The following is a 57671-nucleotide window of genomic DNA, read 5'->3' as shown; positions in this document are numbered from 1 at the left end:
ACTTCGTTGCGTCGGATGGACTCGAAGCGGATCGGGTTGAGCACGTGGATGCGGTCGATGCTCCAGCGGATGGCAGGCTTCCAGTGGATTGCTTCGAGGATGCCACGAGCGGCGGAAGGGGTCAGCGTGTCGTACGAGACCCTTTCCACTTTCATTTCCGGGCGCGTGAAACAGGCGCGCTCACCCCAGATGCGTAATCTCACTCCATAGGCCATGGCCCCTCCCTGTATCGGCTTGTGTTCATCTTCTGCCCCACGGCAGACTCACCAGTGGAGGCGTTCGCTGCGGATGAAGGTGGGATCGTCCCAGCGCAATCCGGAGCGCTGGCTGTAGATGTCCGGATGCACCAGTTGCATGAACTGCTCTCCCCATCTATCCGGCCGTACCGGCGCGATCGCTCCCGCCTGGTACAGCGCATCGAACCCCTGCCGCGGCAACTGCACCACATAGGGCTGCAGCTTGCGCGCCAGCCCCACGCTGCCTTCGGCAAACCGCAGCTGCTCCAGCGCTTCCCGGGCCGCGTCGTCGTACGGCACGATCACCGGCATCTGCACGCTGTCGATCATGCGGAATTTCGTCGCCAGGGTTTCCATCGGCAGGCTGTCAGGCCGGCGGGTCTTGAGCAGGCCCATGAGGTCGGGCACGTCGAGCTGGTCGCTGCCCTTTTGCCAGTAAAGCAGCGCGAAATAGCGGGCGATGGCTTCGGGCGACAGCGGGTCGTCCGCGCACTGGCGCAGTACCTCGCGGGCGGCCTGGGCGTACTGCTTCAATTCGGGGGGCGGTGCCCACTCCTCGTTGGCGTTGGCGAACACCAGCACCTCGCTGGCATCGATGTTCCTGAGGCCCTCGCGGTTGCAACGGCCCGCTGCCTGTGCAATGGAATCCAGGCCGGCCTCGGCGCGCAGCACCGTGGGGAAATCGACATCCACGCCGGCCTCGATCAGGCTGGTGCTGACGACGCGGCAGGGCTGCCCGGCCTTCAGCATCTGCCGCACTTCGTCCAGCACCTCGCTGCGGTGCTTCGCGCACATCAGCGTGGTCAGGTGCCGTGCGCCGGGCAGGTCGGCCATGGCCTCGTACACGGCCCGTGCATGGCGGCGGTTGTTGACGATGCACAGCACCTGTTCGCGCGCCCGCATGTGGCCGGCCAGGGCCGCGTCGTCCAGCGTGCCCACGTGGCGCACCCGCACCCGCTCCAGTTGCTGGAACAGCCGCGTGGGCTCGGGCGCCAGTTCGCGCACGCCCGTCAGTCCGCCGTCGAACGCGGGCGCCTCCAGCACGGGCTGCGTCGCGGTGCAGAGCACGACGCTGGTGCGGTAGTTGCGCGCCAGTTCGTCGATGGTGGCGACGCAGGGCTTGAGCAGCTTGAGCGGCATGGTCTGCGCCTCGTCCAGCACCACCACGCTGCCGGCGATGTGGTGCAGCTTGCGGCACTGCGAGGGCCGCGCGGCGAAGAGGCTTTCGAAGAACTGCACGGCCGTGGTGACGACGATGGGCGCGTCCCAGTTCTCCATGGCCAGGCGCAGTTTCTCGGCGGATTGGTATTTCTCCGGGTCGTCGCGCGGTGGCTGGCGCTCGGTGAAGGCGCTGTGGTGCTCCAGCACGGCGGCATCGCCCAGCGGGCCCAGGGCCTTGCGGAACACGGCGGCGTTCTGCTCGACGATGCTGGTGAAGGGAATGACGAAGATCACGCGCTGCAGCCCGTGGCGGATGGCGTGGTCCAGTGCGAAAGCCAGCGAGGCCAGCGTCTTGCCGCCGCCCGTGGGCACGGTCAGCGAGAACAGCCCCGGGGCGCACTCGGCGCGCTCGCGGACCTGGCGCAGGATGTCCGCCCGCAGGCGGTTGACCTCGCGGGCCGGATCGCATTCCGCCGTGAGCGTGCGCAGGTAGGTGTCGAGCTGGGCGCGCAATGCGGGCAGGGCCGGCCAGGCCGGGCCGGCGGAGCGGTGGTCCGGTCCGCCCCGGGCCTGGAGATAGAAGCGCTCGGTGTCGATGAAGTCCGCATCCACCAGGCAGGAAAACAGCATGCGCGCCAGGAACGCCATCTGGAAGGGTTGCCGCGCCAGGGCCTGCTGCCGGTCCTGTCCATAGAGCTTGAGGCCGGCGGGGAGCGCCAGCCGGGCGGGCAGGGGGATGTCTTTTTCCCAGGCGGGGTGCAGCGCGGGCAGGTCGGTGGACGCGATCCGGTCCGACAGCGCCGTGCGCTCCCCCTCGCCCTGTCCGTTGGCCAGGCCCGCGTGGTGGCCCGCGATGCCATAGGCCATCAGCTGCCCCATCACGCCCAGGCGCTGCTGGGCGATGCGTGCGCCCCAGGTGGAATGGTCCACGCGCAGGGGGCTGCCGCGCAGCCGCGCCTGGAAGGGCAGGGTGTACTTGCCCAGGTCGTGCAGCCAGCCCATGACCTGGGCAAGCTCCTGCGCATTGAACACGGCGGCGAAGTCACCGGCCATGCGGCCCACGGCGTGCAGGTGCTCGGGCAGCGTCTGCCAGCGGCTTTCCGGCTGGCCTTCGACGGAATGGGCGTGGAACGCGGGGGTGGTGGATGGCGCGCCCGGCGGAGCGTGGGGCGCAGCGGCGTCGTCGGCAGGAGCGGAGGCATGGCCGCTCCCCTGCGTGTCGTCTTTCAACAGGAGTTCCCTCTCAATGGCTTGTCGGGGCTCCGTTCTGCCCGGCCATGCCGGGTGCGGAGCTTCTGCGGCCATTGTGCGCAACGGATGAGTGCCTGTCATCCGCAGCCTGTGCTCCTGCGGGATTTCCCTGACGCAGGTCATGCTGGCCTGCCTGGCAGGCCGGTGGGCGAGGTTGTTGCAACCGTTTATGAAGACCATAACGTTGCGTTCATTCCGCTTCTCCGCAACAGGGGAAAAGGCAGAAAACGCGGCCTATGCCAACAAATCGGCGAATGAAGGGAGCGCCGGATGCCGATGTTTTGCCGCCTATGATTCCGGCCGTTTCAACGTAACTGCCAAGCAAGTTACTGGGTTGCGCGGCAGGGAGAAAGACAGGCGAGGGAAGCAGGACATGAGCGGCAAACCCGCGGCCCGGCAGGGCGATCTGACAAAAAAAGGCGGCCCGATCGTCCAGGGCTCGGCGACGGTGCTGATCGGCTCGGCGGGGGGCGTTGCGTGCTCGGTGTGCCCCGGGTGCATGGCGGTAGGCAATCCGGTGAACCCGGCGCTGGGCGCGAAGGTGCTGACGGGAGCCGATGAACTGGACTTCGCGTTGCCCGGGCCACTGCCGCTGGCATGGCAGCGGGTGTACAGCAGTTACGTGAACGTGGAGCATGGTGCGGCATGCGGGCTGCTGGGGTATGGGTGGAAGCTGCCGCTGGAACTGCGGTTGCGGCTTCAGGATGAGCGCGCGGTGCTCTTCGACGCATCCGGGCGGGCGATCACGTTCGATGAGGCGCTGCAGCCGGGGCAGGCGCTGTACAGCAGCAGCGAGGACCTGTGGCTGTTGCGGGGTGGGGGCATGGCTGGCTCCACGGCCCCATCCTCCACCCCGGCCGAACTGCTGCCATGGGCACAGCAACCCCGCTGGTCGCACGTGCCGACGGTGCTGCGTGCGGACCCGGGCTGCGTGATCGCCGCATCCGGCGCAGGCGGTGCGGGCGCGCCAGCCTGGGTGTTCCTGCCGGCGGGCGTAGCGGGCGACCATGTCCTGCATGCGGTGATCGACCGCTTCGGCCGCAGCCAGCGTTACCAGTGGGGCGAAGAGGGGCTGCAGCGGGGTCGCATCGTAGGCATCATCGATGGCATCGGTCGCCGCTACGTGCTGCGCTATGAGCGCATCGCACGGGATGCCACTGCAGCCCGCAAGCCCGGCAAGCCGGATGAGGCGAGACATGCACGCCATCTGCTGCTGGGCCCCGACGACGGTGTGCGCCTCGTGGGCGTGGACTGCACTCTCAACCCGCTCGACCCGAGCATCGTTCCGGGCACGGCCTCGCGCCCTCAACCCCTGGTGGGCTACCGCTACGACAGCGCAGGCAATCTGGCCGAGGTACTGGGCGCGGACGGCACCGTGCTGCGCCGCTTCGGCTATGACGCACTGCACCGCATGACGGAGCACCAGGTGCGCCAGGGTCCGAAGCACCGGTACGTCTATGAAGACCAGACCGCGCAGGGCCGTCGCCAGGGGGTGGTCCCGCGCCCGGGTGCCCGCGTGGCCGAGCAGCACAACCAAGAGGGACTGTCGTACTTCTTCGAGTACAGCGAAGTGCCTCCCAGTGTCGGCGAAGGTCCAGCGGGCCCGGCGTGCAGCAGCGCGGTGGTGCGCGACAGCCTGGGCCGCACGACGGCCTACCATTTCGAGGGCGAAGGCGGCCTCAAGCGCCTGGTGCGTCTCGTGGCCCCGGACGGGGCCGAACACAGCTACAGCTACGACAGCGCCGGCCGGCGGCTCTCTGCCACCGATGCGCTGGGCCGCACGACATGGTGGCACTACGACGGCGCAGGCCGGCTGCTGGGCGTGCAAGGCCCGGACGGGCGCAGCACGCAACAGCACTGGGGCGCGGCGGGCAGCGCGCAGGACGGGTTGCTGCTGGCCAGCCAGGATGCGGCAGGGCTGCGCACGGACTTCCGCTACGACACCTGGGGCCGGCTGGTGGAGGTGGCGATGGCAACATCCGGGGGCGGGAACGGAGCGACCGATACCCAGGCCCTCACTACCCGCTTCGAATACGAGCAACCACAAGATGACGGCACCGGCACCATAGCCTTCCCACCGCACGCACTCGCCTGGTGCGACCAGCCCGTGGCGATGATCGACGCCCAGGGCGGGCGCAGCCTCTACGCCTACAACGCCTGCGGCCAGCTCGCGCGGCACACGGACTGCTCCGGCCGCAGCCAGTCCTGGCGCCACGGCCCCTGGGGCGAGGTGCTGGAGACCACGGATGCGCTGGGCCAGCGCACCCAGTTGCACCACGTGCTGGAACATGGCGCCCTGCGGCTGGTGGGCGTGCAGCAGCCGGGCAACACGGCGGTGCGCCACCGCTGGTCGGCCGCCGGCACGCTGGAAGCGACCACCTACGGCACGCACGACGTGCTGGAGGGCACGGGCGAGCCCGCAGGCACCAGCACGACGGTCGCCTACCGGCACGACCTCTGGGGCCGGGTGGTGGAGCAGGTGCAGGCGGGCCGGGGCGTGCAGCTGCGCTACGACGTGGCCGGGCGGCTGCAGGAGCTCGTCAACGAGAACGGCGACGTGACCCGCTTCGTGCACGACGCGGCCGACCGGCTGGTGCAGGAAGTGGGCTTCGACGGGCGCAGCCAAGTGTATGGCTACGACGCAGCAGGCCAGCTCACGCACACGGGCGACGGCCATGGCGAAGGCCACCACCCGGGAGCGGCGGCGCGGCCGGAACTGGGCGCAGTGGTGCGCACGCGGTTGCACTACGACCTGGGAGGCCGTCTGGTGGCGCGCGTGGCCGTGCGGCTGCCGGCAGCGGGCGCATTGGCCCGTGCTGTTGTCGGCGTTGGGCTCGATGCCGCAGGCGATGCACCCGTGAATCCAGTGGCTGAACCGCATGCCGTGCTGCAGATCCAGCGCTTCGAGCACACCGCGGCCGGAGCCCTGCTGCAGGCGCGGACCTGGGAAGCAGAACTGCCCCACGGGATCGAGCGCATGGCTGTGCCGACGGCCCTGTCTTCTGACTCCTCGCGTCCAGGCGCTGCCACAGGCCGACCCATCCCCCTCGCCGAGCGCTGGCTGGCACTGGACACGCAGGTGTTGCTCGGGCTATTGGATCGCCCGGGCGACCCGGTGCATGCACCGCTGGCCGCAGCGCTCCAGGCGCAGCGGCTGCAGCCAGAAACGCGCGTGGCGATGGCGCTCGATGCTTTCGGGCGTGTGTGCGGAGAGACGCAGACGCTGTACCGTAAGCCGCAGGCGCCATACCTCCAGGCCAACCTGGGTGCCGGCGAGCCGCCCGTGGAGTTCGAGCACGCGATCACCCACACCCTGGGACCTCTTGGCCAGCGCACGGCCACGCAAATGCAAGGGCTGGGCACGCTGCAGTGGCTGGCCTACGGATCCGGCCATGTGCATGGCCTTCTGCTGGATGGCCAGCCGCTGGTGGACTGGGAGCGCGACGCGCTGCACCGCGAGGTGGGGCGCACGCTGCACCTGCTCGAAGGCCAGGACAACGCAGACCTGCCTGCCATCGTGCATGCGCGGCAACTCGACCCGATGGGCCGGATGCTGCACCAGGACTGGCGCGGCCTGCGCCATGCGGCACCCATGCCAACGACCGGTGACGGCAACGACTCCGGTACCGGCCCCTCGTCCGCCGCGGGCCGAATCGCTCCAGCCCTGGGGCCGCTCGCCACACTTGCCCAGCGTCGCTACTGGTACGACCCGCTGGGCCAACTGGTGGGCGTGCAGACCCCGGGCGAGGCCACGCGCTACGGGTACGACGCATGGCAGCGCCTGAGCGGGCTGCACCGCGTCGGCCAGGGAGCGCCGGCAGTCCGGCAGCACTGGGCGCTCGACCCCGCAGGCAATCGCCTGCCCGCGCCTGCGGAGGCCAGCGTGGAGGTACCGCACGCCGATCGGCAGGCGTGGGCGCGCGAGGTGCGCGACCACCTGCAAGACCCGGATTTCGACCTGCTTCGCCCGGGTGGCAGGCCGGGTGAGGCCCAGGGCCCGGTCACGCACTGGAAGGGCAACCGCATCGGATGGAGCACGGTGGATGCCGATACCGACGGACCCGGCCGCGACGGCCAGGGCGCCTTGATTCGCTATCGCTACGACGCCTTCGGCAACCGCATCCAGACGCTCTTGGCCGATGGGCGCATCCAGCGCCTGCGCTACGACGCGCTGCACCAGTTGCGCGAAGTCTGGCAGCGCGACAGCCCCGGTGGGGCGTGGCGACGGATGGCCCGCTATCGGTACGACGCGTTCGGACGCCGCCTGGGCAAGACCGTGCTCGGCCCGGCGGGCCAGGAAGGCCTGACCACCTATGCGGGTTGGGACGGTGACCGCCTCGTGCATACCGAAGGCCCGCAGGGGTTGCTGCACACGCTGTACGAGCCGGACGCCTTCGTGCCGCTGCTGCGGCTGGAGCGGGACCAGGCCATCCCCACACCCGTGCAGGCCATGTTCGCGCTGGAAGACCATGGCGGTGAATCCCACGCGGCGGCCCTGTTCGCGGGATTGCCGCGTGCACAGCGCGAATGGCTGGAGCAGACTCTGAACGACGCCCTGGGGCCGCACGGCGATGCACTGCGGGCCCGCCTGCAGGCAGGCTTGCCCGAAGAAACCGGCGTACTGCTCTCCGCGGGCCTCCGATCCGTGCACCAGCAACGGCAGGCAGCCGCCCAGGCCCACGCGACGCGCATCCGCCATGTCCTGTGTGATCACCTGGGCACGCCCATCGCGCTGGTGGACGCCAACGGCCCGCGGGCGGGTCTGGTCACCTGGGCTGCCACGTACCACGCCTGGGGTGCCCTGCGTGAGGCATACGATCCGTACGGTATCGGCCAGGACATCCGTTTTCAGGGCCAGCAATTCGATGCCGAGACGGGGCTGCACTACAACCGGTTCCGGTACTACGACCCCATGCGGGAGCCTCTCACAACCGCCACCAGCCAGTTTTTCCGGCGTGTCGTCAGATTCCAGCGCCCCGAATGCGCTCGGACACCTGCTCGGTGGGTGGGACGCAGCCCATGTACAGGGGCCTTTGCCCCCCGCAAGGCTCACGCTTTTGACGGTTGCAGGCGCACCCGTGCCTTGGCAGCCGATGGCTTGAAGAACGCATCCACTTGCCGATGCAGGAACGACGCCAGGCGCTTGAGGTTGTAGCAGGCAGCCATCATCGTCATCGCCACCGTGGCGCGGGTCTGCCCGATCGTGCGAACGAACTTGCCGCCCAGGTGACGGAGACCGGCAAACACATGCTCCACCTTGGCACGCTTCTTTGCGATGCGCTGGTTGCGCCTTTGCTGGCACTCGCTCAGTGGCTTGCCCGGCCGAGCCCTGCGTTGCATCGCGTCCACCAAGCCCAGCACCTTGAGTAGCTGCTGGCGCTGCCGGCTCGCGTAGGCCTTGTCCGTATGCACTGCACGCCCGGTGTTGTGCAGGTCCAGCACCTCGTCGAAGTGGTGTCCGTCATGCTCGCTGGCCGTGCCCGTGGCGATCCTGCGGATGAAGCCGTGCTTGAGGTCCACGCTCACGCTGAGCTTGTAGCCGAAGTAGCCCTTGCCGTGCTTCTTCGTGTGCGTGGCGTCCACATCCTTTTGCCGGCGCTCGGCCTCGCTCCAATCGGGCGTTCTGCCTTCGGCCAGGGCCTCGCGCTCCTGCCTGTCCAGGCGCTGGCGGGGCGCGGGCACCAGCGTGGCATCGATGGCCTGTCCGCCACGGGCGATGTAGCCATGGCGGTGCAGTTGCGCATCCACACCCTGGAACAACGCCGTCGCCCCGTCAACGCCCAGCCGCTCGCCGAAGCGCCAGATCGTGTTGCGGTCCGGCACGTTCATCGCGTCTTGCAGCAGACAAAAGCGCTGATAGCTCGCCCGGTCCAGCAACTGGTATTCCATCTGCTCGTCCGACAGGTTGTACAGGCGCTTCAAGACCAGGATGCGCACCATCACCTCGATGGGATAGGCCGGCCGACCACCCTTGCGGCCATCGCCGCGCTCGATGAGTGCATCCACCAGCCGCGCCAGCTCGGCGAAGTCGATGTGCCGCGCGATCACCTGCAACGGATCGCCCACTTCATCTCTCTTATGCTGGCGCGACGCCTCGGCAAACAGATCGAACTTCAAGGCGCTGCGAGGAGAGATCATGGCAAGGAGGACGGCTCAGGTCTTGTCGGTGAACAAGGGAGTGGCCGGGTTTTGAGAGGTTCCCATGCTGGGACAGTATGTGACGCAGGATCCGATTGGGTTGGAAGGGGGATTGAATTATTTTTCTTATGTGAATTCTCCAACTACACACATCGACCCCTACGGGCTCACTGAAATTTCTACTCCTGAAGTGGCAAATCAAGATGGACGAGGAGGGGCGGTAAATAAAATTCTGGGGGTTAAAAAAGGTGGCGATAAAATTGCGAGCGGCTCGAAAAAAATGGAGAATGCCAATAAAAAACAACAGGATGTCTTAGATTGTCTGGTGATCGGACCGACTTGCAATAAAAGCGGTGAGGAGTTGGAGGACATGCTGGATTCAGCAAGGAAAGAGAGAATCCGTGGGTTAAAGGAGATAGGACAGGGTTCGGTCGAAGTTTACAAGGGGACTCCCGGTACCTTGGGGAACGGGATTCCAGGAGGAAAAATACCTAGAGCGTGTTATGAACTTCCCGCCGCAGCCAGCACCCGCGCGGCGGCGGGCAACATGAGCACCGCAAACACCAGGAAATGCATCCCGCCGAGCACTTCGGGTAGCCGCTCGTAGTCCCGGGAGAGCCTGCGAAACCTTGCCAGCCAGCCGAAGCTTCTCTCCACCACCCAGCGGCGCGGCAGCAGCACAAAGCCCTTCTTCGCCTCGGGCAGCTTCACGATCTGCAGGTCAATTCCGCTGTCCTGCGCCGCCTTGGATGCCGCTTCACCCGTGTAGCCCTGGTCGGCCCAAGCCAGTTGTACCGTGTGGCCCGTAGCCTGCTGTACGTCTTCGCACAGGCGCTGCACCTGCGCACGCTCCTGTTCGTCTGCCGGCGTGACATGCACCGCCAGCAGATGACCCAGCGTGTCCACGGCCATATGCACTTTGCTGCCGCGCTTGCGTTTGTAGCCGTCGTAGCCCGCGCGCGGCCCGCTCTCGCAGCTCGATTGCAGTGTGCGCCCGTCCATCACCATGGCGCTGGGCTGGCCCTGGCGCCCCTGTGCCACGCGGATGATGGAGCGCAAATCCGAGACCATCGCCTCGAAGCAACCCGCATCCAGCCACCGGCGGCTCTGCTGGTAGACCGCCTCCCAGGGTGGCAGATCGTTGGGCAGCATCCGCCAAGGTGCTCCCGCGCGCACCAGCCAGCGCAGGGCGTTGAAGACTTCGCGCAGGTCGTGTCCACGCTGAGGCGCATGCGGGTCCATCAGGGTCAGGTACGGCGCAGCGAAGCTCCATTCTTCATCGCTCACGTCCGTCGGGTAGGGCTTGCGGGGCATCTGCAAACTCTACCCTCGGCTCCGCGCTCAGGGAGCAAAGTTCATAACACGCTCTAAACCATGAGAATTTTATTGCTTGTTGGTCTTGTCGTGTTCTCCTGTTGGTCGTGGGCTGAGGACTTGGCCATTCATCAGGAAGAAATATCGATCCTTGGGCGGGAAGTCAAGTTGCCTGCTGGCTGTGAAATAACCGATGTCAAGAATAGATTCGTCTGCACGGATGATTTTGAAAATGAGTATGTAATTGGCTTTAATGAGGGTGATGAATTTGAAAAAACAATCGAAAAAAATTATCAAGAAGCTATTTTTAATCGCTCGGTGCTGAAGACTGATTATGGTTATTTCATTCAGTACATAGCGAAAAAAAGCGGTGCGCAGTACAGTTTTATATATTTGGAGAAGGAAAAAATTGTATTCTTTGGCGGGGACCTAAAGTCGGTTTATACGCTTGCGATGCAAACGCAGAGCCTGTTGAGGGCCGCAAACCCTTCCCAGGCACCAAGCAGTCATCGATGATCGGCACGCGTCGAGGGGGCTGCGGGCTTGCCCCTGGACTCCACACACCACCCTAAGCCTCCCCTAACCTTCCTCTAAGCCCGCTCTAAGCCTCGCTCCGCACACTCCCGTTCATGCCACAACCCACCTGAAAGGTTTGCCATGAACACGATCCTCTCCACCCCCCGCCGCCTGACCCTCGCCTTGGTGGTCGCCGGGGCCATGGGGGCGACGGGCGCGGGGCTCGTCACCAACCTGCATTCCAGCCATGCGGCGGTGCCTCCCGCGGCCACGGGGCCGGTGGCCGCGGCGCCGGCGGCGTATTCCGGCGTGTCCGCCCCGGATTTCGCGCAGATCACCGCGCTCAACGGTCCGGCGGTGGTGAACATCAGCGTGACGGGCACGACCAAGACGTCTTACAACGGCGGGGACGATGACGGCGACGACGAGACGCCGTCCGCCCAGCACCAGCAGCCCCGCGGCGGGCAGGGCATGGATCCGGACGATCCGTTCTTCGAATTCTTCCGCCGCTTCGGCATGCCGGGCATGCCCGGTGCGGGCGGCGGGCGGATGCCGCAGCGCGAGGTGCCGATGCGCGGCGAGGGCTCGGGCTTCATCGTGAGCCCGGATGGCGTCATCCTGACGAATGCCCACGTGGTGAAGGACGCCAATACGGTGACGGTGAAGCTGACCGACCGGCGCGAGTTCCGCGCCAAGGTGCTGGGCTCCGATCCCAAGACGGACATCGCCGTGCTGAAGATCGACGCCAAGGACCTGCCCGTGGTGCACCTGGGCGACACGAAAAAGCTCTCCGTGGGCGAGTGGGTGCTGGCCATCGGCTCGCCGTTCGGCTTCGAGAACAGCGTGACGGCGGGCGTGGTGAGCGCCAAGGGCCGTGCGCTGCCGGACGACAGCTTCGTGCCCTTCATCCAGACCGACGTGGCGGTGAACCCCGGCAATTCCGGCGGGCCGCTGTTCAATTCGCGCGGAGAGGTGGTGGGGATCAATTCGCAGATCTACAGCCGCTCGGGCGGCTACCAGGGCGTGTCGTTCGCGATCCCGATCGAGGTGGCGGAGCGGGTGAAGGAGCAGATCCTGGCCACGGGCAAGGCCAGCCACGCGCGGCTGGGCGTGTCGGTGCAGGAAGTGAACCAGGCGTTCGCCGATTCGTTCCAGCTCGACAAGCCCGAAGGCGCGCTGGTGGCGGGCGTGGAGCCCGGCGGCCCCGCGGACAAGGCCGGCCTGAAGTCGGGCGACGTGATCCTGCGCATCAACGGCCAGCCTATCGTGGCCTCGGGCGATCTGCCGGCCTTCGTGGGCCAATCCTCGCCCGGCACCACGGCGCGCATGGACGTGTGGCGCCACGGCAAGCAGGAAGAACTGACGGCGACGCTGGGCGACGCGAACGACAAGCCGGCCAAGGTGGCGAGCGCCGACAAGGCGGTGGGCAAGGGCCAGCTGGGCCTGTCGCTGCGGCCGCTGCAGCCGCAGGAGCGCCGCGAGGCCGGTGTGAGCGGCGGCCTGCTGGTGGAGGAGGCGCGCGGTCCGGCCGCCGTGGCGGGGGTGGCCCCGGGCGACGTGCTGCTGTCGATCAACGGCACGCCGGCGCAGAGCATCGAGCAGGTGCGCGCCGCGATGGCGAAGGCGGGCAAGTCGGTGGCGCTGCTGATCGAGCGGGACGGCAACAAGATCTTCGTGCCGGTGCCCCTGGGCTGACCCTTCCCGGGCGGGCGCCGGTCATTGCCGGCGGAGCCCGGGGCCTCGGCCCGCATTGGGCGGGCCCATGTCCCTGCGGCCCGGCCGGTTCCTACGCGGCGCGGCAGGGCCTGCCGCTATCCTTGGCGGATGGCGCCGGGCCGTGGCCTGCTCCCGGCCGGCGCGAGAACGAACCTACCTTCCGAGGACACCTGCCATGCGCCTTCTGCTGGTGGAAGACGACACGATGATCGGCGAAGCCGTGTACGACCTGCTGCGTGCGGAGCAGCACGCGGTGGACTGGGTGCGCGATGGCGAGATGGCCGATACGGCGCTGCGCACGCAGACCTACGACGTGGTGCTGCTGGACCTGGGCCTGCCGCGCCGCGACGGCCTGGAGGTGCTGCGCGATCTGCGCGCGCGCAAGGACCGCACGCCGGTGCTGGTGGCCACGGCGCGCGACGCGGTGGCCCAGCGCGTGCAGGGCCTGGACGCCGGTGCCGACGACTACGTGCTCAAGCCCTATGAACTGGACGAACTGCTGGCGCGCATCCGGGCACTGGCACGGCGTGCGGCAGGGCGGGCCGAGCCGGTCTACGAGCACAAGGGCGTGGCCATCGATCCGGCCACGCGCGAGGTGACGGTGAACGGAGAGCCCGTGGTGCTGTCCGGGCGCGAATGGGCGGTGCTGGAGCCGCTCATCGCCCGCCCGGGGCGCGTGCTCTCGCGCGCGCAGCTCGAGGAAAAACTCTACAGCTGGAAGGACGAGATCAGCAGCAATGCGGTCGAGGTCTATATCCACGGGCTGCGCAAGAAGCTCGGTGCGGACCTGGTGCTGAACGTGCGGGGCGTGGGCTACATGGTGCCGAAGGTATGAGCGGGGTGGCGGACGGTGGCCCGGGCGATAGGCATGGCGAGGCGCCGGCCGGTGCCTCCGCGCCGGCCGGCCGCATGCGCCGCCGGGACCGCTGGATGGATGCCCTCTCTGCGCGCGCCCCGCATTCGCTGCGGGCGCGGCTGCTGTGCTTCCTGTTCGTGGCGATCGTCTGCGCGGCGCTGCTGCAGTTCGCGCTCGCCTACCGTTCGGCGCTGGCCGAGGCGGACCAGATTTTCGACTACCACATGCAGCAGACGGCGATGGCGCTGCGCCCCGGCGTGCCGGCCATGGCGGAGGGCACGCCGGAACCCCTGGAGCAGGAGGAGGAGAGCACCGAGTTCGTGGTGCAGATCTGGTCGTCCGACGGGCTGCGTGTGTTCGAGTCGTCCGTGGGCGCGGCGCTGCCGCAGCGCGCGGTGCTGGGTTTCTCGAACGTGCGCGCGCACGGCACCATCTACCGCGTGTTCTCCGTGCAGACGCGCTCGCAGGTGATCCAGGTGGCGCAGGACATGGCCGCGCGCCGCGCGATGGCACGCGACCTGGCCTGGCGCACGGCGGGGCCGATCGCGCTGCTGGCGCCGCTGCTGGCGCTGGCCGTGTGGTGGGCGGTGAGCGGCTCGCTCGCGCCGGTGGAACGGGTGCGGCGGCAACTGGCGAAGCGGCAGGCCGACGACCTGTCGCCCGTGCATGCGGGCGCGCTGCCGGACGAGGTGCGGCCGATGGTGGACGAGCTGAACCTGCTGTTCGAGCGCGTGCGCCGCGCCTTCGAGGCGCAGCAGCATTTCGTGGCGGACGCGGCGCACGAGCTGCGCTCGCCGCTGGCGGCGCTCAAGCTGCAGCTGCAGGGCCTGCAGCGTGCGGGCAGCGAGGAGGCGCGCGCGGTGGCGGCGGGGCGGCTCGCGGCCGGCATCGACCGTGCCACGCGCCTCGTGGAGCAACTGCTGGCGCTGGCGCGGCAGGAGGCCAGCGCCGCTGCCGGCGCACCGCCCGAGCCCGTGCCCCTGGCCGGACTCGCCCGGCAGGCCGTGGCCGATGCCACGCCCGCCGCGCAGAACAAGGACATCGACCTGGGCCTGGCGACCGGCGACGCGGTGGCGGTGCTGGGGTATGCGGATGCGCTGCGCATCCTGCTGCGCAACCTCGTTGACAACGCCGTGAAGTACACGCCCGCCGGCGGCGTGGTGGACGTGCACGTGCGCGAAGTAGCCGCAGGCCCGGGGCCTGCCGGCGTGGAGCTGGTGGTGGAAGACAGCGGCCCCGGCATCGCCGAGGATGACCGCGAGCGCGTGCTGGGGCGCTTCTACCGCGCGCCGGCGGCGGCCGGCAGCGCGCCCGTGGGCGGCAGCGGGCTGGGCCTGGCGATCGTGGAGTCGATCGCACGGCTGCACGGCACCGCGGTGGCGCTGGATGCATCGCCGCGCCTGGGCGGGCTGCGCGTGGCGGTGCGCTTCGCGGCGGCGGCCGGCGTTCCGGCGCTGCCAGGGGGTGGCACGGGGAGCCCGGGGGGCGGCGCTTGACGCGCTTCGCGCTGCTCTCGGGCCTGGGGCATGCGGTTTTCGTGGCCGTGGGCCTGCTGATCTACGTGATGGCCACGCGCATCGGCCGCCAGCGCCGCCATCCTTCAGCGGCCATGGGCTGGGTGCTGGCGATCGTGGCCTTCCCGTATGCGGCGGTACCGCTGTTCCTGATGTTCGGATCGCGCAAGTTCGTGCGTCCGCAGCGGCGCGCCGCCCCCATGCTGGCGGCCGGACCGGCATCGCTGGTCGCCGGCCCGCCACCGGAAGCTGCGCCGGCACCGTTGCCTCCACCCGGGCCCGCCTGGGCCACGCAGCTGCTGGCGGGGCTGGAGCTGGCGCCGCCGGTGCGCAATGCGCGCATCGTCTTCCATGGGCAGGGCCCGCAGGCGCTGGAGGCGCTGCTGGCCACGGTGGCCTCGGCGCAACACAGCCTGGATGTCTGCACCTTCGTCTTCGGCGACGACGAGGTGGGCCGGCGCGTGGCCGCGGCGCTGCAGGAGGCCGCGGGCCGGGGTGTGGCGGTGCGGCTGCTGCTGGACGCGGTGGGCAGCCTGGGCATGCCGGCGGAGCTGTCGCGCACGCTGAAGCAGGGCGGGGTGCAGGTGCGCCGCTTCATGCCGCTGCTGCACAACCCGATGCGCGGCCACACCAACTTGCGCAACCACCGCAAGATGGTGGTGGCCGATGGCGAGCGGCTCTGGAGCGGTGGCCGCAACCTGGCCTGCGAGTACTTCCTGGACCGGCCGCAACTGCCGGCCTGGATCGACCTGAGCTACGAGATCGACGGACCGATCGCGCTGCAGGCCGCCGCCCAGTTCGCGGCGGACTGGCAGGCGGCGAGCGGGCGCATGGCCCGCGCGGTACTGCCGCGGCCGCTGCCCCCCGGTCCGCCGCAGGGCGTGCCCGCGCAGTGGGTGCCCAGCGGCCCCGACCATGCGGACGACACGGTGCATGCGCTGCTGGTGGCCGGCGCCTACCACGCGCAGGAGCGCATCGTGGCGGTGACGCCGTATTTCGTGCCGGACGATGCGCTGCTCGATGCCTGGTGCCTGGCCTGCCGGCGCGGCGTGCAGGTGCGCCTGCTGGTGCCCGGGCGCTCCAACCACCGGCTGGCCGACTGGGCCCGCGCCCGCGCCCTGCGCGAGCTGGCCCAGGCCGGCGCGGAGGTCTGGCTCGCGCCGGGCATGGTGCATGCCAAGGCGGTGGTGATCGACGGCGATCTCGCGCTGTCGGGCTCGCTCAACCTCGATGCGCGCAGCCTGTTCCTCAACTACGAGGCGATGACGGCCTTCTACGGGCCGGATGAGGTGCGGTGGCTGGCCGGCTGGTGCGAGGACCAGTTCGCCCTGGCCCGGCGCCTGCACGCCCGCGCGCCGTCGTGGCCGCGGGACATTGCGGAAGGCGTGGTAAGGGCGGTCGGGTTCCAGCTCTGACGCCGCCGCCGGCGATCCTGACTTGACTTGTGTACGCATTGCGCTTCAAATGCTCAGCCATTGAAACGCATTGCGTATATATGCCCCAGCAACAACAGGAATTCCTGCGCGACGCGATGCGCCGCCTCAACCTGACGCGCAATGCGTTTGCCGAGCGCCTGGGCGTGCGGCGCCGCGCGCTCGATACCTGGCTGCTGCCGGAGGATTCGTCGGAATCCCGCGCCATGCCGGACATGGTCGGGAAATTCGTCACCGAGATCCTCCGGCACGAGGCGCTGGCGGCCGAGCTGCCGGGCCAGCCGGACCACCGGCCGCTCGCCGACCGCATCGCCGTGGAGGGGCAGCGCCACCTGCTGTCGGTGTCGCAGTTCGACCGGGGCAGCCTGGAAGACCTGTTCCACGTCGCCGACGTGATGCAGCCCATCGCGCGCCGGCAGAAGGTGTCGCGGGTGCTCGAGGGCGCGGTGCTCGGCAGCCTGTTCTTCGAGGCCAGCACGCGCACCCGGGTGAGCTTCGGCGCGGCGTTCTGCCGGCTGGGCGGCAGCGTGTGCGACACCACCGGCTTCACCTTCTCGTCCATGGCCAAGGGCGAATCCATCTACGACACGAGCCGCGTGATGAGCGGCTACGTGGACGCGCTGGTGGTGCGCCATCCCGAACAGGGGTCGGTGGCCGAGTTCGCGCGCGCCACCAACATTCCCGTCATCAACGCGGGCGACGGCCCCGGGGAGCACCCGAGCCAGGCCGTCCTGGACGTGTACACCATCCAGCGCGAGTTCTCGCGCCAGGGGCGGTTGCTGGACGGCGCCCACATCGCGATCGTGGGCGACCTGAAGTACGGGCGCACCGTGCATTCGCTCATCCGCCTGCTCTCGCTGTACCGCGGGCTGCGCTTCACGCTGGTGGCGCCGCCGTCGCTGGAAATGCCGCACCACCTCGTCGAGCTGGCGGCGCAGCGCGGCCATGCGGTGGAAACCGTGGATTCGCTGGAGGCCGGGCTGCGCGGTGCCGACGTGGTCTATGCCACCCGGGTGCAGAAGGAGCGTTTCGAGGGCGAGGCCATGGAGGGCTACACGCCCGAATTCCAGGTGCGCAAGGGCCTCGTGGATGCGGTGTGCAGGCCGGACACCATCCTGATGCATCCGCTGCCGCGCGACGGCCGGCCGGGCGCGAACGACCTGAGCACCGACCTGAACCACGATCCGCGCCTGGCCATCTTCCGCCAGACCGACAACGGCATCGCGGTGCGCATGGCCCTGTTCGCCGTGCTGATGGGCGTGGAGACGCAGGTCGCCGGTTCCCTGCGCGACGCCACCTGGACATCGCCACGCTACGTGGGGCCGGACGACGCGACCTTCGACGGCCTGGAGTGACGTCCGCCGGGCGCTGCCCGTCCCGCTACAGCGCCAGGAAGGCCGCCGCGGCCACCGCCGTGGGCACCAGCGCGCCCAGCAGCAGTCCCCCGGCGCCGACGGTGCCGTCCGCGAACCCCGGCTTGAGCAGGGCCACCCCGGCGGGATTGGGCGCATTCGCGATCACCGTGAGGCCTCCGCCGGCCACCGCGCCAGCCACCAGCATGTACTGGCTCTGCGCAGAGATGCCCGTGATGAGCGAGCCCAGGTAAGTGAGCGCCGCGTTGTCGGTCACTGCCGTGAGGCCCAGGGCACCGAAGAAGAGCGCCAGCGGCTCCAGGTTGGAGACGATGGGCTGCAGCCACCAGCGCTGCAGGCCGCCCAGCACCACCAGGCCCGCGAGGAAGAAGCCGACGAGCAGCGCCTCCTTGAGGATCAGCGGGTTCTGGTAGCGCGCATAGGCCTGCGTGAAGCCCAGGAACAGCAGGAACATGCCCAGGAAGGCGACGGGATGGTGCGCGAACAGCACGACGCCTGCGAGCAGCGCGATGTGCACCGCGGATACCAGCGCGGGGACGGCGGGTGGCGCGTGCGGCGCGTCCTCGGGGCCGGCCGCCCTGCCATCGTGGCGCAGCAGGTGCGGGCGCAGCGTCCATGCCGCGAGCGTGGCGTTGGCCGCCACGGCCAGCGCGGCCTTCCAGCCGAAGTGCGTGAACATGAAGGCGCTGTCCCAATGCCAGGTCGAGGCCACCATCAGCACCGGCGGCGCCGCGTAGGCGGTGAGCGTGCCGCCGATGGAGACGTTGACCAGCAGCACGCCCAGCGCGAGGTATTTGGCGCGTTCGGGAATGCCGGCGTGGAAGGCCACGGGCGCGAGCAGCAGGGCCGCCAGCGTCATCGCCGCCGGCTCGGTGATGAGGGAGCCCAGCAGCGGCACCACCGACAGGCCCAGCCAGGCCATGGCCACCGGCCGGGCCACGGGCAGGCCGCGCGCGAGGGCTGCCACCGTGCGGGTCACCGCGTCCAGGATGGGGCGGGAGGCCGCCACCACCATCACCACGAAGACGAACAGCGGCTCGGTGTAGTTGCGGGATTCCGCATAGGCCAGGGCCTCGATGCCGCCCTGCAGCAGGGCCAGCAGCGCGATGAGCACGATGGCCCAGAAGCCGAAGACCACCTCCACCTCGCCGAGCAGGTGGAAGAGCCCGGCATGGCGCGGGAAGCGCCGCGAGAGCCGTTCGAACTGGCTGGCGGCGAAGGTGTGGAGCAGCGCGACGGCGAAGACCGCGGCGGAAACGGCCTGGGCGAGGGGATGGGTGTCCATGGAAGGGTGCGGGAGGTCGTGGTTGTTTCCGCGCGGCGGCCCGACCTGCGCGACGACCTGCCATCTTCACCGGCGCTGCGGGGCGCGGCACCGGGAAGGGCACCCATTGGAGCGCCAGTGTAGCGCGTCAGGCGCGCAGGGCCGCGCGCAGCCGCTCGCCCGCGTAGGCCTGGGCCTGGCGGGCTTTTTCGAGCACGGCGGCGGCGCCGAAGAACTCGTGGGCCACGCCCTCGTAGTCGCGCCGCTCCACCGGCACGCCGGCGTCCTGCAGCGCTTTCTCGAGCCTGGCGCCGTCGCTGCGCAGCGGGTCGATGCGGGCGTTGATGATGGTGACCGGCGGCAGGCCCTCCAGGCGGGCATCGACGAGGGACAGGCGCGGGTCGGCCAGGTCTTCCTCGGAGCGCACCAGATGGTCCACGAACCATTTCACCATCGCGCGGTTCAGCGGCTTGGCGATGGCGTTTTCCAGGTAGGACTCGGTGTTCAGGCTGGTCTGCGCCACGGGATAGACGCTCAGCACATGGCGCGGCGCGCGCAGGCCCGCGTCGCGCACCGCGATGGCGGTGGCCACGGCCAGGTTGCCGCCGGCGCTCTCGCCGGCCAGCGCGATGCGGTCGGGATCGCCGCCGAGGACGCCGGCGTTCTCGGTGACCCAGCGGTAGGCGGCGAAGGCGTCGTCCCAGGCCGCGGGGAAGCGGTTTTCCGGGGCCTGGCGGTAATCCACCGACACCACGATGGCATGCGATTCGCGGGCCAGGCCGCGCGCGCCGCCGTCATAGACCTCCTTGCTGGCGATCACCCAGCCACCGCCGTGGAAGTACAGCACCACCGGCAGCGGGCCCGGCGCGGTCTCGGGCGTATAGACCGTCGCGCGCAGCGGTCCCGTGGCGCCGTCCACGGTGGTTTCCGTGGCCCGCACGCCGGGCACCAGCCGCTCGGGATCGGTCGAGCGTCCCTGCTCGCGCAGCAAGTGGTTCACGGCGTCCGCCACCGTGGGCTGGCGGCGGGCTTCCGCCACGTCGAGCTTTTCGATGGCCTTGGGGCCCAGCGCTTCGTGCGCGCGGGCCAGTGCCAACTGGTCTTCGTCCGCGCGCACGGCGGCGACGGCGTTGGAAAGGGCATTGAGGATGGGGTTGGGCTGGCCGTGTTCGTCGTCGCTCATGGAGGCTCCTGCGCGTGAGGGGGAAGAGAAAGGGGGGAGGTGGGGGCAGCGCTGGTGGCAGCCCGACAGTGACTACTGTAGGCAGCGGCGCCATGCCCGGCTGTGGGACGGGCGCCCGCTCCGGCGTGGGTGCTGCGGACCCGTTCCGTGGCGCAGCGCAGGCGCGGCAGGCGCCGCCAGCGGGTCGGGCTGCCCGCTGACACGGCCGGGCTGAGGCGTCCGCGATGCTGCGGACTACGTGCCACAACACCACCAGGAGAACGCACCATGACCCTGAACAAGACCCTCGCCGCCCTCGCCGCTGCCGCCGCCCTGCTGGCAGGCCATGCCGCCCATGCCCAGGTGGGCAAGGCCGCTTCCGAAGCGGCCGACGCCACGGAACACAAGATCGACCAGAAGCGTGCCGAGAACGACGCCAAGCACAGCGGCCCCGTGGGCAAGGCCGTCAACAACGTGAAGGCCGATTACCACAAGAATCGCGCGCACCACTCCAAGGAAAAGGCGAAGGAATCGCTGAAGAAGTCCACCGACTGACGCTGCTTCCTCCCGACCACCTGCAAGGCCCGCCCCGAGCGGGCCTTGTCTTTGGGGCCGCAGGCACAAGAATGCCCGCCATGCGGTTTTCGCGCTTTTCCCTGCTGTCCGGTGGAGCGGCCGTGCTCTTCGCACTCTGCTGCGCGTTTCTCGCCTATGAGGAGGGCAACGGCTGGCTGCTGTGGCTGGCGGTGGTTCCGCTGCTGGCCTGGCGGTCGGGGGCCGGCGATGTGCCGGACGGCGGCAGTGCGGACGGTGGCGGCGCAGACGGCTGTGGTAGCGGCGAAAGCGGCGACGCAGGAGGGTGCGGGGATGGGGGCGGCGGAGACTGAGCCGGCGCCGGAGGCTGGTCCCCTCAGCAGGAATCGAACCTGCATCTAGCGCTTAGGAGGCACTCGTTCTATCCATTGAACTATGAGGAGAGGACGGCGGATTGTAAGGCCGGCCGGAGGGGCCCCCGGGCGGCCACACGAACGCGGTACGGTGCGCGCGAAACCCGCCTTGGAGGCTGTTTGAATATACAGTATGCTCCGGACATGCCTTTCGAACAGATTGCCATGGCGTTTTTCGGTGCTTTCGCCGCGTGGCTGTCGCAGGCGCGCTCGGCGCGCTGGCGGCGCTGGGCGTGCGTGGTCGGGCTGCTGGGGCAGCCTTTCTGGTTCTGGGCCGGGTGGCGGTCGGGGCACTGGGGCGTGTTCGCGGCCTCGGCGCTCTATGCGCTGGCCTGGCTGCAGGGCGCGTGGGTGTACTGGCTCGCGCCGCGCAGGCCGGGCGATGCACCGGCGGGGCTGGGCACCATTCAACTGGCGCCCGGCGGCCGGGGCTGATCGCCCACGAACGCCCGGGGGGATCGTCGTCATTCCACCGGGCCCGGCTCTACAATGGTTTCCAGATGCCTCCACTCCTCGACCTGACGTCCCCGCAACTGCTGGCGATCCTGCGCGGGCGGGGGCTGGACGCCGGCATGGAGGCGCTCAATGCCAATGTCGCGCACCGCTACACCGGCATCTTCCGGGTCGATGGCCCCCGCCTTTTCAATGTCCACGTGTACGACAAGCTCGGCCAGGCGCGCCCGGAGGCCCTGGCGGTCGTGGAGCTGGCCGACAGCTTCTGCCAGTTCGTGCTGCGGGATGGCGAGTTGCTGACCGCGAACTCGCTGCACGAGGACAAGCTGGTCCACAGCCCTTTCCGCGGCGTGGTCGTCGCCTACCACGGCGTGCCGATCGGCGACAACGCGGGCGGGCTCTGGGGCACTCTGTGCCATTTCGACTACGAGGAGCGTGAACTCACGCCCGCGCAGTACGAGCTGCTCAAGGCGGCGGGCCACATGCTCTATCCCTTCGTGCGCCGCCTGCACGGCGGGCCGGTGCCGGATGCGGAGCCGGGCGCGCGGGCCCCGTCCACGTCGCCTCTCCCTTTCCCTTCCGTCTCCTGAAGACCAGCGGTTCCGCACGGGCCGGGCGGCAGCGCGCGGCCCGCGCGCCGCGTCAGTCGTACCGCAGCGTGTAGATCAGGTCCACCGCGCTCTGTACGCCCGTCTGGCCGCGCAGCGTGAGCCGCTGCGTGAGGTCGTAGAAGATGTAGAGCGTGCCCAGGGCACCCGAGAGGCTGCGCTCGTAGGTGACGTACAGGTCCTTGGACAGCCGCTTGCCGAAGGTGAGCGCGGCGCCGGAGGCGTCTTCGCTGCTGGCGCCGGAGTTGGGGCCTCGGAATCCGATCTCGTCCAGCCCCAGGCGGCTCGCGAAATTGCCCGCACCGGCGTTGCCGCCCCCGCCGCCCAGCAGGGCCAGCGCGGCCTGCTGCAGCAGCGCGGCCTCGGCCCCGCCGGCGGCGGTGCTGCGGCCCAGGACCACCCAGGAGAGTTTTTCGGCGTCGGGCAGGTCGGGGTCGGAGTAGAGCGCCACGCGCGGCGCCTTGGCGGTGCCCGAAACCTGCACGCCCGCGCGCACGCTGATGTTGGGCCGGATGGCCAGCACGTCCAGCGCGGGGTTGTCGTAGGGGCCGTTGAAGCGCGCGAGGCCGGTCTCGATGTTGAGCGCCTGGCCCCAGGCACGGTAGCGGCCCTCGACGGTGCGGACCTCGCCGGTGATGCGCGGCGGGCCGCCGGCCGTGGTGGCACCGCGGATCTCCAGTTCGCCGGCCAGGCGCGTGGTGACGCCGTGGCCCTGCAGCGCGAAGTCGTCGCCGAGGTCGAAGGTGAGGGCGATGTCGGGCGGGCGCGCAGCCTCCACGCGGCCGGCCTGGGCGCCTTCGCGCTGGGCGGCCTCGGCGCGGGCGCGGTCGGTGGCGGCGGAGCGCACGACCACGTCGCTGCCCAGGCTGGGTGCGCCGGCCTCCGGCAGGATGATGGTGGCCCGGTCGGCAGTGAGCTTGCCGCGCAGCGACAGCTGGCCCTGGCGCAGCTGCGCACGCACCTGGCCCGAGACGCTCACCTGGCGGTCTGCGCGCACCAGCACCTGCAGGGCGCGCGCATCCGCGGTGAAGTCCATGGCGATGCCCGAGCCGCCCGCCGCGGCCTCCTGGCCCATGCCGGCCCAGGACACGGTGCCGGTGCCCGAGAGGGTTCCGCCGTCCTTCGGTGCGGCGGTGCGGTTGCCGCTGAAGCCCGCGATGCGTGCGCTGCTGCCGGGGCCGCCGTTCACGCGGAATTCGGTGATCTCGAGCCGGTCGCCGCGCAGCGCGGCGCGCAGGCGGCCGTTCTGCAGGTCCACGCCGTCGAGCAGCGAGCGCACGGCCAGCTGGTCGGCGGCGAGCGTGCCGCTCCAGCGCGGCGCGGTGCGGGTGCCGGACAGCGCCACGTCGGCGTCGAGCGTGCCCTGCACGCGCCAGCCCGGCGGGGCGAGGGTGGACCACACGCCCACGTCGGGCAGCCGCGCGCGCGCGGTGGCGGAGAGGGGGGCATCGGCGGGCCATTCCCATCCTTCGCCCACGCGCGCCAGGCGCGTGGAGGCCTCGGCCTGGACCTGGCCGGCGCGCTCGCTGTCCCATTGCAGGCGCGCGCGCACCGTGTCGCCTTCCGCCTGCAGGCGCAGTTCGGCGGCGCGCACGCCCGCGGGCGTGCCGGCGCCGCGGGGCGTGTCGGTCGCGGAGGCGTTCGCGGCAGCGGCCGTTCCGCGGACCATGCCGGCGGCCGATCCCGTGCCGGTGCCTGCGCTCGGGCCGCTGCTGCGCACGACGGTGGCCGCGGGCGCGTTGCCGGTCAGCAGGCGCAGGTCGCCGGAGGTGCGGCGCAGGCTGGCGGACGCGCGCAGGGTGTCGCCCGCGTCCACGTCCCAGTCGCCATCGAAGACCAGGTTGCCCTGCACGCCCAGGCGGTCCAGGGCGTCGCTGCCCTGCGCCAGCGCTTCGGCCCAGGCCATGGGCAGGCCCTGGAGCTGGCCGCGCGTGCGCAGTTGCAGGCTGCCCGATGCGGTGCGCGCGAAGCGCACGGGCTCCCAGCGCAGGGTGACATCGCCCGGGGCGGGCGCGGACACGCGCGCCTGCCCGCCGGAGGTCTCCACCTGCAGCGTGGGCGCGGTGCGTGCCGATACGGTGAGCGGCTGCGCGAACTGCACCGTCCAGGGGCCCGGGCGCTGTCCGTCGCGGGCCTGCAGGCGCAGTTCATCGATCTGCGCGCGCCACTGGTCCGGGCCGGCAGCGCCGCCGGAGCCGCGCAGGCGCAGGTCCAGCCGGCGCTCGTCGAGCCGCGCCTCTCCGTCCAGCGAGAGGGTGGCTTTCGGCACGGAGCCGGCCACGTCGGCCCGCACGGCCGTGAGTCGGATGGTGGCGGGGCCCGAGCCGGTGCCGGGCTGCGGCGGCAGGGCGACTTCCCAGCGCGGGGCGGCGAGGCGGGCCTGCAGTTCGAAGGGGCCGGTGGCGGTGGCGGCGCCGGCCCGGGGCCGGGTCACGAGTCCTGCAGCCTGCAACTGGCCCAGCAGGGACTCCCATCCGCCATTCCAGCGGGCATCGAGGCGCGCCTCGCCCTGCAGCGCCGCGCCGCCGAGGGCGCTGCCCAGGCCGGGAACGGATTCGATCCAGCGCTGCACGCGCTGCGCGTCTGCCACGCGCAGGTCGAGCGTGCCCGCGCCGGCGCGCGGGGCGATGCGGCCGTCCACCTGCGCGGTGGCGCCGGGCAGCGTGGCCTGCATCTGGCCCTGGGCGGAGCGGGCCGCGGTGTCGATGCGCAGCTGGCGCGCGCTGGCCTGTACCTGCAGCGCGTCCAGTTGCAGCTGCGCGAGGGTGAGCAGGGTGCCCTGCCAGGTGCCTTCGGTGGCGAGCCTGTCGATGCGCAGCGGCGGGGCGGCCTGCGCGGTGGCCGTGCCGCCCTTGCGCGGTGCGCGGCTGGTTCCCGCGGAGCGGATGTCGGCCGAGAAGCGCACCAGCGGGGCGGGCGCGGCATCGGTGTCGGTGGCGGGGGCGCCATCGCTGCGCGCGCGCGCCCGGCCGGAGAGCGGCGCGGCGTCCAGGGTGCTGAGCACGGCGTCGGGGCGCACGCCGCGCAGTTCCAGGTCGCCCTGCAGGGCGTGCGTGGCGGGCGTGAAGGCGCCCTCCAGTGCGATCGTGCCGCTGCCCACGCGGGCGGTGGCCTGGGGCACGGTCCAGCGCGTGCCATCGAAGTCGGCGCGCGCGTCGATGGATTCGACCGGCAGCCGGCCTTTGTCCCAGGGGCCGGGCAGGGCGTTTTCCAGCTGGGCGGACAGGCCCCACCCGGTGGCGGGCGGCGTGCCGGCGGACGGGGCGGGTGCGGATGGGGATGCGGCCGATGCCGGTGCCTGGGCAGGTGCTGCCTGCGGCGCGGCCGGCGGAGCCCCGGTGCCTGCCGCAGTGGCCGGCGCGGGGGCGGCTTCGATGCGGCCGCTCAGCCGCGTGGCGGGGGCCTGGGGCCAGAGCGCTGCCGTGTCCAGGGCCTGGAGCTGGGCCTGCGCCTGCAGCAGGGGCTGCGGGGCCCAGGGGGCGATGCGGGCCTGGACCTGGGCCTGCATGGGCTCCGCGCTGGAAAGCGCTGTGCCGGCAGGGAGGGATGCGGACGCCGGGGTCGATGCCGCGGCGGCAGGCGGTCGTGGCGCGGAGCCGGCGCGGCGCGGCGCGGACGCGGCGGGGCGCTGGGGCGCTGCGGCCTGCGCGGCGACGGCCTGCAGGCGCCCGGAGACGTCCAGGCGCGCAGCGGCGGTGGCGAGGGTGCCGCGCACTTCGGCGCGGGCGGTGGCTTCGATGTCTGCGCCGCCGCCGGGGGCCGGCGTGCGGACCACGCCGTCGGCCGTGAGTTGCAGGGCCATCGGGGCCTGCGCCTGCAGCGTGGCACTGCCGCTGTAGCGGCCCTGGGCCAGCTCCAGGTTGTCGAGCGTGGCGCTGTGCTGGTCGCCGTCGAAGCGGTAGCGGCCCGCGAGGTTGCGCACGGTGACGGGGGTGGCGGCGGCCCAGGTGATTTCGTCCACGCGCAGGGGAATGTCGATGCGCAGCGGCAGCACCAGCTGCTCCAGGGGCTGCACCGGCTTGTCGGGCTCGGGCTCCGCGGGCGTGCGCGGCGTGGCGACGATGCGCGCCGCATGTACTTCGCCCAGGGCGAGTTCGCGCTGCAGCAGCGGCGGCAGGCTCCAGCCGATGCGCGCGTCCTGCACTTCCACCACGAGGGTGGGGCTGCTCCAGCGCAGCCAGCCGATCTGCCCGCCCGCGCGCACGGAGCCGGAGACGTCGCGCGTTTCCAGGGTCTGGCCGGCGGGCAGGTAGCGGGCGGCCTGGGCGAGCGCGGTGGCCAGGGAGTTGCCGGTGCCCGTCCACCACCAGGCCGCGGCGAGCAGCACGAGCAGCAGCGCGACGAGGCTGGCGAAGGACCAGAGCGTGATGCGCAGGGCGCGCCGCCGGCGCGGGCGGGGTGGCGGGGCCGCGGCGGCGGCGTAGGGGTTCGGGGTCTGGTGGGTGGCCATCGGATCGCGGATAGAAGCGGCCGGAGCCGGTCAGAAGCTGAAGCCCAGGCGCAGGTGCAGCCGCAGGGCCTTGGCCTGCACGCCGTAGGCGATGTCGGCCTGCAGCGGGCCCACGGGGCTGCGCCAGCGCAGCCCGGCGCCCACGCCGACGCGCGGATCGAAGTCGCCCCAGCGGTCGGCCACGGCGCCGGCATCCACGAACACGGCGCTCTCGAAGTCGGTGCGGTTGCCGCGCAGGGTGATGGGGCGCTGCCATTCCACGCTGCCCACGGCGAGGTAGCGGCCGCCGTAGAGGGTGTCGTTCTCGGTGCGCGCGCCGATCTTGCGGTAGCCGTAGCCGCGCACGGTGGTGTCGCCACCCGTGAGGAACAGCTGGGTGACCGGGATGTCCGCGCCCTGGCGGGCGATCACCGCGCCGCCCTCGGCGCGCAGCGAGAGGCGGCTGGAGCGCACGATGCCCTCGCCCATGTCCACGCGGCCCAGGGGCACGAAGGACTGCCAGCGCACGCGCGTGCGCACGAACGGATCGCGCTCGGGCCGCAGCGTGGTGCCCACGCCCAGTTCGGCCGCGAGGCCGTAGCCGCGGGTGGGCGAGGTGTCGTTGTTGAAATAGCGGCCCGTCCAGCCGTAGTTGGCGCTGATGGCGTTGCTCGAGGGCGGCGCCGACGGGCCGCGGCTCTTGGAGTCGTCGTACTGCAGGAAATAGCTGCGGTCGATGTGCCCGGTGCTTTTCGTGCGGCCGCCGCGCAGGCGCACGCTGTCGGTGTCGTAGCTGCCGGTTTCCTCGCGCTGCACCTGCGCACCGCCGAACCAGCGCCAGCCGCTCTCTTCGGGCAGGGCCGTCCATTCGGTGGACAGCAGGCGCGTCTTCTGGTCGATGGTGACCTTGCTCACGGCGCGCCAGCCGATGCCGGGCAGGCGGTTGTGGATGTGGTCCACGCTCAGGCGCGCACCGGTGTCGGTGGAGATGCCGACGCCGAACACCACCTTCTGCAGCGGCGCCTCGCGCACCTGGGCGGTGACGGGCGCGGCCTGCGGATCGGTGCCGTCGGTGTCGAGGGCGAGGAACACCGCGTCGTAGTAGCCGCTGCTGGCCAGGCGCGCCTGCGCGTCCAGCAGTTCCTTCTCGGAGTAGTCCGAGCCCGTGGGCAGGCGCGCGATGCGGCGCGCGCCGTCGGGGTCGTAGCGGTGCGCGCCCTGCACGCGCAGCGCGCCGAAGCGGTAGGGCGGGCCCGGGGCGTAGGTCACGCTCAGCCTGGCCTCGCTGCGGTCGGCGTCGATCTCCGCACGGCTGGCGTCGATGCGCGCCGTGGGATAGCGGCGGACCTGCAGCTGGCGCAGGCCGTCGGCCTTGGCGCCGTCCCAGGCGCCCTGCGTGAAGGGCTGGCCGGGCTGCAGCGACCAGGAGCGCTGGATGCGCTCCTTGCGGCGCGCGAAGCCCGGCGATTCGGCCTCGGGGCCTGTGAAGGCGATGTCGGCCGCGGCGACCTGGGTGCGCGGGCCGGGCTCCACGTCCACGGTGATGGACCGGGGTGCGGGGCCGCCGGGAGTTTCTTTCAGCGCGATGGTGAGCGTGGGGCTGAAGTAGCCCATGGTGCCCAGCAGTTCGCGGGCATTGGCGTCGGCCGCGCCGAGCAGGCGCGAGAGTTCGCTGGACTGCAGGTCGGGCAGCTTGCGGAAGCGTTGCAGCTCCATGTGCCGCTCGAGCAGTTCGCGCACGGCGTCGGGGCCTCGCACATCGAGCGTGAAGGCATCTGCGCCGCTGGCGGCTTCCCCGGTATCGGAGGCGATGGTGGCGGTGTTGTCGTCGCTGTCCGCCTTGTCGCGGGCGCCGGGCAGCAGGCTGCAGCCCTGGAGCGCCACGAGACTCAGAAGCAGCAACGCCGGCCAACGGGCCGGCGCTGTAGTCAGGCTGGGCATGAAGTTTATTTTGACAGCAGCCGCATGGTCTCCTCGAGCCCTTTGAGGGACAAAGGGTACATCCGCCCCCCCAGCAACTGTAGGATGAGGCCGATACTTTGCCGGTACTGCCATACACCCTGCGGTTCGGGGTTGATCCAGGCGTGTTTCGGGAAGGCGTGGGTGAGCCGTTGCAGCCACTCCGCGCCGGGCTCCTCGTTGTGGTATTCGACGCTGCCGCCGGGCTGCACGATCTCGTAGGGGCTCATGGTCGCATCGCCCACGAAGATCAGCTTGTAGTCGCGGTTGTACTTGCGGATGATGTCCCAGGTCGGGAACTTCTCCGCGAAGCGGCGCCGGTTGTTCTTCCACATGTAGTCGTACACGCAGTTGTGGAAGTAGTAGAACTCCAGGTGCTTGAACTCGCTCTTGACTGCCGAGAACAGTTCTTCCACGCGCTGCACGTGCTCGTCCATGGTGCCGCCCACGTCCATGAGCAGCAGCACCTTCACGTTGTTGTGGCGCTCGGGCACCATCTTGATGTCGAGGTATCCGGCATTGGCGGCCGTGCTGCGGATGGTGTCCGGCAGGTCCAGTTCCAGGTCGTTGCCCTCGCGCGCGAAGCGCCGCAGCCGCCGCAGGGCGACCTTGATGTTGCGGGTGCCCAGTTCCTGGGTGTCGTCGTAGTCGCGGTAGGCGCGCTGCTCCCACACCTTCACGGCGCTCTTGTTCTTTCCGGCGCCGCCGATGCGCACGCCCTGGGGGTTGTAGCCGCCGTGGCCGTAGGGGCTGGTGCCGCCGGTGCCGATCCACTTGCTGCCGCCCTCGTGGCGCTCCTTCTGCTCTTCCAGGCGTTTCTTGAGCGTTTCCATGAGTTCGTCCCAGCCCATCTTCCCGATGGCGGCCTTCTGCTCGGGCGTGAGTTCGCGCTCCAGGATCTGGCGCAGCCAGTCGGCGGGCACCTCCTTGCGGAAGTCGGCCACCATCTCGACGCCCTTGAAGTAGGCGCCGAACGCGCGGTCGAACTTGTCGAAGTGCTTCTCGTCCTTGACCAGGATGGTGCGCGCGAGGTGGTAGAAGTCGTCGATGCTCCAGCCGTCTTCGGACTTCGGGCCGACGACGCCCGCCTGCAGCGCCTCCAGCAGGGCGAGGTATTCCTTGACAGATACCGGCAGCTGGCCGGCGCGCAGCGCGTAGAAGAAGTCGATCAGCATGGGGCGCTTCCTTCGCGGGTCAGGCCGCGGCCGCGCCGTGCCGCTCCAGCAGATGGAGCAGGTGGGCCTTCGTCTCCGGCCACTCGCCGGCGCGCAGGCTGTACATCACCGTGTCGCGGATGGTGCCGTCGCGCCGCAGCGCGTGGCCGCGGAGCACGCCGTCCTTTTTCGCGCCCAGCCGCTCGATGGCACGCTGCGACGCGAAGTTGAAGTTGTCGGTGCGCCAGCCCACGACGTGGCAGCCGAGCGTGTCGAACGCATGGCCCATCATGAGCAGCTTGGCGGTGGTGTTGACGTGGGTGCGCTGCACGCGCCGGGCGTACCACGTCCAGCCGATCTCCACGCGCTTCACGGCGGGCAGGATGTCGTGGTAGCTGGTGGTGCCCAGCACCTCGCCGCTGGCTGCTTCGATGACCGCGAAGGCGAAGCGGTGGCCCTGGGCACGGCCTTCCAGCGCGGTCTCGATGTAGGCGCGGGTGTTGGCAGGCTCGGGCACGGAGGTGACGCGCAGCGTCCACAGCTGGCCGTCGGCCGCCGCGGCGGCGAGGCCCGCTTCGTGGGTGAGCGCGAGCGGCTCCAGGCGGACGCCGCGGTCCTGCAGGATGACGGGTTCGACGAAGGCCATGGCGTCCGCCCGGGTCAGCGGTTGCGCTGGTTCATGAACACCAGCTTCTCGAACAGGCTCACGTCCTGTTCGTTCTTGAGCAGGGCGCCCACGAGCGGCGGGATGGAGACCTTGTCGTCCGCGCTCTGCAGGGCCGAGAGGGGAATGTCTTCCGCCACCAGCAGCTTGAGCCAGTCGATCAGCTCGCTGGTGGAGGGCTTCTTCTTGAGGCCCGGCAGGTTGCGCACGTCGTAGAAGGTCTTCATCGCCGCGGTGAGCAGTTCGCTCTTGAGCGTGGGGAAGTGCACGGCGACGATCTGGCGCATGGTGTCCGCGTCGGGGAAGCGGATGTAGTGGAAGAAGCAGCGGCGCAGGAAGGCGTCGGGCAGCTCCTTCTCGTTGTTGGAGGTGATGAAGACCAGCGGGCGGTGCTTCGCCCGGATGAGCTCGCGCGTCTCGTAGCAGTGGAACTCCATGCGGTCGAGTTCGCGCAGCAGGTCGTTGGGGAATTCGATGTCGGCCTTGTCGATCTCGTCGATCAGCAGCGCCACGGGCTGGTCGGCGGTGAAGGCCTGCCAGAGCACGCCCTGCACGATGTAGTTGCGGATGTCCTTCACGCGCTCGCCGCTCTCGGCGTCGCCCAGCTGGCTGTCTCGCAGCCGGCTCACGGCGTCGTATTCGTAGAGGCCCTGCTGGGCCTTGGTGGTGGACTTGATGTGCCACTGCAGCAGCGGCAGCCCCAGGGTGCGCGCCACCTCCTCGGCCAGCAGGGTCTTGCCGGTGCCCGGCTCGCCCTTGACCAGCAGCGGGCGCTGCAGGGTGATGGCCGCGTTCACCGCGAGCTTGAGATCCGGCGTGGCGACATAACTTTCGGAGCCTTGGAATTTCATGGGCGTGCGTGCGGGCGGTGAGGGTAATCGTTGATAAATGGCCGGAAGGGGCGCTGGCTATAATCATTTTGGCCCCCGAGCACCGACAAACTCCATTGGATTGTGCGCGCAAAATGAACAAGAAGTTGACCACGATATTCGCCGTCGCTGTCGCTTGCGTGACCGCGGTGGCGCATGCCCAGGACGTCAAGGGAGACGCCAAGGCCGGGGAGGGCAAGATCGCCATGTGCATCGGCTGCCACGGCATTCCGGGCTACCAGGCGAGCTTCCCCGAGGTGTACAAGGTACCGATGATCTCGGGCCAGAACGCCGGCTACATCGCTTCGGCGCTGCAGGCCTACAAGAAGGGCGACCGCAGGCATCCCACCATGCGCGGCATCGCCGATTCGCTCTCCGACCAGGACATCGCCGACGTGGCCGCCTACTACGCCGGCCAGGCCCGTCAGGGCGGCGCGCCCGCCAAGCCCTCGCGCGAGCCGGGCGCCCAGGTGGCGCAGCTGCTTCAGAGGGGCGCCTGCGTGTCCTGCCACGGGGAGAACTTCTCCAAGCCCATCGATCCGTCGTACCCGAAGATCGCGGGCCAGCACCCCGACTACCTGTTCGCCGCGCTCAAGGCCTACAAGACGGGCGGGCCCGCCGCGGCCACCGTGGGCCGCTCCAACGCGATCATGGCGGGCATCGCCAAGCAGTTCTCCAATGCCGAGCTCAAGGCCCTGTCCGGGTATCTGGGTTCGCTCGACGGTGAATTGCAGGTGGTGCCGCAATCGCGCTTCCGCTGAATTTCGCGCCCTGGGCGCATATTCCAGGGTATTTACCCATTTCCTTTTTCGGGAAAATGCCGCTGATTAATTGCGGCGGATGAGGCCGCGGTGCCGGTCAGATGGGGGTGGCGAGGCGCAGGTGCTCCAGCGGTGCCGGTCGCCCGAAGTGGTAGCCCTGGGCACTCGCGCAGCCCATGGACCGCAGGCGGTCGGCCTCTTCCGCGGTTTCCACGCCTTCGGCCACCACCGTGACGGCGAAGCCCCGGGCCATGCTGAGCACGGCGGTCACGATGGCTTCGTCCTGCGGCGAGTGCAGCAGGTTGCGCACGAAGCGCTGGTCCACCTTCAGGCAATCGAACGGCAGCCGGCCCAGGTAGGCCAGCGAGGAGTAGCCGGTGCCGAAGTCGTCGATGGCGATCTTCACGCCCAGCGCGCGGATCGCCGCCAGCCGCGCGCGGGTCACGCCGTCGTCCTCCAGCAGGACCGATTCGGTGAGCTCCAGCGTCAGGTGCCCCGGCGGCAGTCCGCTGTCCTGCAGGATCTGCTTGAGGGTGTCCTGGAAATCGGACTGGATGAGCTGCCGCGCCGAGACGTTGACGTGGATGTCGAAGCCGTCCGGCAACTGCGGCAGCTGCCCGGCGATGGCGTGCGTGGCCTCGCGCAGCACCCATTCGCCGAGGCCCAGGATCAAATCGGAGGCTTCCGCCACGGGGATGAACACGCCGGGCGGCACCATGCCGCGCGTGGGGCTCTCCCAGCGGACCAGGGCCTCGGCGCCGATGGTGCGGCCGGAGGAGAGTTCCACGACCGGCTGGTAGTGCAGCACGAACTGGCCGCGCTCCAGGGCCTGCCGCAGCTCGGAAGCCAGGCGCACGCGCTCCAGGGAGCGCTCCATCATGTCCGGGGTGAAGGGCACGCACTGGCCACGGCCCATCCGCTTGGCCTCGCCGAGCGCACTGCTCGCGTTGCGCAGCCAGTCCGCCAGCCGGCCGGCCGGCAGCGTGCCGGACACGGTCCCCACGGAGACGGTCAGCTGCACTTCGTCCTCGCCGACCGAAAAAGGCTGGGCGAAGATGTCCTGGATGGCGCGCCCGGCATCGGCCGGCGGGGCTGCCTCGCTGGCCAGGTACAGGAGCGCGAATTCATCGCCGCCCAGCCGCGCGGCGAACGCCGGCGCGGGCAGCGAGCCGCGCATCCGGTCCGCCGCCGCCTGCAGCAGCCGGTCGCCCGTGTCCAGCCCCATGCTGTCGTTCACCGCGCGGAAGGCGTCGATGCCCGCCAGCACCAGCACGGCCCGCTGGGGGTGGGGCCAGTCGGCTTTCTCCAGGAGGCCGCGGCGCGTGAGCAGGCCGGTCAGCGGATCGCCCAGCAGTTGCCGGTGCAATTGCTCGAACGAATGGCGCAGCCGGCCGGCCATGTCGTTGAAGGCCTGCACCAGTGCCCCGGTCTCGCGCAGCGGGCTGGTGATGCGCAGCTCGGTGTCCCAGTCGCCGCGGGCCATGCGCTGCGCGGCCCGGGCCGTGAGCAGGATCGGGGCGGCGATGCGCTGGATGGCCCACAGCCCCAGCAGCAGGCCGAACGCCGCGATGGCGGCGGTGGCGAGCAGCAGCCGGCGGGAGGCCGCGCGCGTGTCGCCGAGCAGGTCGGCCTCGGGCAGCGCGACCACGATGCGCCAGTTCAGGCCGGGCACCTGGGTGAACGGTGTCACGCGGGCGAAGTAGCGCTGGCCGTCCAGGGGGTAGCTGAATGCCGCGGCGCCCTCGTCCTGGGTGCCCGCGGGCAGGAAACGGGCCGCGGCGCGCACCGCCTCGCTGGTGCTCTGGCTGGCGAGCCGCCGGCCGTACTGGCGGCTGCCGGGTGCCATGGGCAGCGTCACGCTGCCTTCCCCGGACTGCGCGACGAGCCGGTCTTCGGCATCGATCACGAAGATGTGTCCATGGCCCAGCAGGGGTTCGTTGCCCAGGAAGCGCTGCAGCGTGTCGAGCCGTACCTCGGCCTGCACCACGCCCACGGGTTCACCGTCGGACACGACCGGGGACGAGGCGGCGATCATCACGTCGCCGCGCTCGCCCGCGCTGGTGTAGATCTCCGACCAGCGCGCCTGGCCCGAGGCGGCCACGGGGGCGTACCACGGGCGGCCGCGCGGGTCGTAGTCCTCCTGCGAGGCGATGACCGAGTTGTTGCTGCCCAGCCCGTACACCTGCAGCCGGCCGTGGGTGCTGCGGTCCTGCAGGATCAGCCGCAGGCGGCCGTCGTCCTCGCGCCGGATGCCGGCGTATTCGCCCTCGCGCCCGCCGAAGCCCAGCAGGCCGATCTGCCGCTCGTCGGCATAGATGGCGTCCAGGATGGCGCGCAGGTATTCGTGGATCGGGCGCAGGTCGCCCGCATGGTAGAGGCCATGGCGGCCGATCGCGTCCGCGACGCTGCGCTGGACCCGGAACGGCGTGGCCAGGAAATGCAGGAGCCGGTCGCTGGCCGTGTGCGTCACGGCGTCGAGCAGGCGTACGCTTTCCTGGTCGATCAGCGCATCGATCTGGCGGTGCTGGGTGACCGCCTGCAATGCCACGGTGCCGATGAAGAGTGCCGCGAACGGAACGGCGATGGCCGTGCGCAGCGACAGGCGCCAGCGCTGCACTTCAGCACCGCCCTTCGAAACCATGTTCCCGGCGTGCCGGAGGTCGTCGGTTCATGGTGGGCCTGCCGTGGTCGTCTTCGGGTGTTTGCTATTTTTATTATAGCTACCGCCGGGATGCGGATTCAGTCGCGGGTGGCCCGGCGCTGCACGCAGGCCACGTAGGCGTCGCCATCGGGAGGGCGACCCGAGCGCTGGCTCTCCCAGAGCATGCTGCCCAGGCATTCCATGGCGGCATGGTGCGCCTCCTGCAGTGACCCGAGGCGCGCGGCGAGCAGTTCCACCGCCTGGCGGATGCCGCGCGGCTGGTCGATGCTGCACTGCTCGCTGATCGAGAGGTGCATGGACAGGTGCAGGAAGGGGTTGGTGCGGCCGGGCGTGCGGTCGTAGTCGCGCGCCAGGGCCGCGTCCACGTCGGAGAGTTCCTCGTGGTATTCGGGGTGTTCCGCGATCCAGAGGCTGGCCAGGGTCTCGATGGCTTCCATCGGCTGGCCTGCCTGGGCCTTGGCATGCACCGCGCAGAAAAAGCGGCGCACGTCCGCTTGCGTGGGATTGAACATGATGCCGTGCAGCGTAGCACGGCGGCATCGTCCCTGCGCGGTGCCGATCAGGCCGTGGGCCGGGCCTGACCGCCGTGCGGGGGCAGGGCGGCACTGTCGTCCGCGGGCTCTTCGATCTCCGGTACTGCGGCATGGCGCTGCCGCGCCTGCGTGGCGTGGCCTGCGCCGGACGCCACCGCCTGAGAGCCGCCGTCCGGCGCAGGCGCCGTCGCCGGGGCGGCGGGCGCCTGCGCGTTCGCCACGGCGGAGCGCACCCTGGCGTGGGCCTGGTAGGTCTGGTTCGTGTTGCGGTAGGCCAGGCCGAAGGCGGCGGCTGTCGTGCCGACGCCGAGGAACGAGGTCAGCGCGGGGGCTGCCCTGTTGAGGCCGGTGGCCCTGGCGACCTGCTGCACCGCGAGGTTGGCCATGCCCGCGAACTGGTTCCAGGAGAACCGCGCGACGGAGTGGTCCAGGATGCGGTCGTGGTCCTTCATGGGCAGCTTGCTGCCCGAGTTCCACACCTGCTGCGCGCCCACCTGCTTCGTCTCGTAGTGCTTGCCCACGCCCGCGTCGATCACTTCCACCGAGGTATTGAAGAGCCCGCGGACCAGGGACACGAGGGCCGCGTTCTCCAGTTGCGGATCGTTGACCGGGTTGTTCGTGTCCGCCACCTGGAACTGCAGGCCGCTGAGGCTGACGGAGCGCGCGTTCAGCACCGCGCCGACCACGCCGTCCGAGGCCGTGCTGGCGCCCATGGTCATCAACGTGTACACCGCCGCCATGGAGCTCATGTTGGCATCGTTCACGCCGCTGGTGCCGGGACCGCGGGTATCGACGAATTTGAGGCTGGCCTGCATCAGTTCGCGCATGGCGGCATAGATGATGTTGCGCACCTGGGTGGCGAGCACGCGCGCCGACACGCCGGGATCCCCGCCGGCCGCGGCGGTGGCGCCCATGATGAAGTTGCCGGTCTCGGCGATGACCTGGTTCGCCGTCACGCGCCGCGAATCCGCCTGCTGGATCTCCTTGTGCCTTGCCTTGTCCTGCGGGGACATGGCGTCCCACTGCGCGTTCGTGAGGCCGAAATGCCCCTTGACCGCGGCTTCCGGATCCCGGTCCATGCGCGCATGGCGCAGTTTCGCGTGCGCCAGCACGGCCGCCATCGACACGGCGGTCTGCATGCCGACGACGGCGAAGGGGTTATCCTGGGCGAATTTGGAGTTCACGATGCCACGGTAGATCTGCAGCATCGCGTATTCGCGGGAGAAGGTGGGAATCCCGCAGGTCAGCAACTGCTGCACCGTGTGGCCGGTGAAGGCGCCCACGGCCGCGCGGCTGGGGAGCCGGTCGCCCACGAGGTCCTGCGCGCTTTGCCGGGTGAACTCGCTCGTGGCCTGCCAGCCCTGCTGTGCCTTCGCTGCCGTGTAGTGGTAGCCCTGCACGGCTTTGTCCCTGGCCGCCGTGGCGGCCTGTCCGGCGTATGCGGCGCCCGCGGCCGCGCCGCTCCTTACCTGGCTCATCGAACTCTGCGCCAGATTCCGGGCCCCGGAGGCCAGATGCCTGCCCTGCTGCAGGAGCCGCGCTCCCCTTCCCGGGACGGGCGTGTCGGTCTGGGCTTCCACGTCGGCCATGTAGCGCAGGGACATTTCGCGCACCGGGGCCCGGGGCGCATCGTTGCGCGGGGGCCTGCTGGACGATGCCGCGGCGGAGGTGGATGCCTGCGCATCCGGCCGTGCGAAGCGTTGCAGTTCCATCTCCGGCAGGCGCTGGCTGCCTGAGCGGACGATGGGTGACGTCGGCTGGCTGCTGGTGGGCTGCGTCTCCTTGCCCGGGGAGGTCAGCAGGTGCTGGGGCGACGAGGTGCTCGGCGAGGCGGTGGTGTTTTTCAGCATGGGAGGCTCCGTTCGTCGGGTTTCATTGCATGGAGGCAGGGGGGGCGTCCATGCTGGCGGCCAGGGCGGCGAATCCATCCAGCTGGACGGCCAGATCGGTGCCATCCATGCCCGCGGAGTCCCAGCGTGTCTGTACGAACGTGCCTTCGGGGGAGAGGCTCAGCGCGCAGCCGGCGATCAACATCAGCTCCACGTTGGCCTGCAGCGCAGCGGTGCGCCCGGCGCTGTCGGCCAGCGCACGGTCCAGCGGTGCCGACAGCAGCAGCGTGCGGCCATCGCCGCAGGCCGCGATCTGGATGTCCTTGCCCTGCAGCCGGGCGATGGAGCCCAGCGGGAGGTCGGGGGTGCCGGAGGCCGCGGCGCCCAGCTCGTCCAGAGCCTGCCGGAGGAGGGAGCGGTGCCAGTCCGCACCGGCCTGTGCCTGCACGGTGGCTTCGAGGCCCGGCGGCAGCGGCGGCATCTCCGGTGGCGCGGCTTCCGGCCCGGACGCGCTCCCGGCCTGGCGCAGAGCATGCGCTTCGATCATCGAGGGCAGGTGGTGCTGCACCCCGAGCGCGCTTTCCCGCAGCATGCCGCTGAAGTAGCTGAGCTGGAACAGATCCTGGGCCAGCAGGGCCGCATCGCCGACATGCGACGGGGGCACGCCGTGCACGACCACGGCGCGTCCGGTGCGATCCAGGCCGATGCCGACGGACCCGAGCGCCATGGCCGGTGCGTTGAGGTGCAGCAGCAGGCTGGTCCAGACGGGCTCTTCCACGCTGGCAGGGCAGGGCTGCGACGCCACCAGAACCCAGCGCTCCCGCGGGGCGTCCTCGATCCGCAGGGGGCTGTAGCGGATGCCGTCCTGTTCGAAGGAGCGCGACTCGGAGAAAGGCTCCGCGCCTTCCGTTTCGCCGAACCGGCGGGCAGCTTCGCGCAGCCATGCCGCCGGGGGAGGCGATAGGGTGGATGGATCAGTGGTGCTTGCGGTGGATGAGATCTGCATGATGGCGCTCCCGTTGGTTATGCACATCTTTTGCATATCCATCATCGGAAGCGGCATGAGCGGCGAAGCAGGTGCGAGGCATGCGAAGCTGCGCGCCGGTGCAGGTCGTGACCGGGACCAGGAGCGTGATAGGCGCTGCCTGGCCTGGCGGATGGAGGCGCGGCTCAGCCGCGCCGCGTGCCCAGCAACCGCGAGATGGTGTCGGCCGTGCGCAGCAGCACGGGCAGCAGGTCGCGCTGCATCACCTTCGCGCTGGTGCGGTTGGCCTGCCCGCTGATGTTGAGCGCGGCCACCGTGCGGCCGGCGCGGTCGCGCAGCGGGGCGGCGACGGAGATCAGCCCTTCCTCCAGCTCCTGGTCGATCAGGCACCAGCCCTGCGCGCGGGCGGTCTGCACGCGGGCGAGCAGTTCCGCGTCCTCCACCACGGTGCGCGGGGTGAAGCGCTTGCGCGGCAGGTCGTGCATGAGTGCGATGACGCGCTCGTCGGGCAGGCCGGCCAGCAGCATGCGGCCCATGGAGGTCCAGAACGCGGGCAGGCGCGAGCCCACGCCGAGGTTGGTGCTCATGATCTTGTGGGTGTGGATGCGCAGCACATAGACGATGTCGTGCCCGTCCAGCACGGCGGCCGAGCACGACTCGTGCACCTCGCCGGCCAGCGCTTCCATGGACGGCTCCGCCAGGTCCCAGATGGGCATGGACGAGAGATAGGCGAACCCCAGGTCCAGGATGCGCGGCGTGAGGCGGAACAGCCGCCCGTCGCTTTCCACGTAGCCCAGTGTCTGCAGCGTGAGCAGGATGCGGCGGGCGCCCGCGCGCGTCAGGCCCGAGGAGGCCGCCACCTCGCTCAGTGTCTGCTGCGGCGCGGCGGCGCTGAAGGAGCGGATCACTTCCAGTCCGCGGGCGAACGACTGCACATAGCTGTCGCCCGGCCTAGGGTTTTTACCAGGGTCCTTGGGGGTATCGCTCATAAGCTGTTGGCTCTAGAATTAATTCATTGTACGAACATTTGTTCTTTATACGAACAAAATTCCGCAGCCGGGCATCCGGCTGCCTCCCGCTCGCGGGCCGGATTGTCGCCGCGCGGCACGGTGGTCCGGCCCTGCCTCTCATTCCAGGTGTTTCTTCCCATGATCAACAAGATTGCGGATTCCGTTGCCCAGGCCCTGTCGGGCATCCAGGACGGCGCCACGGTGCTCGTCGGCGGCTTCGGCACGGCCGGCATTCCCGGCGAACTGATCGACGGACTGATCGAGCAGGGCGCCCGCGACCTCACGGTGGTCAACAACAACGCCGGCAACGGCGACACGGGCCTGGCCGCGCTGCTCAAGACGGGCCGCGTGCGCAAGATCATCTGCAGCTTCCCGCGGCAGGTGGACAGCTGGGTGTTCGACGACCTGTACCGCTCCGGCAAGCTGGAACTGGAACTGGTGCCGCAGGGCAACCTCGCCGAGCGCCTGCGCGCGGCCGGGGCCGGCATCGGCGCCTTCTTCTGCCCCACGGCCTACGGCACCGAACTGGCGAAGGGCAAGGAAACGCGCGAGATCGGGGGCAAGCACTACGTGCTGGAGTACCCCATCCATGGCGACGTGGCCCTCATCAAGGCCGAGCGCGGCGACCGCTGGGGCAACCTGACCTACCGCATGTCCGCGCGCAACTTCGGCCCCGTGATGGCCACGGCCGCGAAGCAGACCATCGCCACGGTGCACGAGATCGCGGAACTGGGCGCGCTGGACCCCGAGGCCATCGTCACCCCCGGCATCTTCGTGAGCCGGATCGTGCGCATCGAGCGCACCGCCACCCAGGGCGCGGGCTTCAGGAAGCCTGCATGAGCCCGGCATCGCATCGGAATTGAACAGGCCACCAGCGCAGAAGGAATCAGCGTGAGCAGCTATCAGAAACGCAGCAAAGACGAACTGGCCCGCCGCGTGGCCCAGGACATCCACGAGGGCGCCGTCGTCAACCTGGGCATCGGGCAACCCACCCTCGTGGCCAACCACATCCCGGCCGACCGCGAAGTCATCCTGCAGAGCGAGAACGGCATCCTCGGCATGGGCCCCGCGCCCGCGGCCGGGCAGGAGGACTACGACCTCATCAACGCGGGCAAGCAGCCCGTCACGCTGCTGCCGGGCGGTGCGTACTTCCACCATGCCGACAGCTTCGCCATGATGCGCGGCGGCCACCTGGACATCTGCGTGCTGGGCGCCTTCCAGGTCAGCGCCAGGGGCGACCTCGCCAACTGGAGCACGGGCGAGCCCGGGGCCATCCCGGCCGTGGGCGGCGCGATGGACCTGGCCATCGGCGCCAAGCAGACCTGGGTGATGATGGACCTGCTGACCAAGCAGGGCCAGTCCAAGATCGTGGCGCAGTGCACCTATCCGCTGACGGGCATCGGCTGCGTCAAGCGCATCTACACCGACCTCGCCACGCTGGCCTGCACGCCGGACGGCCTGGTGCTGATCGACGCCGTGCCGGGCCTGGAACATGCCGAACTCGAGCGCCTGGTCGGCCTGCCCATCCGCGCCGCCTGAAACGCCGCGCCCGCCCCCCCCAAGGAGACAAGACACCATGACCTCTTCGCAAGCTTTCATCTGCGACGCCATCCGCACGCCCTTCGGCCGCTACGGCGGCGCGCTCTCCAGCGTGCGCACCGACGACCTGGGCGCCGTTCCGCTCAAGGCGCTGATGGCGCGCAACCCCCATGTCGATTGGGCTGCGGTGACCGACGTGCTCTACGGCTGCGCCAACCAGGCCGGCGAGGACAACCGCAACGTGGCCCGCATGAGCGCGCTGCTGGCCGGCCTGCCCATCGACGTGCCGGGCGCCACCATCAACCGCCTGTGCGGTTCGGGCCTGGATGCCGTGGGCACCGCGGCGCGCGCCATCAAGGCGGGCGAGGCGGGCCTGATGATCGCCGGCGGCGTGGAAAGCATGAGCCGCGCGCCCTTCGTCATGCCGAAGGCCGAGAGCGCCTTCAGCCGCGCCAACGCGGTGTACGACACCACCATCGGATGGCGCTTCGTGAACAAGCTCATGAAGGCGCAGTACGGGGTCGATTCCATGCCGGAAACGGCCGAGAACGTGGCCGACGACTACAAGATCGAGCGTGAGGCGCAGGACCGCATGGCACTGGCCAGCCAGCTCAAGGCCGTGGCCGCGCAGAAGGCCGGCCACCTGGCGCGCGAGATCACCGCCGTGACCATCCCCCAGAAGAAGGGCGACGCGGTGGTGGTGGACAAGGACGAACACCCGCGCGAGACCAGCCTGGAAGCGCTCGCCAGGCTCAAGGGCGTGGTGCGCGAAGGCGGCACCGTGACCGCCGGCAACGCCAGCGGCGTGAACGACGGCGCCTGCGCGCTGCTGCTGGCGGACGAGGCCTCTGCCGCGAAGCACGGCCTCACGCCCAAGGCCCGCGTGGTCGGCATGGCCACGGCCGGCGTGGCGCCGCGCGTGATGGGCATCGGCCCCGCGCCCGCCACGCAGAAGGTGCTGGCGCTGACCGGCCTCACGCTGGAACAGCTCGACGTGATCGAGCTGAACGAAGCCTTCGCCGCGCAGGGCCTGGCCGTGCTGCGCATGCTGGGGCTGAAAGACGACGACGAGCGCGTGAATGCCTGGGGCGGCGCCATCGCCCTGGGCCACCCGCTGGGCGCCAGCGGCGCTCGCCTGGCCACGACGGCCGTCAACCGGCTGCATGCCACGGGCGGGCGCTATGCGCTGGCCACCATGTGCATCGGCGTGGGCCAGGGCATCGCGGTGATCCTGGAGCGCGTGTGAGCGGGGGCGGCATGGCCATGAACGAGGTGCTGAAGACCGCGGGAGGCAACTTCCGCGTGCGGGTGGAAGGGCCTGTCGATGCGCCGGCCCTGGTGTTCTCCAACTCCCTGGGCACCACGCTGGAGATGTGGGATGCGCAGGCCGAACGGTTCGCACGCACCCACCGCGTGGTGCGCTACGACACGCGCGGCCACGGCGGCAGCGTGGTGTCGTCCGGGCCGTACACCTTCGACCAACTGGGTGGCGACGTGGTTGCGCTGCTCGATGCCCTGGGCATCGAAAGGGCCGCCTTCTGCGGTATCTCGATGGGCGGCTTCACCGGTCTCTGGCTCGGCGTGAACGCGCCGCAGCGGCTCGAGCGCCTGGTGGTGGCCAACAGTGCCGCGAAGATCGGTACCGCCGACGGGTGGACCGCGCGCGCCGCCATGGTGCGCGACAAGGGCACGGCCGGCATGGCCGAGCTGGCCGCTTCCTCGCCGGGGCGCTGGTTCACCGACGCCTTCGCCGCCGCGCAGCCCGACGTGGTGCGCCGCGCCCAGGGCTGGATCGCGGGCATCGCGCCGGAAGGCTACGCCGGCTGTTGCGAAGCCCTGGCCCACGCCGACCTGCGCGCGGCCATCGGCGGCATCGCGGTGCCCACGCTGCTCATCGCCGGCACGGCCGACCCGGTCACCACGGTGGCGGATGCGCAGGCCATGCAGGCCGCCATCGCCGGGGCCCGCGTGGCCGAACTGCCGGCCTCGCACCTGTCCAACCTCGAGGCGCCGCAGGCCTTCGATGCCGCGCTCGCGGATTTCCTGCAAAGGGACTAGGATTCCATGGAACAGCCACAGCCCGCGAACCCCCGCTGGAAGCAGCGCCCGCCCGGCTCCACCTGGGGCGACTTCGGGCCCGACGACCAACTGGGCCGCCTGAACCTGCTGACACCCGACAAGGTGCGCCAGGGCGTGGCCGAGGTGCGCGAGGGCCTGGCGTTCGCGCTGAGCCTGCCGCTGGACTATCCCGGCGGCAGCGCGCTCAATCCGGCCCGCCACCCGCCCGTGCTGCGGCCCACGCTGCGCAAGGGGTTGGTGAATTTCAACTGCCTGATGGCCGAACTGGAGCCGGGCCGCACGGACGTGATGTCCGACGACCTGGCCATCCTGTACCTGCAGTACTCCACGCAGTGGGACAGCCTGGCGCACGCCGGATCGCTGTTCGACGCCAATGGCGACGGCCTGCCCGAGGCGCTCTACTACAACGGCTATGCGGCGGGGCGGCACATCGTCGGCCCGCAGGACGTGCGCGACACCGGCGTGCCGGCCACGCCGGGCGCTGCCGGCACCAGCACCTCGGCCGCGCACGCCCTGGGCATCGAGGGCATGGCGCGCACGGGCGTGCAGGGCCGCGGCGTGATGATCGATTTGCGCGCCCACCTGGGCGATGTGCGCACGCTGGTCGGCTATGACACGCTGATGCGCGTGCTCGACGGCGACGGCGTGGCGGTGGAGACGGGCGACATCGTCTGCCTGCACACGGGCTTCGCCGACGTGGTGCTGGGCATGCGCCGGCATCCCGATCCGCAGGTGCTGCACAACGCCTGCGCGGTGCTGGACGGCCGCGACGAGAAGCTGCTGCAGTGGATCACCGACAGCCAGCTCGCCGCCATCGCGGCGGACAACTACGCCGTCGAGGGCCTGCCCGCACGCCCCGGGCCGGCCTGCTGCGCGGCGCTGCCGCTGCACGAGCACTGCCTGTTCAAGCTGGGCGTGCACCTGGGCGAACTGTGGCACCTTACGCCGCTGGCGCGCTGGCTGCGCGAGCACGGCCGCCAGCGGTTCCTGCTGACGGCACCGCCGCTGAACCTGCCTGGCGCCGTGGGCTCGCCCGTGACGCCCGTCGCCACGGTCTGAGACCGCCACTCTCCGGGCCAGCGGGCCCGGGAGCCGCTCCAACCCCGAACACGCCGCAGGTCCCCGGCCAGCGGCGTCCGCCATGTGCCGGCCCGCCGCGCACGGAAAGAACACGCCATGCCTTTCATCATCGAGACCTTCGACAAGCCCGGCCACCAGCACGTGCGCCAGGCCACGCGCGCCGCGCACCTGGAATTCCTGGACGGCCACAAGGACCTGCTGCTGGCCTGCGGGGCCAAGCTGGACGACGACGGCCGGGACCTGGGCGGCGGCCTCTACGTGGTGGCGCTGGACTCGCGCGAAGCGGCGCAGCGCTTCATCGAGTCCGATCCCTTCCATGCCGCCGGCCTGTTCGAGCGCGTGGTGCTCACGCGCTGGCGCAAGGCCTACGTGGACGGACAGTGCTACCTGTGAGCCGCTCGCTGCGGCGCGGCATGACCTATTCCCCTGAAGGATTCCCCATGACGAACTCCCTTGCCTCCTCCGTGCGCGAGCGCGTCCTCATCACCGGCGGCGGCGCCGGCATCGGTGCGGCGACGGCAGAACGCTGCCGCGCCGACGGCTATGAGCCGGTCGTCATCGACCGCGTGGTCGACCATGTGCCCGGCGGCATCCAGGCCGACCTGTCCAACCCCGCCGAGACGGCGCGCGCACTGCAGCAGGCGCTGGCGGGTGGCCCGATCACGCGGCTGGTCAACAACGTCGGCATCGTGGTGCCGGCCGGGGCGGCCGAGCAGACGCTGGAGCAGTTCGACCTGGCCGTGGCGCTGAACCTGCGCTGCAGCCTGCAGTGCATGCAGGCGCTGCTGCCGGGCATGCAGGCGGCCGGCTTCGGGCGCATCGTGAACATGTCGTCGCGCGCCGCGCTCGGCAAGGAACTGCGCACCGCGTATTCGGCCACCAAGGCCGGCCTGATCGGCATGACGCGCGTGTGGGCGCTGGAACTGGGGCGCCACGGCATCACGGCCAACGCCATCGGGCCGGGGCCCATCCGCACCGAGCTGTTCGACCGAGCCAACCCGCCGGATGCGCCGCGCACGCAGGCCATCATCGATGCGGTGCCCGTGAAGCGTGTCGGCACGCCCGACGACGTGGCGCATGCGGTGTCGTATCTGCTCGATGGGCGCAGCGGTTTCGTTACCGGGCAAGTGCTCTACGTCTGCGGCGGCATGACCGTGGGGGTCGCGGGGGTCTGATAGCCACCGCGCATTGCCTCGCTTCCGCCTTCGTTCTCTCAGAAATCCACACGACACCAAAGAGACAATTCGCATGTCGAAAATCACTGCCTTCTTCACCGAACTGATGCGGCGCTACCTGCCCGATCCGTTCGTCTTTGCGATCCTGCTCACGCTGCTCACCATGGCGCTGGCCTTCGGGGTGGAGAGCCGCCCGATCGACGCCGTGGTGCAGGACTGGGGCAAGGGCTTCTGGAGCCTGCTGGCCTTCACGACGCAGATGGCCGTGATCCTGGTGATGGGCTACGTGCTCGCGGCCGCGCCCATCGTGGACCGCTTCCTCGACCGCATCGCCGCGCGCGTGAGCACGCCGCGCCAGGCCATCATCGTCGCGACCATCGTGGGCGGCGTGGGTAGTTACCTGAACTGGGGCTTCGGCCTGGTGATCGGCGGCATCATGGCGCGCAAGCTGGCACTGAAGGTGAAGGGCGTGCACTATCCGCTGATCATCGCGGCGGCCTACACGGGCTTCACGATGTACAGCCTGGGCTTCTCGGCGACGATCCCGGTGCTCATCTCGACCAAGGGCCATGCCTTCGAGGGCACCATGGGCCTGATCCCGCTCACGCAGACGATCTTCTCCGCGCCCATCCTGCTCACCAGCCTGGCCGTGCTGATCGCGCTGCCGCTGCTCAATGCCGCCATGCACCCCAAGCAGGGCGAGAAGGTGGTCGAGCTGGACCCGGCCACCGTGGCCGAGACGAAACCCGCGGCCAGCGCCGAGGGGCTGCTGGGCGACGAGAAGACGCTGGCCTGGCGCCTGAACAACAGCCGCCTGCTGAGCCTGCTGATCGGGCTGTGCGGCATGGCGTACGTGGCCATGCATTTCATCCGCGGCGGCAACCTCGACCTGAACATGATCAACTTCTTCATCCTGTTCCTCGGGGTGCTGCTGCTGGGCACGCCGATGAAGTACGTGGAGAAGGTCAACGAGGGCGTGAAGACCATCGGCGGGATCATCCTGCAGTTCCCGTTCTACGCCGGCATCATGGCGATCATGCACGGCTCGGGGCTGGTGGAGTCCATCGCGCACGTGTTCGTGAACATCTCCACCGCCGCCACGCTGCCGCTGTGGGGCCTCGTGAGCTCCTTCGTGATCAACTTTTTCGCGCCCTCGGGCGGCGGCCACTGGGTGCTGCAAGGCCCGTTCATGATCAATGCGGCCACCACGCTGGGCGCCTCGCAGGCGCAGACGGCCATGTCGGTGATGCTGGGCAACGGCTGGAACGACCTCGTGCAGCCGTTCTGGATCCTGCCGGCGCTGGCGCTGTCCAAGCTCAAGCTCAAGGACATCATGGGCTACACGGTGGTCTCCATGCTGCTGGTGGGCGCCATCTATGCCGTGACCATGCTGGTCTGGCCGCATCTGTGAGCGCAGTCCGCTTTCCGTTTTCTATCGACATCCCAACCATTCCCCAAGGAGCAACCCATGCTGTTCATGGCTGAAATGACCGTCCGCATCCCGTCCACGCTGGCCCCCGAAGTGGCCGACGAGATCAAGCGCAAGGAGAAGGAGTATTCGCAGCAACTGCAGCGCGATGGCAAGTGGCGCCACCTGTGGCGCGTCGTCGGCGAATACGCCAACGTGAGCATCTTCGACGTGTCCGGCAACGACGAGCTGCACGCGATCCTGAGCGGGCTGCCGCTGTTCCCGTACATGGAGATCAAGGTGACGCCGCTGGCCAACCACCCGTCGTCCATCGTGCAGGAGTGAGGGCGCGCCGCTCGCTCGCCGCACAGCATCGCCATCCATAACGAAGAGATCCGAGGAAACAAGCCATGACCATCGCCCACTCCACCTTCCGCCGCGGCCTGATCGCCGCCGCTGCCGCCTGCGCCCTGCTGCCCGGCCTCGCCGCCGCCCAGGCGTTCCCGAGCAAGCCCATCACCATCATCGTGCCGTTCGCGGCCGGCGGCACCACCGACATCCTGGCGCGCATCATCGCCCAGGGCATGGGCGCCGAGCTGGGCCAGTCGGTGGTGGTGGACAACCGCGCCGGCGCGGGCGGCAACATCGGCGGCCAGGTGGCGGCACGCGCTCCCGCCGACGGCTACACGCTCTTCATGGGCACGGTGGGCACGCACGCCATCAATGCGGCGCTCTACAGGAAGATGCCCTTCGACCCGGTGAAGGACTTCGCTCCCCTGACGCGCGTGGCCAACGTGCCCAACCTGCTCGTCGCCAACCCCGCGCAGCCCTTCAAGACGGTGCAGGAGCTGATCGCCTACGCCAAGGCCAACCCGGGCAAGATCAACTTCGGCTCGTCGGGCAGCGGCAGCTCCATCCACCTCTCGGGCGAGCTGTTCAAGAGCATGGCCAAGGTGGACATGCAGCACGTGCCGTACAAGGGCAGCGCGCCGGCCGTGACCGACCTGCTGGGCAACCAGATCGCGATCATGTTCGACAACATGCCCTCGGCCATCCAGCACGTGCGCTCGGGCAAGCTGCGCGCCATCGCCGTCACCACGGCCAAGCGCTCGCCCGAACTGCCCGACGTGCCGACCATTGCCGAATCCGGCGTGCCCGGCTACGAGGCCACGTCGTGGTTCGGCATGTTCGCGCCGGCCGCCACGCCGGCGCCCGTGGTCGCCAAGCTCAACGCCACCATCGTGAAGGTGCTCGCGCAGCCCGACATCCGGAAGAAACTGGCGGAGCAGGGGGCCGAGGCCGCCGGCGAGACGCCTGCGCAGTTCGCCGACTTCATTCAGAAAGAGAGCGTGAAGTGGGGCCGGGTGGTGAAGGAGTCCGGCGCGAGCGTCGATTGATGCGTTCCAGGAGCGGCTCACACGGTCCGGCGGAGCGGTTCTGGCGAGGTGTCGCATCGCAGGCAGTACGACCGGTACGACAAGATGCGGCAACGAAGCCAGAAGGGTCGTGTGGGCTCCCCTAAGGCTGCCAGACCGGCCGGTAGGCCGGATCGAGCCTGCGGTCCAGGAAGTAGGCGGCGCTGATGAACGCGAGGTGGCTGAGGGCCTGGGGAAAGTTGCCGAGCGGCAGGCCGCGGACATCGACTTCCTCGGCAAACAGCCCCAGGTGGTTGGCATAGGCCAGTCCCTTGGCCATGTGGATGCGGGCCTCATCGAGCCTGCCGGCGCGGGCCAGGCACTCCGCGTACCAGAACGTGCACGTGGTGAACGCGCCCTCGTCGCCGCCCAGGCCGTCATCGACGCGGTAACGGTAGACCAGCCCGTCGTCGCACAGCTGCTCGCCGATGGCGTCCAGCGTCTGGAGCCAGACGGGGTCGGTCGAAGAGACGAAGCGCACGAGCGGCATCATCAGCAGGGCCGCGTCGAGTTCCCTGCCGCCGCGTTCCTGCACGAAATAGCCATGCTCGGGGTGGCGGAAGTTTGCCCATATGTCGGCCACGATCTCATCGCGGGTCTGAGCCCAGGCGACCAGCGGCGCGGGAAGGGAGCGCTTCCTGGCCAGGCGGATGGCACGGTCCAGTGCAACCCAGCACATCACGCGGGAATGCAGGAAATGGCGTGGCGCCGAGCGCATCTCCCAGATGCCTGCGTCCGGTTCGTTCCAGTGCTCGATCACGTGGTCGACGATGGCGCAGACATGCTGCCAGCCCTGGTAATGGATGGGGTCCCCGTACTTGTTGGAGAGGTAGGCGCTGTCGAGCAGCTCACCATAGATGTCGAGCTGGATCTGCTGCTGCGCCGCGTTGCCGATGCGCACGGGCCGGCTGTCCGCATAGCCCGCCAGATGCGGCAGTTCCTGCTCCTGCGCCGTGGCGGAGCCATCGAGCGCATACATGATCCGCAACGGGTGGTCGCGCTCCGCCCCCACGACCCTTTGCCCGACCCAGTGGTTGAAGCGGTTGGCCTCCTCGGTGAAACCGAGCCGGAGGAAGGCGTAGACGGTGAACGAGGCATCGCGGATCCAGGTGGCGCGGTAATCCCAGTTGCGCTCCCAGCCCTCGGCTTCCGGCAGGGAGAACGTCGCCGCGGCTGCGATGGACCCGTGGCGGGCCGACGTCAGCAGCTTCAGGGTCAGTGCCGAGCGCAGCACCTGTTCGCGCCAGCGCCCCGTGTAGGTCGATGTGGCGTGCCAGGAACGCCATGCCTGCGTGGTGGCTTCGATCTGCTCCAGAATCGCTGCGTCGCCCGGACGGGGCACCCGGGGGGCACCGAGGAAGAACCATGCACTCTCGCCTTTGGACAGGGTGAAACGGGCCCGGGCGCTGCCCTCCTCCGCTTCGAGCGGGGCGGACGAAAAAAAGTCGAGGGTAGTCTCCCGGCCGCCGAAGCGCACGCCGCCCTCGATGGCGACCACCTGCGGGGTCTCGCGTGCGTAGTCGAAGCGGGGCGCGCAGTGCACCGTGAATGCCACCGTCCCGCTCGTCACCGTCAGGCGCCGTATGAGACCGCGCGCACCGTGGCCTGTGCGCTGGCGGGCCTCGGGTTGCGGCATCAGATCGACCACCTCAGCGCTCCCGTCCTTCCCCATCCAGCGTGTCACCAGGACGTTGGTGTCCGGAACGTAGAGCTGGAGGTTGCGGGGCTCTGCCAGGTCGGGCTGGATCTCGAAGGCGCCGCCCCGGCCCGGGTCGAGCAGGTCCGCGAAGACCGTGGGACTGTCGAGCGTGGGCCAGCACAGGTAGTCGATCGCGCCGTCGCGTGCGACCAGGGCCACCGTCTCGAGATCGCCGACGATGCCATGGTCTCCAATCGTCCGGAGCGCTCCAGTCGTCGATGACGGATTACGAGCCATGCCGGGCAAACTCATTGCGATGGTCCCGGATGAAATCGTCGAAGCTGTGCGCACGCTGGCCGGTGAGGCGCTCGATTTCGAAGGTGGGATCGATGTCGTGGTGGCCCGCCACGACGTCTGCGAACTGCACGACCAGGCCCTTGGCCATCCATGCCGAGTTGCCGGTCAGCCGCAGCATGGTACGGAACACGAACGTCGGCAGGTCCAGGTAGCGTACCTTGTGTCCGACCGCGTGCGACAGCCGCCTGGCTGCCTCGGTCATGTCCAGCGTTTCCGGCCCGGTCAGGAAATAGGTGGCTCCTGCGTGGCCCTCCTGCGTCAGAACAGTGGCCGCGACCCGGGCGACGTCACGGGTATCGACCCAGGACACCGATCCATCGCCCGTCACCTGGGGCAGGAAGCCCTTGGCGATCGGCTTCTTGAACCACAGGAAATTCTGCATGAAGGCGGTGGGCTTCAGGAGGGTCCAGCCGATACCCGCGCCGCGCAGGTGGTGGTCGATGAGCGCGTGGGTGCGCGCCCACGGAACCGGCGTTCGCACATTCCCGTCGGAGGCGGAAATCTTCACGATCCGGCCCACGCCTGCACGCTTTGCGGCGTCGATGGCTCCCGTTTCCTGGGTGAACTGGTCGGGGTTGGGTGGCGTGATGAGGAACATGGTGTCGCAGCCCTGCATGGCAGCAGGGAGCGTTTCAGGCCTGTCGAAGTCGCCAAGGACGGCATCCATGCCCTGTTGCCTGAATTGGTCCACCTGTTCCTGCCTGCGCGCCATGGCGCGAAAAGGCTCTTTCGCTGTCTTCAGCAGCCTGCACACTTCACCGCCGATGCCGCCGGTGGCTCCACAAACCAGGATCATGTCAAAGGCTCCTTATGCGTTGGAAAAAAACAGGTGTGGCACCGGCTAGTCGAGCCGCTCCGAGATCACCTCCACCATCGCGCGGAGGGTGGCGACAGCGCCGCGGATGCGGGCTGTGCCGATCCGCTCGGCGATGGCCTGATCGATCGGCGCCACGGCGCGCTCGGCGCGGGTCACGGCATCCAGGCCGGCACGCGTCAGCACGACGAGCTTGGCGCGGCGGTGATGGGGGTTGGGCTGGAACTCGACCAGGCCTCGTTCTTCCAGCAGGTCGACGATGCGCTGCACCGCCTGGCGGGTCAGCCCCATGTTGCGGGCGATGGATGCGACGGCCAGCGGGCCCGCTGAATACCGCAGCGCGGCAAGTACCTGCCACCAGGCGCTGGTCAGGCCCAGGTGGGCCACGAGTTCGTTGCCCGCATTCAGCAGGCGCCCATTCGCCGCGAAGATCGCCAGCGCCAGTTCACGGACATCCATGTGGGGGTCGGACATGCGCAGCATATTTCTATGTTGACAACATCTTGTCAATAAGACGGGAAGGCGCCGTTGTAGGCCGGTGCCGCGATCCACTGCGGGGGAAGCGGAGGGCAGGGTGTGAACACGACCGCGGAGCGGCCACGCAGCGCCGGAAGTTACGCGCCCGCAGGCACGCCGTTCTTCGCGGCCACCACCTCGGCCACCATCGAGAGGGCGATCTCGGCCGGTGTCCTGCTGCCGATGAAAAGGCCGGCGGGGCCGTGCAGGCGATCCATCTCGGCGTCGCTCAGGCCGAAGTGCCGTTGCAGCCGTTCGCGGCGCCGCATGCTGTTGTTGCGCGAGCCGATGGCGCCGACATAGAAGGCCTGCGAGCGCAGGGCTTCGATCAGGGCCAGGTCGTCGAGCCTGGGGTCGTGGCTCAGGGCGAGAACGGCCGTGCGGTCGTCGTCGCGCAGGGCGAGGACCACGTCGTCGGGCATGTCGTGCGTGAAGGCGATGCGGCCCTGCGCCCAGGCGGGGGCCTGCTCCAGGCGCGGGTCGCACAGCACGATGTCGAAGCCGACGTTCACCGCCATCTGGCAGGCGTAGTACGCGGTGTCGCCCGCGCCGATGACCACGAGCCGCGCGACCGGCGCGAAGCAGGCCACGAAGCGGTCCGCGTCCAGTACCGGCGCGGCGGCCTGTGCACGGTCGCGCAACCCCACCTCCCCGGTGGCCAGGTGCAGCGTGCGCTCCACGCAACGCCGCCGTGCGCAGACCTCCATCAGTTCCGGCAGCCGGCTGCGCTCCCGCAGCGGTTCCATCACCAGTTCCACCGTGCCGCCGCAGGGCAGGCCGAAGCGGTGGGCCTCGTCGGCCGAGATACCGTAGCGCAGGACTTCGGGGAGCGCCGCGGCGCCCTCGGCCTGCGCCTGCGCCGTGGCCTGCTGCTGCACGCGTCGCACCAGATCGTCCTCGATGCAGCCGCCCGAGACGGAGCCCGCCACGTCGCCCCGCGCATTCAACGCCATCAGCGATCCGGGAGGCCGAGGGGACGATCCCCAGGTGCGTGCGACGGTCACCAGCCATGCGGGGACGCCGGCCTGCAGCCAGCCGTTGGCCGCGCGCAGCACGAGGCTGTCCAGGTCGCCCGCTTCCATGTCAGCCGGCGAGCGCGGCCCGCACCACGTCCGGGGTGAACGGCGCCTGGTAGAAGCGCTGCCCCGTGGCGTCGAACAGGGCATTGGCCAGCGCGGCCGGGCCCGGCACCGAGGCGGATTCGCCGGCACCCATGGGCGGCTCGTCCTGGCGCGGCATCAGCACCACTTCGATGGGCGGAACGTCGCGGAAACCGATGATGGGATAGCCGCCCCATTCGCGGCTGGCCACGCCCCGTTCATCGAAGGCGACGCGCTCCAGCAGGCTGCGGCTCAGGGTCTGGATGACGTTGCCGTGGATCTGGTGGCGCACGCCGTCGGGGTTGACCATCATGCCCGTGTCCTGGCCGACGACCACGCGCCGCACGGCGATGCGCCCGCTTGCCGGATCGACCTCGATATCGACGACCCAGGCGGCCCAGGCCGCGCCGAAGCCGGGAAAGCGGCTGTGCACGTAGCGCGCATAGGCCACGCCGCGCCCGCGCAGCAGACCATGGGCACCCGGCCGGCCCCGGCTGCCCGGCTGGCCGCGCTGCCAGCCGGCATGGCGTGCCGTGGCGTCGATCAACTCGATGGCGCGCGGGTCGTCCAGGTGCCGGATGCGGTAGTCCACGGGATCGGCGCCGGCCGCCTGGGCCAGCTCGTCGATCATGCAATCGTGGGCGAAGGAATTGGGCAGTGCCGACACGCCGCGCAGCCAGGAAGAACGCACCAGCGGCGCCATGTCGTTGCAGGCGATGCGGCGGCTCGCATAGCGGTAGGGCGGCACGGCGGTGCGGTCGCCCATCTCCAGCGTGCGTGGCTCGCCCGGCACACGGCCGGTGAGCAGCAGGGCCAGCAGGGGCGCGTCGTTGGAGGGGTAGCGCACGGCGAAGTCGCAGGCCAGCAACTCGCCCCTCTGGCCAATGGCGGCGCGCACGTCCATCAGCTGGCCCGTGCCCTTGGGCTCCCACTGGTGCTCCTGCTCGCGCGTGAGCTGCACGCGCACCGGCGCGCCCACGGCCATGGAGAGCAGGGCTGCGTCGGCGCAGACGTCGTCGGCGCAGTTGCGGCCGTAGCAGCCCGCGGCCTCCAGGCGCACGATGTCGATGCGGTCTTCGCCCAGCCGCAGCAGCCGATCCAGGTCGGTGCGCAGCATGTGCGGGTTCTGCGTGCCGGACCACACGGTGAGCTGGCCGCCCTGGAAGTCGGCCACCGCGCAGGAGGGGCCGATGGAGGCATGCATCTGGTAGGGCCAGACGTAGCTGCGCTCCAGCACCGTGGCGGTGCGCGGGTCCGCGAAGGCGGCGTCCACGTCGCCCTCGTCCACCAGCGCGCGGCGCTGCGCCGGGTTCGCACGGATCGCGCCGGCCACGTCGCGCAGGTCGGGCGCGGGCGGCACGGGCCGCCATTGCACGCGCAGCGCGCGCAGGGCGGCGATGGCCTGTTCCTCGCGGTCGGCGACCACGCCGACGAAGTCGCCCTCGGCGACCACCTGCACGTTGCCGGGCAGATGGGCGACGGAGGCATGGTCCACCGCGACGAGGCAGTGGCCGATGAAATCGCCGCCGTCGCGGCCGGGGTGCGGCGGGCGCACGACGCGGCCATGGCGCATGCCGGGCACGCGCACGTCGTGCACGAAGCTCAGCTCGCCGGTGGCCTTGGCGGGAATGTCCACGCGCGCAGCGCCGCGGCCCACCAGCCGGTATTCGCTCGCGGGCTTGAGCTTCACCGGCTGTTCGGGCGGCGCCAGCGGCAGGCGCAGGCGCTGCCCCTGCAGTAGTTGTCCGTAATGGAGCGTGCGCGCATCGGCGCCCTCCGCGAAGCGCACGAGACCGTCGCGTGCCTGCAGTTGTCCGGCATCCACGCCCCATTGCGCGGCGGCGAGCACCAACAGCTGCTCGCGCGCCTGGGCCGCCGCGCGGCGCAGCGGCACCGCGGAAATCTGGATGCTCGCGCTGGCGATGGTCGGCCCCTGGTTGGGCGATGCGGCCGTGTGGCCCAGCACCATCTCCAGCCGGTCCAGGGGCACTTCCAGTTCTTCCGCCACGATTTGCGCCAGGGCGGTGCGGATGCCGGTGCCCAGGTCCACGTGGCCGTTGAAGGCCAGCGCGCGCCAGCCCGCTTCCGCACCGGGGTCGGCCAGCACCGCCACGAAAATCTCGGGCGTGGCCTGCACGTAGTCGGTGCCCGATCCGGGCTGCCCCGGCGCGGGCTTCGGAGGCGCCACGGGCTGGCGCACGACGAGCAGGGTGTCGGGGCGGTCCAGCAGCGGGGCGTGCAGGTCGTGGGGCTGGAGCAGGTTCATGGAACGGCGTTATCTCAACGCGCGAGCGTGCCGGTATCGGCCAGGGCCTGGTCGAGGGGCATCACGGCCGCGTACTTCTGCGCCATGTCGAACAGGTTGGCCTCGTGCGGGCCCAGGGCGCGGTCGCCGCAGCAGTCGGCCACCACCAGCGGGCGGAAGCCCGACTGCATGGCATCGACCACGCTGGCGCGCACGCAGCCGCTGGTCACGCAGCCGGCCACCAGCAGCGTCTGCACGCCGCGCTGGGCCAGCCAGGGCGCGAGCATGGTGCCGAAGAAGGCTGAGGGCGTGCTCTTGCGCACCACGTATTCGCCCGGGGCGGGGGCCAGCTCGGGCACGATGGCGCTGGCCGGGCTGTCCTCCTTCAGCGTCAGCATGCCGGGTACCTTCAGGCAGAAGATATTGCTGTCCGCGTCGTCGTCCGAGAACACGATGCGGCTGTGCGCCACCGGCCAGCCCCGTTCGCGCGCATGGGCGAGCAGGCCGCGCGTGCGCGCGATCGCCTCTGGAATATTGCCGCCACCGAACACGGCCGGGTCGGCGAAGCCGTTCACGAAGTCGATGATCAGCAGGCCGAAGGGCGCCTTGAGCGGCAGCGGCGTGCCGAAGCCCTGGCGGGCGTAGGCGGAGATGTCGCCCTGCACGCCCGCGGTGGGAATGTCCTGGGCGCCGGTGGTGGTGGCGTTCGTCATGCGGTGTCCTTGCCTTGCGGGGATTTTCTGGCGGCGCGCGCCAGTCCTGGTTCGTCCTGCACCACGCCGTCGATCACCACGGGTGTGCCGTCCAGCGCCACGGTGCAGTGGCGCATGGGGATGTCGATGTGGCAGGCGGTGGTGCGGCTGCCGCCGGCTTCGTTGTTGGGGCCCATGGACCAGAGGAAGTTGCCCTCGAAGGCCCGCGCGTCCATGCCGATGTGGGTTTCCTTGTTGTAGTGCGCCAGCATCGACCAGTGGGCGCGGGGCTGCAGGCCCCAGCCGACGTGGGAGACGGCATAGGCCTCCGGGTCCTCGTACGAGGCCATGTACTCCTGGAGGATCTCGGCCTGCAGGCCGCCGCTGATGCGCGTGACGTAGCCCTTCTCGATCGTGAGTTCGATCGGCTCGGTCACGTAGTCCTTCATCGGCAGCAGGATGTCGCCGCGGTCCAGCACCACGCGGCCGTGGCTTCCACCTTCGTCGGGCCAGGTCAGCACGAAGCCGCTGGGCCAGTGGTCCCACCGGCCGGGCTCGTCCACGAAGCCGTATTCGCAGATGGCGGGGAACTCGCCCAGGGCGCAGCGCAGGTCGGTGCCGGCAGCGGAGGTGATGTGCATCTGCCTGGCCGTCTCGATGCGCTTCGACGCGGCCTGCACGCGCGCGCGGTCGGCCTCGGTGGGCACCAGGCGGCACAGCACCTCGGGCGGCTCCACGGCCAGCAGGATCTTGGTGCCGGTCTGCAGGATCTCGTGCTGCTCGGGCGAGAACAGCAGGGTCATGAGATCGAGCACGAGATCGCTGGCCTTGAGCGCGGCGATGGCGGCGGGGTTGCCGGTCAAAGGCGTCGTGCCCAGGTAGGCCAGCGAATCGCGGCTGAGCGATTTCTCGGCGTTGACGGGCGGCAGGTCCAGCCGGTTGACGCGCGCGCCCAGGTCGCTGGAGGCCGCGATCGCGCAGCGCAGCGTCTGCGGATGCGTGTCGGCACCCGTGAGCACGGTGACGGTCTGGCCGGGCTCGAGCCGGGACAGCGTGAGCACCTGCTTCCAGGCGTGGATCAGATCGTTGTCGCTGACGGACATGCGGGGCTCCTTGGCGTGCGGTAGTAGAAAAAGTGCATTTCAGTTATCCATGGCGTTTCGCGCCACCGGCAGCTCATGAAGCCGGCGCGGAGTCACCCGTCCGATGGCCGCGGAGCAGGCCATGCCAGCAGACGCCGCGGAACGGGCTTCGCCCGGCCGCTGGCGTCGTCCCCCTGCCCGACATGCGCAGCATGGCGAGAGCGGGGGGAAGCGGCGCAGCCGCTCAGGGGGGTGTCGTCTCATCCCACCTTGGCGCCGAGGAAGTCGCCGAGCGCTTCGTAGAAACCGGCCTCGTTGTCCCACGGGATCATGTGCCCGGCGCCGGGCACGCGCACGTGCCGCGTCTGGGGCGCGAGGCCCTGCCACTCGGCCACGTCCGCGTCGCGCACCACGTCGCCGCGCTCGGCGGTGACAAGCAGCAGCGGCTGCGCGATGCGTGGCAGGTCGGCATGGATGTCGTCGCGGCCGAAGTCCTCGAAGCTCTGCACGATGGCAGGCTCGTGGCAGGTGTGCAGCCACTGCGCGCGCAACTGGCGCTGCTCCTCCGTCCAGGTGGGGCAGAACGCGCGCATGGCTTCGGCATCCATGCCCTGCGTGGCCTGGCGGATGGAGTCCACGTACCAGGGCAGGGCGGCCGGGTAGGCGCGGCGGCCGGGGCCGGAGACGGGCGGATCAACGATGACCAGGCGCGTGAGCCCGGCCGGCTGGTTGCGGGCCGCGCGCACCGCGATGCGCCCGCCCATGGAGTGGCCGACCAGGGCCCAGCGCTGCAGGCCCAGTGCCTGCGCCAGCGCAACCACGTCGGCGGCCTGCGCGTCGAGGCCATAGTCCAGGCCCGGGCCGGAAGAGGAGAGGCCGCGCCCGCGCACGTCCAGCACGTAGGTGTCGAACTGGCGGCCCAAGTGCTCGGCGACGAAGCCCCAGGTCACCGCGGGGCTGGTGATGCCGGGGATCAGGATGACGGCATCGCGCCCTGTGCGCTCGCCCTCGGCGCCGCCATAGCGCAGGTAATGCTGGCGGATGCCATTGGCATGGACGTGGCCGCCGTAGCGGAAGGTGCTGGCGTGGTCGCTCATGGAATGCTCCTCAGGCCTTGGCGGCCGTGTCGTACGGATAGGCGCCCGACAGCAGCGCACCCGCACCCGGCACCACCGGGTCCAGGCCCAGTTCCTTCAGGATGGCATAGGTCGTGGCGATGGAGGCCGTGAGCACGGGCTTGCCCGTGGCCGCTTCCACCTGCGCGACCGCGGGCAGCGAGGGCATCTGCACGCAGGCCGACAGCACGATCACGTCGGCATCGGCGTAATCCATGCCGGCGACGATGCCGGGCAGCCTGGCGGGATCGTGGCGGCCCACCTCGAGGTTGTCGGGAATCTCCAGCGCGCGCCAATCGACGATCTCGAAGCCCTCGGCGGCGATGTAGTCCATCACCAGCTGGGTGAGCGGAATCATGTAGGGCGCCACCAGGGCGATCCTCTTCGCGCCCATCACTTTCAGCGCGTCGACCAGTGCGCCCGCGCTGGTGATGACCGGGGCCGTGGCACCGTTGCTGGCCGTGCGTTCCGTCAGGCGCTGCTGGGACACGCGGTGGTAGCCCTTGCCCATCGCCATGATGGCCACGAGGCAGGCATAGCCCAGCACGTCCACGCGCGCATCGCTCAGCTCCAGCGCGCAGCGGTCGCTCTCGGCATCCATGGCGGCCAGCTCTTCCT

At 70.1% G+C, this 57671-nt stretch carries 47 protein-coding genes and 1 tRNA gene (2 of these 48 only partly in view); 22 read left to right on the top strand and 26 right to left on the bottom strand.

Features of this window, described 5'->3' with window-relative positions; all coding sequences use genetic code 11:
• Both cas5c and ACAV_RS19180 read right to left on the bottom strand, forming a co-directional pair.
• Positions 1-215, bottom strand: the 5' portion of a protein-coding gene (cas5c, locus tag ACAV_RS19185) for a type I-C CRISPR-associated protein Cas5c (protein WP_013596236.1). Its footprint begins 460 nt before the window's first position; the window shows 215 of its 675 coding nt (coding positions 1-215); it begins with the start codon at positions 213-215; the stop codon falls past the left edge of the window.
• 48 nt (positions 216-263) lie between these two features.
• Complete coding sequence (locus tag ACAV_RS19180; RefSeq protein WP_013596235.1) at positions 264-2771, bottom strand: CRISPR-associated endonuclease Cas3''; 2508 nt, start codon at positions 2769-2771, stop codon at positions 264-266.
• A gap of 250 nt (positions 2772-3021) precedes the next feature.
• Here ACAV_RS19180 and ACAV_RS19175 point away from each other — a divergent pair, with 250 nt between their 5' ends.
• Entirely contained in the window at positions 3022-7803 is a 4782-nt protein-coding gene (locus tag ACAV_RS19175; RefSeq protein ID WP_244875488.1) for a DUF6531 domain-containing protein, read from the top strand.
• Here the strand turns inward: ACAV_RS19175 and ACAV_RS19170 are convergent.
• The gene (locus ACAV_RS19170; protein WP_049791218.1) at positions 7698-8783 is read right to left on the bottom strand and encodes an IS5 family transposase; all 1086 of its coding nucleotides are present in this window, start codon (positions 8781-8783) and stop codon (positions 7698-7700) included. The two genes, ACAV_RS19175 and ACAV_RS19170, sit on opposite strands and share 106 nt — an antisense overlap.
• Positions 8784-9287: 504 nt before the next feature.
• A complete protein-coding gene (locus tag ACAV_RS19165) occupies positions 9288-10100 on the bottom strand; it encodes an IS5 family transposase (RefSeq protein ID WP_013592780.1) in 813 nt (270 codons plus the stop codon).
• Positions 10101-10160: 60 nt separating this feature from the next.
• On the opposite strand from ACAV_RS19165, the gene ACAV_RS24750 reads away from it, so the two are divergent.
• From ACAV_RS24750 to ACAV_RS19140, 6 genes are all read left to right on the top strand, one after another.
• Complete coding sequence (locus ACAV_RS24750; RefSeq protein WP_157768794.1) at positions 10161-10616, top strand: hypothetical protein; 456 nt, start codon at positions 10161-10163, stop codon at positions 10614-10616.
• A gap of 141 nt (positions 10617-10757) precedes the next feature.
• The gene (locus tag ACAV_RS19160) at positions 10758-12311 is read left to right on the top strand and encodes a DegQ family serine endoprotease (RefSeq protein ID WP_013596234.1); all 1554 of its coding nucleotides are present in this window, start codon (positions 10758-10760) and stop codon (positions 12309-12311) included.
• Between the two features lie 196 nt (positions 12312-12507).
• Positions 12508-13167, top strand: coding sequence for a response regulator transcription factor (locus ACAV_RS19155; RefSeq protein WP_013596233.1), 660 nt, complete (start codon positions 12508-12510; stop codon positions 13165-13167).
• A 95-nt stretch (positions 13168-13262) separates the two neighbouring features.
• Positions 13263-14684 (top strand): ATP-binding protein, encoded by a 1422-nt coding sequence (locus ACAV_RS19150; protein WP_041828822.1) that lies wholly within the window; start codon positions 13263-13265, stop codon positions 14682-14684.
• The gene (locus tag ACAV_RS19145) at positions 14681-16117 is read left to right on the top strand and encodes a phospholipase D-like domain-containing protein (protein WP_013596231.1); all 1437 of its coding nucleotides are present in this window, start codon (positions 14681-14683) and stop codon (positions 16115-16117) included. Before ACAV_RS19150 ends, ACAV_RS19145 begins: the two co-directional genes overlap by 4 nt.
• A gap of 80 nt (positions 16118-16197) precedes the next feature.
• Positions 16198-17490 (top strand): aspartate carbamoyltransferase, encoded by a 1293-nt coding sequence (locus ACAV_RS19140; protein ID WP_013596230.1) that lies wholly within the window; start codon positions 16198-16200, stop codon positions 17488-17490.
• A 25-nt stretch (positions 17491-17515) separates the two neighbouring features.
• On the opposite strand, the gene ACAV_RS19135 is transcribed toward ACAV_RS19140, so the two are convergent.
• Entirely contained in the window at positions 17516-18793 is a 1278-nt protein-coding gene (locus ACAV_RS19135) for a putative Na+/H+ antiporter (protein WP_013596229.1), read from the bottom strand.
• Positions 18794-18920: 127 nt separating this feature from the next.
• Positions 18921-19955, bottom strand: coding sequence for an alpha/beta hydrolase (locus ACAV_RS19130; RefSeq protein ID WP_013596228.1), 1035 nt, complete (start codon positions 19953-19955; stop codon positions 18921-18923).
• 267 nt (positions 19956-20222) lie between these two features.
• Between ACAV_RS19130 and ACAV_RS19125 the strand changes: the two genes are divergently transcribed.
• Together ACAV_RS19125 and ACAV_RS19120 are read left to right on the top strand one after the other, a co-directional pair.
• Positions 20223-20489, top strand: a complete 267-nt coding sequence (locus ACAV_RS19125) for a hypothetical protein (RefSeq protein WP_013596227.1) — start codon at positions 20223-20225, stop codon at positions 20487-20489.
• Between the two features lie 80 nt (positions 20490-20569).
• Positions 20570-20821: a hypothetical protein gene (locus ACAV_RS19120; protein WP_225981681.1), complete on the top strand. Its 252-nt coding sequence runs from the start codon at positions 20570-20572 to the stop codon at positions 20819-20821.
• Between the two features lie 15 nt (positions 20822-20836).
• On the opposite strand, the gene ACAV_RS19115 is transcribed toward ACAV_RS19120, so the two are convergent.
• Positions 20837-20911: transfer RNA gene (locus tag ACAV_RS19115), tRNA-Arg, on the bottom strand.
• A gap of 114 nt (positions 20912-21025) precedes the next feature.
• On the opposite strand from ACAV_RS19115, the gene ACAV_RS19110 reads away from it, so the two are divergent.
• Positions 21026-21316, top strand: a complete 291-nt coding sequence (locus ACAV_RS19110; RefSeq protein WP_013596225.1) for a hypothetical protein — start codon at positions 21026-21028, stop codon at positions 21314-21316.
• 65 nt (positions 21317-21381) lie between these two features.
• Complete coding sequence (locus ACAV_RS19105) at positions 21382-21924, top strand: GAF domain-containing protein (protein ID WP_013596224.1); 543 nt, start codon at positions 21382-21384, stop codon at positions 21922-21924.
• A gap of 52 nt (positions 21925-21976) precedes the next feature.
• Here the strand turns inward: ACAV_RS19105 and ACAV_RS19100 are convergent, their stop codons facing one another.
• Genes ACAV_RS19100 through ACAV_RS19080 form a run of 5 tightly spaced genes read right to left on the bottom strand, consistent with a single transcriptional unit; the run spans position 21977 to position 30999 of the window.
• On the bottom strand, positions 21977-26392 hold the full coding sequence (locus tag ACAV_RS19100; RefSeq protein ID WP_013596223.1) for a translocation/assembly module TamB domain-containing protein: 4416 nt from the start codon (positions 26390-26392) through the stop codon (positions 21977-21979).
• A 30-nt stretch (positions 26393-26422) separates the two neighbouring features.
• Complete coding sequence (locus ACAV_RS19095; RefSeq protein ID WP_013596222.1) at positions 26423-28312, bottom strand: autotransporter assembly complex protein TamA; 1890 nt, start codon at positions 28310-28312, stop codon at positions 26423-26425.
• Positions 28313-28317: 5 nt separating this feature from the next.
• Positions 28318-29505, bottom strand: coding sequence for a vWA domain-containing protein (locus tag ACAV_RS19090; RefSeq protein ID WP_013596221.1), 1188 nt, complete (start codon positions 29503-29505; stop codon positions 28318-28320).
• 19 nt (positions 29506-29524) lie between these two features.
• The gene (locus ACAV_RS19085) at positions 29525-30130 is read right to left on the bottom strand and encodes a GNAT family N-acetyltransferase (RefSeq protein ID WP_013596220.1); all 606 of its coding nucleotides are present in this window, start codon (positions 30128-30130) and stop codon (positions 29525-29527) included.
• Between the two features lie 14 nt (positions 30131-30144).
• The gene (locus ACAV_RS19080; protein WP_013596219.1) at positions 30145-30999 is read right to left on the bottom strand and encodes an AAA family ATPase; all 855 of its coding nucleotides are present in this window, start codon (positions 30997-30999) and stop codon (positions 30145-30147) included.
• 113 nt (positions 31000-31112) lie between these two features.
• Here ACAV_RS19080 and ACAV_RS19075 point away from each other — a divergent pair, with 113 nt between their 5' ends.
• On the top strand, positions 31113-31778 hold the full coding sequence (locus ACAV_RS19075) for a c-type cytochrome (RefSeq protein ID WP_013596218.1): 666 nt from the start codon (positions 31113-31115) through the stop codon (positions 31776-31778).
• 97 nt (positions 31779-31875) lie between these two features.
• On the opposite strand, the gene ACAV_RS19070 is transcribed toward ACAV_RS19075, so the two are convergent.
• From ACAV_RS19070 to ACAV_RS19050, 5 genes are all read right to left on the bottom strand, one after another.
• Positions 31876-34419, bottom strand: a complete 2544-nt coding sequence (locus ACAV_RS19070) for a bifunctional diguanylate cyclase/phosphodiesterase (RefSeq protein ID WP_013596217.1) — start codon at positions 34417-34419, stop codon at positions 31876-31878.
• Between the two features lie 98 nt (positions 34420-34517).
• Positions 34518-34952 (bottom strand): DUF1841 family protein, encoded by a 435-nt coding sequence (locus ACAV_RS19065; protein WP_013596216.1) that lies wholly within the window; start codon positions 34950-34952, stop codon positions 34518-34520.
• Positions 34953-34999: 47 nt separating this feature from the next.
• Positions 35000-36823 (bottom strand): hypothetical protein, encoded by a 1824-nt coding sequence (locus tag ACAV_RS19060; RefSeq protein WP_013596215.1) that lies wholly within the window; start codon positions 36821-36823, stop codon positions 35000-35002.
• Between the two features lie 22 nt (positions 36824-36845).
• The gene (locus ACAV_RS19055) at positions 36846-37808 is read right to left on the bottom strand and encodes a type III secretion system chaperone (RefSeq protein WP_244875487.1); all 963 of its coding nucleotides are present in this window, start codon (positions 37806-37808) and stop codon (positions 36846-36848) included.
• A 164-nt stretch (positions 37809-37972) separates the two neighbouring features.
• Positions 37973-38776: an IclR family transcriptional regulator gene (locus ACAV_RS19050; RefSeq protein WP_013596213.1), complete on the bottom strand. Its 804-nt coding sequence runs from the start codon at positions 38774-38776 to the stop codon at positions 37973-37975.
• Positions 38777-38935: 159 nt separating this feature from the next.
• Here ACAV_RS19050 and ACAV_RS19045 point away from each other — a divergent pair, with 159 nt between their 5' ends.
• From ACAV_RS19045 to ACAV_RS19000, 10 genes are all read left to right on the top strand, one after another.
• Positions 38936-39637 carry a 3-oxoacid CoA-transferase subunit A gene (locus ACAV_RS19045; RefSeq protein WP_013596212.1) on the top strand — a complete coding sequence of 234 codons (702 nt, stop codon included), beginning with the start codon at positions 38936-38938 and terminating at the stop codon, positions 39635-39637.
• 51 nt (positions 39638-39688) lie between these two features.
• Positions 39689-40336: a 3-oxoacid CoA-transferase subunit B gene (locus ACAV_RS19040; RefSeq protein ID WP_013596211.1), complete on the top strand. Its 648-nt coding sequence runs from the start codon at positions 39689-39691 to the stop codon at positions 40334-40336.
• A gap of 37 nt (positions 40337-40373) precedes the next feature.
• A complete protein-coding gene (gene pcaF, locus ACAV_RS19035; RefSeq protein ID WP_013596210.1) occupies positions 40374-41582 on the top strand; it encodes a 3-oxoadipyl-CoA thiolase in 1209 nt (402 codons plus the stop codon).
• A gap of 11 nt (positions 41583-41593) precedes the next feature.
• The gene (gene pcaD, locus ACAV_RS19030; RefSeq protein WP_013596209.1) at positions 41594-42394 is read left to right on the top strand and encodes a 3-oxoadipate enol-lactonase; all 801 of its coding nucleotides are present in this window, start codon (positions 41594-41596) and stop codon (positions 42392-42394) included.
• A gap of 6 nt (positions 42395-42400) precedes the next feature.
• Positions 42401-43474, top strand: coding sequence for a cyclase family protein (locus ACAV_RS19025; protein WP_013596208.1), 1074 nt, complete (start codon positions 42401-42403; stop codon positions 43472-43474).
• A gap of 117 nt (positions 43475-43591) precedes the next feature.
• The gene (locus tag ACAV_RS19020; RefSeq protein ID WP_013596207.1) at positions 43592-43888 is read left to right on the top strand and encodes a YciI family protein; all 297 of its coding nucleotides are present in this window, start codon (positions 43592-43594) and stop codon (positions 43886-43888) included.
• A 47-nt stretch (positions 43889-43935) separates the two neighbouring features.
• A complete protein-coding gene (locus ACAV_RS19015; RefSeq protein WP_013596206.1) occupies positions 43936-44670 on the top strand; it encodes an SDR family NAD(P)-dependent oxidoreductase in 735 nt (244 codons plus the stop codon).
• Positions 44671-44743: 73 nt separating this feature from the next.
• Entirely contained in the window at positions 44744-46081 is a 1338-nt protein-coding gene (locus ACAV_RS19010; RefSeq protein ID WP_013596205.1) for a short-chain fatty acid transporter, read from the top strand.
• Between the two features lie 57 nt (positions 46082-46138).
• Positions 46139-46423, top strand: coding sequence for a muconolactone Delta-isomerase (gene catC, locus ACAV_RS19005; RefSeq protein WP_013596204.1), 285 nt, complete (start codon positions 46139-46141; stop codon positions 46421-46423).
• A gap of 65 nt (positions 46424-46488) precedes the next feature.
• Positions 46489-47475 (top strand): tripartite tricarboxylate transporter substrate binding protein, encoded by a 987-nt coding sequence (locus ACAV_RS19000; RefSeq protein WP_013596203.1) that lies wholly within the window; start codon positions 46489-46491, stop codon positions 47473-47475.
• Between the two features lie 121 nt (positions 47476-47596).
• Here ACAV_RS19000 and ACAV_RS18995 read toward each other — a convergent pair whose 3' ends face one another.
• The 9 genes from ACAV_RS18995 to ACAV_RS18955 all read right to left on the bottom strand — a co-directional run.
• Positions 47597-49429: a glycoside hydrolase family 15 protein gene (locus ACAV_RS18995; protein ID WP_041828821.1), complete on the bottom strand. Its 1833-nt coding sequence runs from the start codon at positions 49427-49429 to the stop codon at positions 47597-47599.
• Positions 49419-50285: an SDR family oxidoreductase gene (locus ACAV_RS18990; protein WP_013596201.1), complete on the bottom strand. Its 867-nt coding sequence runs from the start codon at positions 50283-50285 to the stop codon at positions 49419-49421. Before ACAV_RS18990 ends, ACAV_RS18995 begins: the two co-directional genes overlap by 11 nt.
• Before the next feature lie 45 nt (positions 50286-50330).
• Positions 50331-50777, bottom strand: a complete 447-nt coding sequence (locus ACAV_RS18985) for a MarR family winged helix-turn-helix transcriptional regulator (protein ID WP_041829352.1) — start codon at positions 50775-50777, stop codon at positions 50331-50333.
• Positions 50778-50917: 140 nt separating this feature from the next.
• Positions 50918-51901 carry an XdhC family protein gene (locus tag ACAV_RS18980; protein WP_013596199.1) on the bottom strand — a complete coding sequence of 328 codons (984 nt, stop codon included), beginning with the start codon at positions 51899-51901 and terminating at the stop codon, positions 50918-50920.
• 1 nt (position 51902) lies between these two features.
• Entirely contained in the window at positions 51903-54185 is a 2283-nt protein-coding gene (locus tag ACAV_RS18975; protein WP_013596198.1) for a xanthine dehydrogenase family protein molybdopterin-binding subunit, read from the bottom strand.
• Between the two features lie 14 nt (positions 54186-54199).
• The gene (locus ACAV_RS18970) at positions 54200-54877 is read right to left on the bottom strand and encodes an N-carbamoylsarcosine amidohydrolase (RefSeq protein WP_013596197.1); all 678 of its coding nucleotides are present in this window, start codon (positions 54875-54877) and stop codon (positions 54200-54202) included.
• The gene (locus tag ACAV_RS18965; protein ID WP_013596196.1) at positions 54874-55959 is read right to left on the bottom strand and encodes a 2,5-dihydroxypyridine 5,6-dioxygenase NicX family protein; all 1086 of its coding nucleotides are present in this window, start codon (positions 55957-55959) and stop codon (positions 54874-54876) included. Before ACAV_RS18965 ends, ACAV_RS18970 begins: the two co-directional genes overlap by 4 nt.
• Positions 55960-56198: 239 nt before the next feature.
• Entirely contained in the window at positions 56199-57035 is an 837-nt protein-coding gene (locus tag ACAV_RS18960) for an alpha/beta fold hydrolase (protein ID WP_013596195.1), read from the bottom strand.
• A 10-nt stretch (positions 57036-57045) separates the two neighbouring features.
• Positions 57046-57671 carry the 3' portion of a maleate cis-trans isomerase family protein gene (locus ACAV_RS18955; RefSeq protein ID WP_013596194.1) on the bottom strand. 154 nt of this gene lie beyond the right edge of the window, so the window shows 626 of its 780 coding nt (coding positions 155-780); its start codon lies beyond the right edge, outside the window — the gene reads right to left on this strand; its stop codon occupies positions 57046-57048.

The organism is Paracidovorax avenae ATCC 19860 (assembly GCF_000176855.2).
Lineage (GTDB): Bacteria > Pseudomonadota > Gammaproteobacteria > Burkholderiales > Burkholderiaceae_C > Paracidovorax > Paracidovorax avenae.
This window is presented reverse-complemented; position numbering and strand designations above follow the sequence as displayed.

Coding starts and splice junctions, on each gene's coding strand:
- pcaF (WP_013596210.1), top strand. CDS start 40,374: ATGACCTCTTCGCAAGCTTTCATCTGCGACGCCATCCGCACGCCCTTC.
- ACAV_RS18960 (WP_013596195.1), bottom strand. CDS start 57,035: ATGAGCGACCACGCCAGCACCTTCCGCTACGGCGGCCACGTCCATGCC.
- ACAV_RS19130 (WP_013596228.1), bottom strand. CDS start 19,955: ATGAGCGACGACGAACACGGCCAGCCCAACCCCATCCTCAATGCCCTT.
- ACAV_RS19120 (WP_225981681.1), top strand. CDS start 20,570: ATGCGGTTTTCGCGCTTTTCCCTGCTGTCCGGTGGAGCGGCCGTGCTC.
- ACAV_RS19070 (WP_013596217.1), bottom strand. CDS start 34,419: ATGGTTTCGAAGGGCGGTGCTGAAGTGCAGCGCTGGCGCCTGTCGCTG.
- ACAV_RS19095 (WP_013596222.1), bottom strand. CDS start 28,312: ATGCCCAGCCTGACTACAGCGCCGGCCCGTTGGCCGGCGTTGCTGCTT.
- ACAV_RS19160 (WP_013596234.1), top strand. CDS start 10,758: ATGAACACGATCCTCTCCACCCCCCGCCGCCTGACCCTCGCCTTGGTG.
- ACAV_RS19110 (WP_013596225.1), top strand. CDS start 21,026: ATGCCTTTCGAACAGATTGCCATGGCGTTTTTCGGTGCTTTCGCCGCG.
- ACAV_RS19045 (WP_013596212.1), top strand. CDS start 38,936: ATGATCAACAAGATTGCGGATTCCGTTGCCCAGGCCCTGTCGGGCATC.
- ACAV_RS19085 (WP_013596220.1), bottom strand. CDS start 30,130: ATGGCCTTCGTCGAACCCGTCATCCTGCAGGACCGCGGCGTCCGCCTG.
- catC (WP_013596204.1), top strand. CDS start 46,139: ATGCTGTTCATGGCTGAAATGACCGTCCGCATCCCGTCCACGCTGGCC.
- ACAV_RS19060 (WP_013596215.1), bottom strand. CDS start 36,823: ATGCTGAAAAACACCACCGCCTCGCCGAGCACCTCGTCGCCCCAGCAC.
- ACAV_RS19080 (WP_013596219.1), bottom strand. CDS start 30,999: ATGAAATTCCAAGGCTCCGAAAGTTATGTCGCCACGCCGGATCTCAAG.
- ACAV_RS19165 (WP_013592780.1), bottom strand. CDS start 10,100: ATGCCCCGCAAGCCCTACCCGACGGACGTGAGCGATGAAGAATGGAGC.
- ACAV_RS19055 (WP_244875487.1), bottom strand. CDS start 37,808: ATGCAGATCTCATCCACCGCAAGCACCACTGATCCATCCACCCTATCG.
- ACAV_RS19135 (WP_013596229.1), bottom strand. CDS start 18,793: ATGGACACCCATCCCCTCGCCCAGGCCGTTTCCGCCGCGGTCTTCGCC.
- pcaD (WP_013596209.1), top strand. CDS start 41,594: ATGGCCATGAACGAGGTGCTGAAGACCGCGGGAGGCAACTTCCGCGTG.
- ACAV_RS19050 (WP_013596213.1), bottom strand. CDS start 38,776: ATGAGCGATACCCCCAAGGACCCTGGTAAAAACCCTAGGCCGGGCGAC.
- ACAV_RS19100 (WP_013596223.1), bottom strand. CDS start 26,392: ATGGCCACCCACCAGACCCCGAACCCCTACGCCGCCGCCGCGGCCCCG.
- ACAV_RS19025 (WP_013596208.1), top strand. CDS start 42,401: ATGGAACAGCCACAGCCCGCGAACCCCCGCTGGAAGCAGCGCCCGCCC.
- ACAV_RS19105 (WP_013596224.1), top strand. CDS start 21,382: ATGCCTCCACTCCTCGACCTGACGTCCCCGCAACTGCTGGCGATCCTG.
- ACAV_RS19175 (WP_244875488.1), top strand. CDS start 3,022: ATGAGCGGCAAACCCGCGGCCCGGCAGGGCGATCTGACAAAAAAAGGC.
- ACAV_RS19140 (WP_013596230.1), top strand. CDS start 16,198: ATGCCCCAGCAACAACAGGAATTCCTGCGCGACGCGATGCGCCGCCTC.
- ACAV_RS19125 (WP_013596227.1), top strand. CDS start 20,223: ATGACCCTGAACAAGACCCTCGCCGCCCTCGCCGCTGCCGCCGCCCTG.
- ACAV_RS19000 (WP_013596203.1), top strand. CDS start 46,489: ATGACCATCGCCCACTCCACCTTCCGCCGCGGCCTGATCGCCGCCGCT.
- ACAV_RS19150 (WP_041828822.1), top strand. CDS start 13,263: ATGGATGCCCTCTCTGCGCGCGCCCCGCATTCGCTGCGGGCGCGGCTG.
- ACAV_RS18980 (WP_013596199.1), bottom strand. CDS start 51,901: ATGGAAGCGGGCGACCTGGACAGCCTCGTGCTGCGCGCGGCCAACGGC.
- ACAV_RS18995 (WP_041828821.1), bottom strand. CDS start 49,429: ATGGCTCGTAATCCGTCATCGACGACTGGAGCGCTCCGGACGATTGGA.
- ACAV_RS19015 (WP_013596206.1), top strand. CDS start 43,936: ATGACGAACTCCCTTGCCTCCTCCGTGCGCGAGCGCGTCCTCATCACC.
- ACAV_RS18990 (WP_013596201.1), bottom strand. CDS start 50,285: ATGATCCTGGTTTGTGGAGCCACCGGCGGCATCGGCGGTGAAGTGTGC.
- ACAV_RS19065 (WP_013596216.1), bottom strand. CDS start 34,952: ATGTTCAATCCCACGCAAGCGGACGTGCGCCGCTTTTTCTGCGCGGTG.
- ACAV_RS19155 (WP_013596233.1), top strand. CDS start 12,508: ATGCGCCTTCTGCTGGTGGAAGACGACACGATGATCGGCGAAGCCGTG.
- ACAV_RS24750 (WP_157768794.1), top strand. CDS start 10,161: ATGAGAATTTTATTGCTTGTTGGTCTTGTCGTGTTCTCCTGTTGGTCG.
- ACAV_RS19075 (WP_013596218.1), top strand. CDS start 31,113: ATGAACAAGAAGTTGACCACGATATTCGCCGTCGCTGTCGCTTGCGTG.
- ACAV_RS19010 (WP_013596205.1), top strand. CDS start 44,744: ATGTCGAAAATCACTGCCTTCTTCACCGAACTGATGCGGCGCTACCTG.
- ACAV_RS18985 (WP_041829352.1), bottom strand. CDS start 50,777: ATGTCCGACCCCCACATGGATGTCCGTGAACTGGCGCTGGCGATCTTC.
- ACAV_RS18965 (WP_013596196.1), bottom strand. CDS start 55,959: ATGTCCGTCAGCGACAACGATCTGATCCACGCCTGGAAGCAGGTGCTC.
- ACAV_RS18970 (WP_013596197.1), bottom strand. CDS start 54,877: ATGACGAACGCCACCACCACCGGCGCCCAGGACATTCCCACCGCGGGC.
- ACAV_RS19180 (WP_013596235.1), bottom strand. CDS start 2,771: ATGACCTGCGTCAGGGAAATCCCGCAGGAGCACAGGCTGCGGATGACA.
- ACAV_RS19090 (WP_013596221.1), bottom strand. CDS start 29,505: ATGCTGATCGACTTCTTCTACGCGCTGCGCGCCGGCCAGCTGCCGGTA.
- ACAV_RS19020 (WP_013596207.1), top strand. CDS start 43,592: ATGCCTTTCATCATCGAGACCTTCGACAAGCCCGGCCACCAGCACGTG.
- ACAV_RS18975 (WP_013596198.1), bottom strand. CDS start 54,185: ATGAACCTGCTCCAGCCCCACGACCTGCACGCCCCGCTGCTGGACCGC.